We start from the raw sequence: 57,671 nt of genomic DNA, 5'->3' as shown, positions 1-57,671 counted from the left end.
GAAATATACGGTGCTCAGCCTGCTTGTTGGCTTTTTAATCAAATTGAGCTTGAATATCCCGATGATCAAGTTGTTTGAAACGGAAGGATCCGTTTATGCCACGGCATTCGGCTACTTGGCTGCTGTACTGCTGAATTTGTATATCATTACTTACTTTACTGGATATCGTTACAGCCTTACCATCAGAAGATCTGTTTTGATCTCTGTTTTTTCAATAATTATGGGACTGGCTGCATGGGGCATGAACAGTTTATTATCGCTGTGGCTTACAACGGAAGGGCGCTTTCAAGCGATTTTGATCGTGGCCATTTGTGCAATCTTTGGAGCGCTCATTTATGCGGCACTTTCCTTGAAAAGCAAACTTGCCCATCGTTTGTTCGGTACCCGGATCGATCGGTTAAAAGCTAAATTGGGATTATAAGATAGAAGTTTGATGTGTAAAAAAAAGGGTATGATAAAATGAATCCCCAGATTAAAAATATATTGGCCTTGCCTGTCATTAAAGTGGGCAAGGCTTTTTACTGAAAAGGCTTTAGGAGGAAACGATGAGAATTGATAAAATTTTATCCAATATTGGTTATGGCAGCAGGAAAGAAGTGAAAAAGCTCCTGAAATCCGGCGCCGTGAAGGTCGATGAAAGGGTGCTGAAGGATCCGAAAGAGCAAGTGGACCCTGATACGGAAGTCGTGACCGTCCATGATGAACGGGTTGAATATAGGGAGTTCATATATTTAATGATGAATAAACCGCCAGGCGTATTGTCGGCAACGGAAGACAAACACCAAGAAACGGTCATCGACATCTTGGAGCCAGAGGATTCAGTATTCGAGCCATTTCCTGTAGGCCGTCTGGATAAGGACACAGAAGGGTTATTGCTTATCACAAATGATGGAAAACTTGCCCACCAATTGCTTTCCCCGAAGAAACATGTCCCTAAAACATATTTTGCGGTCATTGATGGCGAAGTGACGGAAGAGGATATTGAGGCATTCCGCAACGGCGTGACCTTGGATGATGGGTACGAAACAAAACCAGGTGAATTGAATATTTTAAAATCAGGTCTGACTTCGGATATCGAGCTGACGATCATGGAAGGAAAGTTCCATCAGGTGAAGCGGATGTTTGAGGCCGTCGGCAAACGTGTCGTCTACCTAAAGCGTCTTTCCATGGGAAGTTTACAGCTTGATGAGGAACTTGAGCTTGGTGAGTACCGTGAGCTAACGGCGGAAGAGCTTGAACAGTTAAAGGCGGGGCAGCCTGCTGAATGAATATAGGCATAAAAAATGAGGCGGACAAATATTGTCCGCCTCAAAGTATTTTACATATCGATCTTGTTCGGGTGGTCGTTCTTTTTACGATGACATCTTCACCTTTTTACTTGTTGTCGTCCAAAGGCCACGGCTTGGGCTTTGAACAAGGTCATTGTATGCTAAGACATTTAAATCGCGCTGCACAGTTCGAGGAGTGATGCCAAATTCTTCTACAAGCTCTTGAGTAGAAACCGTACCGTTATTACTGATGAACATATAAACGGATTTAATACGGGTTAACATGCGATTTGTTGAAGGTTTCAAAAAATCACTCCTTATTCTTTTCATTGTTATTCTGAACAAATGAAAACAACCGATATGTCGGACAGCATTTCAGCTGTCACTATGTACTTGCTATACCCACCCTATAACTCCTCGGAAACATTGGAAAAAATAAGATGTCATTAGCATCATTTTACTCCTTTACAAAAGCAAATTCTATAAAAAGATGCTAATTGACTAAATATTACATTTATTATATCAAATTTTAACAAAATTATTCTCTTTACATATATAAAAATTAATAAGATTGTGTTGTGCCATTTGTTCATACTCATATTTTGCCAATAAACGATTCTAAATATGCATAAAGGGATGCACACAGCTCGAACGTTGACTATGAGGCATATACATGTTATTTTACTTAAAAAGGATCACTAATCGTAACAGTTACGGTTTGTGTGAGGATACAGGAATTGCTTGATGGCTTGGGGTTACGATGTCATAATGAGGTGTGAAGGGCAGTATAACCTTTTCATACATGATCTAAAAAGAATGTAAATATAAACAAATTCGAGGTAGAGCCATATGAACGAAAGATTAATGGAGTTTTTATTGCGCGACGAAGTGACCAGACTTTCTGGCGTGAAAAAACAAGTGTATGAATTCATCGTGAATGAGGAAGATTATCTTGCCTCGAAGGCGGACACGGTCGATCAATTCATGAGATTGCTGGTAAAGCATTCTCCGCCCAGGCTCGCAGCCCGTCATTTCAATATGCCTTATGGGGAAATCATTCGTTTCATGAATGAAATAGAAGATGAGTTGAATGAGAGATTAGAGGAAAGATGCAAGAAAGTGAAGTGGATGGACTACACGGAAAAGGACCAGCAGGCATTTGTGGAATATCATAGAAAGTTATATCTTTTCGTAAATTAATAAATTGGATGATGAAAATGCCCTCGGTATGAAAGGGCATTTTTTTATTTGTCCGGAACCATTAAACGAGAATCCAGCACAACCATTCCTTTAAATCCAAAGATCCAGTAGAAATGCGGGAAAAGCGCGTCCAAGGGAGTCCCCGCAGGCGCAAAAGCGCCGAGGAGGCTTCCCGGACCGCCCGCGGAAAGCGAGTACCTGAAGTGGAAATCAATGATTGGATTTTACAAACCCTCAAGAAAACGTTCCAGTTGATTTCAGAAATCCGCTCCCCTTTCCGCCGACTGTCTGCCAAGCCACATCAAAGCAAGCGCCTGCGGGGTCTCGGCTAGCCAGGTATTCGGCAGGAGTGACGCAAATTTCTTCAATTGAAGTTAACGGCATCAAGGAAGGTAGTGAAGGTAGGGGATACCATTTCCGATATGAAAGAAGGAGTGAATGCTGGAGTATGGACGGTCGGAGTCATTGTCGGAAGCTCCGAGATGGGATTGAGTTTGAATGAGTATACAAGTTTACCAGAACTTGATAAACAAAATCTCATCTCTAAAACGGCAGACACCTTTATGAAAAACGGTGCCGACTTTACCGTCAAAACGATTGAGGAATTACCTGAACTCATAGATACCATCAACCTTCTTATATCAGAAGGGAAGAGACCTCGTTCAAGCTAACTCCCAGTGCCAAAAAAAAGTGCAGCATCTCTTTCACCCATGAGTGGGGATGAGGGATGCTGCACTTTTTCACTTTTGGACTGGGTTCTATCTCGATTCTCTTTATTTCTTTTCACAAGGTGAGGATTGACTTACTACATCAATCTTTTCGTTAGATAACCATTCGATAGATTAATCCAGTAATGACCTGTATGTCTCATACCGACAATAGTCGTGTCTAAGCTGCATTTTTATCTTATTTTCAAGCATCCTGGCTTTTTAAATCTACATCATAATTTTCTTCGATTTTCAATTGTGGTGGCTGTTTTTTAAGTCCCTTTGTCAATACAAGTAAATAAATGAAGCCTATTATTAACCAACTTACTCCAAGTATTTTTGAGTGCACATCAAGATTCACAAGTAGTAAAATATCAAGAGCAGCTCCAATAAGAGGCACAAATAAATATAAGATAGTTCCTTTTACCGAACGTTCTCTATTTCTAATATAATAATGAGCAATTACGGCAATATTAACACAAGTATACGCAAGAAACGCCCCGAAATTAATGAATGATGCTACAAGATCTAAACTTAAAAATAAAGCAAGCAAAGAGACAGAACTAATGATCAGGATATTATTTACGGGTGTTCTATATCTCGGATGCAGGGTGCCAAAGAACTTTTTAGGAAACTGTCCATCTCGCCCCATCGTATAGAGGACTCGTGATGCACTTGCCTGGGACGACATGGCACTACCCAATACAGCTAATGCGTAAAGCGCAAGATATATTGAGTACATCGCCTTTCCACCAACAAGTTTAATAATTTCGTAGGCAGCCGAATCAGGATTATTAAATGTGTTATATTCTGGCCATACAAGATATGAGAAATATGCAACACTTGTAAAGATTAAACCACCACCAAGAGTAATTAAAATAACAGCTCGGGGAATCGTTTTCTTAGGGTTCACTGTCTCTTCAGCAAACGCTGTAACTGATTCAAATCCAAGGAAACAAAAGCATAATAAAGCTGCTCCAGCTATTGTATAAGAAAAGGGTTCTTTCGAATTATAGAATGGCTCAAGAGATAAAAGAGTTGCCGTGCCTTCGCCCATAAAAATTTCCTTAATGGAAAAACCTATAAAGATAAGGATAAAAAGTAAAGCGAAAATCGTTATGAATGCGTTTACATTTGTAGCAAACTTCAATCCTTTAATATTAATAAAAGTGACGAGCACCAGCATACCTGCAATCCAGATGTAACTTGGAATTGTAGGAAAGGCTGCTGAGAAAAATATACCAAATACTAAGTAATTTACCATTGGCATAAATAAATAATCCATTAAGATTACCCATCCGACAAGAAATCCAACAGAGGGATTGATCGATTTTTGCGTATAAACATATGCAGAACCGGATGATGGAAACGCAATTGCCATTTTCCCATAACTGTAAGCAGTAAACATCATTACCACTAGAGCAACAATCATTGCCCCCGGAACCATACCGTGGGAAATATTAGCCGCAATACCATACGTAGTAAAAGCTGTGGTTAACCCCATAAATGAAAAACCAAACAACACTACTGGAATGAGTGTCAGTGTTCGATCTGTTTTCCTTAAATTTGACATGTAAAATACTCTCCTCTTTTACCTGATTTAACCTTTTACAAGAAGTGGGATCTATATTATTACGTCCATAGCTTTTTTAATACGTGGTTTTCTAGTAATCATAAAAGAGTCAGAAAGATGCTAGGGAGCCTGCTTTGAATTATCCATGAATTTGTTGTGTAGAACTTATCTCCCCGTTCCTCGTAGAGAATTCCGTCTGCAGAATGACAAAGATAATTCATTGGAATGTATATTATATCTTATATAATTCCTGCAAAAGTTTTCTCGCTGGCATCTTTCCTGACTCCTAGAAATTCTTTAGTAGCGATTTGTTCAATAACTTGTATACTGATTTCTAATCAATAGAAATGAAACGTAGAATATGAGATGACTCTAAGGACGCTTTATTATTTGGACAATAGTAACTCCGTTTTTATATCAGTATAAGGCATGTTATGATTGATCCCAACTTCGTGATGAACAATTTCACCGTTCAAAGTGCTGATACAATTTCTTACTATTGCATCATTTACTACAACCTCTTTCAAACCATTATTCGCAATGTTCATAATATATGGGCCGGTTGTCATCAACATCATGTTTGTCGAGGTTTGTGGACATAGAGCAGGCATATTCGGGACACAGTAATGTAGGACTTCTTGTTCGTAGTAAACTGGATCCTCTAAAGTCGTATAACGTGAGGTTTCAATTATACCCGTTCCTGCAATATCAATAATAATAGAATTAGGTTTCATCTTACTGACCATCTCTCGTGTTATGAGAGATTCGGTTACCCCTGGCATCGGATAAATTGTATTAATTAAAACATCACTTTGAATAAGTTCTTCGAACATCATATCTTTATCCCAACACAAAATGTCCACCTGTGGCAACTGATCGTTCAAATAATCAATGCGTTTCATTGATGCTTCCATGATTGTTACATTCAATCCAAGACCCACAGCAACTTGCGCAGTATTGAGTCCAGCATTGCCACCACCAAGTATGAATACTTTGCTCGACGGTAAACCGGCCAGTTTCCGGAGAAGTATTCCTTTTCCACCATAACCATATTGAGCATATTTGACTGCTTCAAGCATTGCTAATGTTCCTGCAATTTCACTCATTGGTTTAATTGTAGGTCTAGTCCCATCAGGTAAAACGATTAATTCCATTGATAATGAAATTGCTTTTTTATCTAGTAATGCCTGTGTCATTTCATGATTTACATCTTCCGCCAAATGAAACCATGCCATTATCATTTGATTTTCTCTAAGAAGGCCGTATTCATAGGGTTGAAGTTCCTTCACTTTAACAACAAATTCTGCCTTCTCATAAATTTCGTCAATCGTGTTTGCTATTTTTGCTCCAGCCAAAACATATTTTTCGTCACAAAAACCACTAGCTTCACCTGCCATGCGTTGTATTAGTACTTCATGACCGAAAGCTGTTAATTTTTTTACCCACGTTGGATTTAATCCCACTCTAGTCTCTGCAGTTTTTAATTCTTTAGGCACTCCTACTATCATTGTTCATTCTCCTTTTTAATTGCATTTAATTTATTGAACATTCTAAAATCTTACAGGGAAATGATAACCCTTTCATTAGACACGAGGTTAAATTTATATTAGTTTTTTTTTAACCAAGCACTTTCGGTCATCTTGAACTTTTATGAATACAGCATTGGTGAAAAAGTGAAAATTTTTCATTGTTTATCTAATATTTTGGTCGTTTTAAGTTTCAGTAATCCACCGTTCATTCGCACATATAACTGATGAAATACGGTGTAAATGGATACCATTATGAAAGATTCTCAGGTTGATTAAGGTATTTCATCAAAGCAGGTAAAAGAACGTACTTATAGACACCGACCCGTATTACTTGGGGGTAAACAGAGAAAGGGATCCATATTTTATGGGCTTAGACATTCTAGTATAGTTATAATAAGATGATACAGCTAACAATTATTAAATGAGGAGGTACATATGCTTACAGTACAAGATGTTCTTAAGCGCCCACTCTTTTCAAAGACGGAGGTAGTTGCGGGGGCAAACGGGTTGCACCGTCAAGTCAAATGGACACATGTCCTTGAAATTCCGTTTTTTGATGATACCATCTTTCAGGGAGGGGAACTGATACTCTCCACCGGATTTGGCTTTGAATGGAGAGACTCCTCTAATACTTCATTTTTGTTAAATCTTATCGAACGCAACGCCTCATGTTTATGTATAGAACTTGGACACTACTTCGAAAAGGTCCCTAAAGAAATGATCGAGATGGCAAATGAGTATAACTTTCCGATTATAATTTTCAAAGAATTCATAAATTTCGTCGAAATAGCGCAGGATCTACATTCGTTTTTCATTAATGCTCATCATGAGAAGTTGATTACATTAAATTCAATTTCAAGAGAATTCCATTCATTGTCACTCACTACTCATGGGTTATCCAATATTTTAAAGTTGTTGCAACAGAAGACAGAAGCACCAATTATCTATCTTCCTATAGAAGGAACACCTTTTTCGATTCCAGGATTGAAAAATGAATTTATGGAACAGCTACTTCAAATCATTTATGAAGATAAAGAACACTGGCACGACCGAATTACAAATGATTCGCCCGTTGAATGGAAGGCATTAAACCATACTATTCTTCTCCAACCGATCGGAGCAATGGATCAAATCTGGGCATACCTTGTTATGGTTTTAGATCGTGAATCGGATGAATTTGATTTCCTAATCCTTGATCGTGCTTCTCTAGCAATCTCACAAGACTTATTGCGTAAACATTATTTGGATGAAAAACGATTACGTTTAGAATCTACATGGCTAAATGATTTACTTTATAGACGCATCAATAATGAGGAACAAGCAAGGGGATTTATTTCGTTAAAATCTAAGCACGCTTCTATACGTTATCGAATTGCAATCATTGATATCGAAGATGTTTTTCATCCGACTTCATTAAGTTTATCGGATGAAGAAAATGAATCTGCTATTTATCATTATTCTTTAAAAATTCGATCTGGGTTCGCAAAATATTCTTTTACACCCTATATCACATCAATAAGAAATCAGATTATTGTATTAGCTATTGATCTTGGAACTGCCGATTCCTCTAAGGCGCGCTTCTTGAAAGTGATCGAAACCTTGCTATATGTTAGAGAAGGTGAATCTAGTCAAATCCGTATAGGCGTTGGGCGACAATACCAGTTACTTTTGGATGCTCATAATGGTTATCGAGAAGCGCAGTTAGCTTTAAATTATCGTACGTTTTCAACAAGTGCCTTTTACGAAGACCTTGGAATCTTTCGGCTGATTCAATTAATTCAGCATGATCAAGATACAGCCCATTTTATTGAAGACTATCTCTCTCCTTTAATATCCTATGATAAGGAATATGGAACGGAATTGCTTCTGACTTTAACGAAATACTTTGAGTTTGATCGCTCAAAGAAGCTTACGGCTCAAAAATTGCATATTGTAAGACAAACACTCTATCATCGGATGGAAAAAATAAAAAAGATTCTTGATTTTGATTTTGATATGCCTGAGAACAGATTAAACGTTGAAATGGCTTTGAAAGCATATCAACTTATACAACAAGGGGGAGTACTTACGAAGTAGTTATCAACCGCCAATCACGGGGTGCATAGCAACGTGTTCCACAATATCTCTTGTCTACTTTCTAAGATTAATTATACGAAAAGAAAAAACTCTCTCTACGGTTGTAGCTATTTCACTGGATGTGCCCTCTGAGGAGAACAAATCTTGGATTGGATTTAATCAGAATGCAACGAACAGATATATTGAACACTTTATTAAAACGAGTCAACTTTTCTAATATAGTAAAAACGGGCATATGATAAGAGAGCTATCCTGTTAAACTACTTTATCTATGAATAAAGCAGGTTAATTTTTAACGTTACACCAATACCCTTACTCCATTTTCAACCTAATTTTGCATTCTAATGGTAATACTCCATTTATCATTCATACGTTCTTAATGAATGGTAAGTTTTAGTGATTGGAAATAAACAACTCTGTTGATTTTTAAAATGAACAGAGTTTTTTAATAAATCCATATTGTAAAAAGTGAGAAAAGAGTGTACGATTAAATGAGAATGATAATCAATCACACTTGATTACCGAGGAGTGGACGTAAATGGATCAGCAAGATTTATTTGATGTAACGGTTATTGGAGGCGGGCCAGCAGGCCTTTACTCCACTTTTTATAGCGGACTTAGAGAAATGAAAGTTAAACTGATTGAATACCAGCCACAGCTAGGCGGGAAAATTCATGTTTATCCAGAGAAAATGATTTGGGATGTAGGAGGGCTGACGCCCACTACGGGGGAAAAATTAATTGAACAGCTCGTGGAGCAGGGGTTAACATTCAATCCAACGGTCGTGTTGAATGAAAAAGTGGAATCGATCACACGTAATGAGGAAGGTATATTCGTTTTACATACAGCATCAGGTCAAAAGCACTTTTCCAAAACGATCATTGTCGCAGTCGGCGGTGGAATCCTGAATCCGCAAAAGTTGGAAATAGACGGTGCAGAAAGGTTTGAAGTCTCCAATTTAAACTATACCGTGAAGTCTTTCAATCGTTTCAAGGATAAAACGGTGATCATTTCAGGCGGCGGGAATTCTGCAATAGACTGGGCAAATGAATTGGAGCCCATCGCCAAAAAGGTGTATCTGACATATAGGAAAGATAGTTTAGCAGGTCATGAATCACAAGCGAAACAATTGATGGAAAGCTCTGCGGTTTGTTTCTTGAATACCATGATCACAAAATTGATCGCTTGCGCTGATCATGAATCAATTGAATATGTTGAACTGACGAATCATGAAAAGGGCGAGGTATCTTACTTGCCAATCGATGAAGTCATCATCAATCATGGTTATGAGCGTGATACATCGCTGCTTCGAAATAGTAAAGTGGATATTGCCATAGTCGATAATTATTATATTGAAGGTACTTCCGCCAGTGAATCCTCGATGGATGGAATATACGCTGCCGGTGATATCCTAAAGCACGAAGGTAAATTGAACTTAATAGCAGGTACCTTCCAAGATGCAGCAAACGCCGTAAACAAGGCAAAGCAATATATCCAGCCTGACGCTAACGGAGTGGGCATGGTCTCTTCACATAATGAAGTCTTTAAAAAGCGCAATAGGGAATTGATCAAAGAAATGATGAAGAAACCGGCTGGGGTCCTTTAAAGGGAAACGAAAACTGAAATCTGGTTCGAAATGTCTCACCCCCGAACCATGATGATAAAAAAAGACTTGTTTATCCTTCATGGTTTACTTTTTTATGGATGGAATCCCATTGGATTTCTGAAAACAGCTGGAACTTCTTCGGATTTTTCTAAGTCTAAAAGCTCCAGGGCCTCATGGGCCCTGGAGCTTTTAGCATCTTCCACATTATAAAGATTCTTTGATGACCTTCTTGTAATGGAATACGGATAGGATTGCGAAAATCGAGTACAATGCCGTGTATAATGCCATTACGATGATCATCGGTGTCCAAACTTCGGTACCGAATAAGAACCATCCTGATTGGACTGCGAAATAACTGTGAAGCAGTCCGACGACTAAAGGAATGCCGAAATTGAAAATTTGTTTTGCTTGGATTCCCCTTAGTAAGTCACCTCGCGTGAATCCCAGTTTTCTTAAGATGGTATAATTGGATTTTTCACCTTCACTTTCATCCATTTGTTTGAAATATAGGATACAGCCGGATGTGATGAGGAAGGTTAACCCCAAGAAGCCGACGATGAACATGATAAGACCCATGTTCTTCTTCTGGGTGTTGAACATTTCAAATTGGGAATCATTCACATGTTCTTCTTTAAAACTCATTTTATTGAATAGATCATTCGCTTTTTCAACTTCAGCTTCATCCTTCACATCAATGCCGATATTTACAGATGATACTTTTTGGATTTTCGGGTCGACATCCTTCTTCAAACGGTCGAATATCGTTTGGTCTACAATGGCAACGGGCAATCCGCCGTTCGTGAAGTAATAGGACACGAAGGTATCATCATTCAATCCCATATATGTTTGCGGAATCACTTCGTGTTTGCCCTTCAGTTCAATCTTTCCGGAATCCTTCAAGGACATGACCTTCTCCATCATATTACTGTATCCGCTGAAAAGGGTCTCATCTTCAGCGAGGTTGATTCCTTTAACGGATTCATCACTGATGACAGGAACGGTCATGATGTCCGGATCAAAGTTCACACCTTCCAAGCTAGTCTCCATTATTTCCTTTACATTGACATCCACTTGAATGACATCAATCATCTTTTCGTCGTAATCAATTTTACTGTCTGATAAAGCTTCTTTGAATGCATCCGCATCTCCCTTATCCGTCATGGAAAAATCGGTGGGGATACTGCTTTGTGCCATTTTCTCCGCTGAGTAGTAGGAGATATAGCTTAATGATAATAACCCAATCGCCAAAGCCGAAACGGTCGTGATGATCGTCAATAATATCGCATTCGATTTCATCCGGAACATGATGGATGAAAGGGACAATACTTCATTGATGTTCAAATAGCCATTTTTCTTTTTACGGACGATATTAAAGATGAAGCTTACGGATCCTTTATAGAATAGGTAAGTACCGATGATAACGGATGCCAAAATGAAGATCATGGCCATAAAAAGCTCGCTCATCTCTGAAAAGGCTCCATCGAATAACTTGGATGAAACGACATAGCCGGCAATGATCAGGATGATTCCGAATATCCCGATGATCATTTCGAGCATCGAAACCTTTTTCACTTTTCCTTCCGTCATTGAAGTCACCCTAAATAATGATAGGATGGTCTGCCTTTTAATGAAGGCATAATTCATCAACATGATGAAAAGATAGATGGCGCTAAAAACGAGAATGGTTTGAACAAGCGGCTGAAAAGAAAATTTAAGGGTCGCGATCGCCTGGACACCCATTATTTTAAATAATATCATGATGATCAATTTTGAAGCGGCAAACCCTACAAAGATTCCCAGGAATACGGAACAGAAATACAGGATCAGGTTTTCCACACTTAGGATACGGAATATCCTGTTCTTGGTCATGCCGATCAATTGGAATAAGCCAATTTCTTTACTGCGTCTTTTTATGAAAATGCTATTGGCATATAAAAGGAATATGGAAACAATCGCAACAAGCAGGATCGATGCAGCCTTGATGGAGGCGGCCCCTTTCACCGTACCCTCCGCTTCATCCAGCGATGGGTCATATTGCAAGGTGACAAAAGCAAAGTAAAGGGAAGCGCTGAAGACCAGGGCAAACACATACAGATAATAGTTCTTCAGATTCTTCTTCAGATTTCGAAAGATGAGTTGATTAATGCTCATTTTGAACCCCTCCCAATACACCTTGTGTTTTCATGATGTCCTTGAAGAAGGTTTGTCTGGATTCCTCACCTTTATTCAATTGTGTATAGATTTGTCCATCTTTAATGAAAATGACTCGGCTGCAATAACTGGCGGCCACTGGATCATGGGTTACCATGATGATGGTCGCTTTGCGCTTTCGATTCATTTCGCTCAGTTTGTTCAGTAAATCGGATGCTGATTTGGAGTCAAGCGCCCCAGTCGGTTCATCCGCAAATATGATGCTTGGATCATGGATGAAAGCCCGTGCTGCAGACGTACGCTGTTTTTGGCCACCGGAAATTTCATTTGGGTATTTATCCTTCACTTCATATATGCCCAGTTCTTTCGCTACGTTTTCAAACTTTTGTGCCGCTTCATTTTTGGGTGTTTTTGTAATGGATAAAGGCAGAAGGATATTTTCTTTGACAGTCAGTGTGTCCAATAAGTTATATTCCTGGAAGATGAAGCCTAGATGGTTCTTCCGGAATTCGGCCAAGTTCTTTTCTTTCATACCTGAAATCTCTTTTCCATCGATCGTAATGGTGCCGTTGCTGATTTTATCGATCGAGGAAAGGACATTCAGCAAAGTCGTTTTTCCTGAACCGGATGCACCCATGATACTTACGAATTCACCTTCTTGTATGCTTATATCGAGACCCTTTAATACTTCTTGTTTATTGAATTTATTACCATAGCTTTTATGGATTTTTTTCGCTTCTAATATATTCATTTGAATACACTCCTTTTTTTCTATATCCTCATTATAAAAGGCCATGTATTTCTTTTCCTTCGTTTGGACGAACAAAGAATAAAAGCATGTGACATTTTTGTCACATGCTTGTGATATTCACGAATTCATTTCTTTTTGGGAAGGTCAAGGTAATGGTCGTTCCCATTCCAAGCTCTGATTTTACGTCAATGGAGATGAATAGGGACTCTGCTGCATTCTTGGTTAAATATAAACCCATGCCAGTTGCAGCCGTGTCACGATGATTCGTCGTGGATGTAAATCCTTTATCAAATATGCGGGATAAATCCTTTGGGTCGATGCCCCGTCCAGAATCTTTCACTTCAAGAACCGTTTGTTCAGCTTGTTCATGGCTATATATCGTGATATCGGAGTTTTCACTGTATTTAATGGAGTTAGTCAAGAGCTGCCTCATAATGAAGGCCAGCCATTTGGCATCACTTAGCACTTCGGTAACATCCAATTGTATATCGAAGCCGATGCCTTTTTGAATGCACCATGATTGCAACGTTTTAATCTCATCAAAGATTATTGTTTCCAAATCTGTATTTTCAATATACAAATCATTTTCAATGAAAGGCATGCGCCTTTGATGGAGCTGCTGATCAAGTAGGAGGTGAATGCGCAGCCACTCATAAGTCAAATGGGATTTCAGCAATTCATCATCCAAGCGGTCAATCATTAAATGCATCGCCGTCAATGGTGTTTTCACTTCATGAATCCAAGATAATAATTCATCCTTCTCCTGCTCTAAAGTCATTCGGCCAATTAATGCGGATTGCTTCAATATTTCGGTTTGGTTAATGATGCTGTTTTCTATGATTTTTTCGAAAGGGCTTTCCGGTTCGGCTATATTCGTAATATCCAGGTTGTCTTCCCGCGCTTCTAAACTTTTATAGAAAAATGTTTCTTTTTTATAGCGGAATATCAAAAACATACTGAATATGAGCAACGATAAAAAAACAATATACAGTATGGGTTTTAACGGAATGGCCGAATCAAGATAAGCGACAAAGATGATGAATAGATGAAGCAGTATGTAGAATGTGATCCAGCTGAACCTTTCCACGAGATATTTTCTGATCATGCGTTTGCCTCTTCCACGGCGATATAGCCCTGTCCGACCTTCGTTTCGATAAAATGCCCTAAACCCAGTTCATCCAACCTCTTCCGTAAACGGTTCACATTCACTGTAAGGGTGTTATCGCTTATGAAACGTTTGTCATCCCATAAGCTATTGATCAATTCCTCCCGGCTTACAATCTTGTTTTTCTGTTCAATAAGCTTTTTCAAGATGAAAATTTCATTTTTCGTCAATTCGATTGAGCCAGTCTCGGCCGATACCGTGTTCTTCTCGTAATCCACTGTTGCACCGCACCAGGTTTTCAATTCGATCTTTTCGGTATTGTAATTATATACCCGGCGGAGGGTGGCCTGTATTTTTGCGATGAGTACATCGAAATGAAAAGGCTTCTGGATAAAATCATCGGCTCCAAGCTGCATGGACATCACCATATCGGTCGGATGATCCCGTGATGATAAAAAGATGATGGGAACATTGGAATGGGCCCGGATCATTCTGCACCAATGAAACCCATCAAACTTCGGCAACTGTATATCAATGATGACCAAATCAGGTTTTATGTCCGTGAATTCCTGAACCACTTTACTAAAATCCCCAATACCGTAAATATCATAAGACCATTGCGCCAATCTATCTTTAATTTCATTGAATAACGTCGTATCATCTTCTATCAATAGTAGTTTAAACAAAGGTTTCACCGCACTTTCCAGCTTTTTCTTAAAAGTATATAGTAAAACCTTTTTAGGTTCTATAGGAGGGAGGAAACGGGAGCTGAAATAGCCTGTCCATCGTTACAAAGAACGCATCATCAACTCTAAAATATTACTTGTTGTATGTAAACCATTATTATATTAGAATTGACAATAACGAATAAAGGAAGTGAATTTATGTCTGCTATTCCTAATTGCCCTGCATGTAATTCAGAATATACATACGAAGACGGAAGTCTTTTTGTTTGCCCAGAGTGCGCCCATGAGTGGACGATGGAATTGGAAACTGAAAATAATGATCAAAAGACTATTAAAGATGCAAATGGAAATGCTTTGAATGATGGTGATACCGTGACGGTAATCAAAGATCTTAAAGTGAAAGGGAGCTCATCCGTTTTAAAAATGGGCACAAAAGTCAAAAGTATCCGTTTAGTTGATGGAGATCATGATATTGATTGCAAGATCGATGGTTTTGGTGCAATGAAATTAAAATCCCAATTTGTTAAAAAGGTATAGTGAACTTATATAACGAATGAAAGAACGGTCTAATCTATTGATTAGACCGTTCTTTTTTATGAGATTGGATACTCAATTAATAAACTTTGTCACCGTTAAAGATTGAATTCTTAACGACCACATAATCCACGTTCCGGATGGCTTCCAACTTGGTTCCTCCGGCATAAGAAATGGAAGACTGAAGATCTTGTTCCATTTCTTTCAACGTATCTTCCAAAAATCCTTTGTGCTCGACAAACATCTTTTTGCCTTCAACGTTTTTCTTTTCACCTTTTTGGAATTCAGAAGCTGAACCAAAGTATTCTTTAAAGGCCTTTCCATCTTTCTCGATCGTTTGACCTGGAGATTCTTCATGTCCAGCAAATAATGAACCGATCATGACCATGGAAGCTCCGAATCTAACTGATTTAGCTATATCACCGTTTGTGCGAATGCCGCCGTCAGCTATGATTGGCTTGCTAGCCGCTTTTGCACACCAGCGAAGTGCAGCTAATTGCCAGCCGCCCGTTCCAAATCCAGTCTTGATTTTAGTGATGCATACTTTCCCTGGTCCAATGCCTACCTTTGTAGCATCGGCACCGGCATGTTCCAATTCCCGTACCGCTTCCGGAGTTCCCACATTTCCTGCAATGACAAAACTTTCAGGTAAATGTTTTTTAATATGCTGTATCATCTTTATCACGGCATTGGAATGACCGTGTGCAATATCTATCGTAATGAATTCAGGCACAATATTGTCTTCTGATAATTGTTGAATGAATCCGTATTCTTCTTCTTTAACGCCGACACTGATGGACGCGATTAACTCACGTGCATGCATATCTTTAATGAAAGTCAGTCGTTTTTCTGGTTCAAAACGATGCATTACATAGAAGTAACCGTTTTCAGCCAAGTAAATCGCAATCTTTTCATCAATGATCGTTTGCATATTGGCAGGTACAACAGGTAACTTGAAAGTATGTTTACCCAAAGTAACGGATGTATCACATTCCGAACGGCTATTTACTACACATTTTGCAGGAATTAATTGAATATCTTCATAATCAAACACGTTTTCCATACTATGCACCTCTATATACGAATATTTTTGTCATTTTATATAAAAATTGTTCGCCCCACTAGGTAATGTACATCATTTTTATCAGTAAGTCAAAATTTTTAATGGTTTTATTTTGTGTCACTTCAGAAAAGTTATGACAAATTGATAAAGAGAAGGGTAAATCGAACGTATGCCATCGTATAAATAATGATAGAGGAAACCGATATTTGGCTGTATGAAACGCTCAGTGGAAAATTGGTTTTTACAAAAATGCCAGAAAAACATGTCTGTTATTTCTAACTGGATAGTAACGAGTTCTCAAAATAGTAAAAGCTAGACACTTTAGAAATGAGTGTCTAGCTTTTTAGTCTATTCAGCTCAGGTGGAAGGGATTATAATACCGATGATTTTATTTCTTGTATCTGCTTGATATGCCTTTGTTCATGTAAGGATAATAATTCAATCCATTGATCCAAAGAGAGGTCCCCGAACAGGGGATGCTTGGCTTTCTTTCTATTCAAGATGATATCTGAATCCATATCGTAAAGAACCTGTAATAACCGATCCCTTGATTCTGCCAGTAAATCCATAAGGCTCGATAATTGAAAGGGGGCTTTTGAGGGTGAAATGATATCAGGGGTTGCGAATTTCTTTGTTCTATTAGTAACCAAGTAAATGTTTTTTTGGATGATATTATTAAAGTCCCTTTCCTGAATGCCATTTGCTATAGCTTCTGTAAATACCTGTTCAGTAAGATATAAATGATGGCAAATTTGGGCGATGGTCCATACTTCAGGTGCAGGCCTATGGTGGAGCATTTTTTCATCCAATTCCGTAACTTCCTCTATTAACTGGTTTCTTGATTCGAATAGTAAATCATACTCGATAAAATTCATGGGAACTCCCCTTTTGTGACACCCCCATTTGAAAGCATCACTGATTTTTTTATATAGAAAAAACAAAGGGATATCGACTGCATAAAAACTAGGACATACGATGAGGGAACTTATTAAAAAATACACTGATTTAAGTGGATTCGTGATTTGTTTTCAATGTTGGGTTATGGGTGCTTTTGCAGAAGTGACACTATGCATCTAAGATAGGCTTCGATTTGAGTAAGTGTGAAGAAAAGGCATATTTCATGGGTAAGGACATTGTTCAATAATCGGCTTTAATGTTGTCTTGAGGAAGAAATGCAGAGCTGAAGTCAGAACAGTACTTCCAGGGACTATATCTTTTCTGGAGCGTTGATACCCTATCATGCCTATGCATAAAAGTTAAATTTATGCCTGCAATCTGAATGTTGAGCTTCAAAAACTAGAATGCGACTCTAGGGCTTTCTCTGGTGAATCCGGAAATGTAAGTTGGCATTCAAAAGGGAAAAAGAAACTATTAGAAGCTAAGCGTTGGTATTGATTATATCTGAAGTATAGCACAGTTAATATTTTCCTAGAAATGATTATATGAAAAAAGACGGAAGGTTTACTCATCGTCATTTTGCTTTTTAGATGGAAACGATTATCAAAAGTTGCGAACCGAATGGGGAACTTTTAAACTGTAGATAGTCAAAATGAAATGGGATGGGTGAATGCCGATGGCTAAAACAATAGTTGAAAAACTGAATTTACATAAATATGAACGGGTGGCAGTCTTGGATTTGCCAGCCGGGGCGGATTATTTAGCGGAGCTTCCGGATTACGATACAGAGCTTATTGAAAGAGCGTATGATCTTATATTTGCCTTTGTATTGGATATGGATTCCTTAAAAGGAATCGTGGATAAGGTGATCGAGAAAAATCATTTGAGTAAAAACGGCTATTTCTATTTGGCATATCCCAAGAAGGGGAATAAAGAATATGCCACATTTATTCATCGTGATGATTTGATGCAAGGCCTGGGTGCGGATGAAAGCGGTTATGTTGGATCGGGTGACATGAAGTTTGCACGTATGGTGGGATTGGATGATGTCTTTACGGTAGTCGGACTGAAAGAAGATTCGGAAAATAGAAACCGTCCATCTACCAAAGCAAGCCAATCAGTAGATGATTATATCGAAATGATTCAGGAAATTGAGAAAGATTTGCAGGAATCCCCTGAATTGCTTGCGTTCTATCAAGCACTTACCCCAGGGTACCGTAAAGATTGGGCCCGCTACGTGTATAGTGCGAAACAAGAGGCGACCCAAGTGAAACGGCGCCAGGAAATGAAATTGATTCTAGGAGAGGGATACAAGAGCAGAGATCTTTATCGAAGAAATAAATGAGGGTGGAGGAATGTCTTCCATTCTCTTTTTGTTTCTTGTCATGTTCATCCTATCAAAAGCATATACTAGACCGAATCAAAACTTAAATCGTAATAATTATGATTTGTGAGGGTGGTTGAACATGCTTTTGAAACGATACACGGGCAATTTGCTGTTATTGATTCTATTGTTTTTGCTGCTAGCGTTCTTTTTTCTAGGCGATGTGTTCATTCCAAAAGCGATTGATTTCTCGGGCTATCCGATGCTTCACTCTGTGCTCGTCGTGTTTTTGGGTTTGTTTTTAGAATCGATTCCTTTCTTGTTCCTGGGTGCCATTGCATCTTCATTCATTCAGTTGTTCATCAGTGAAGAAATCATTCAGCGAATGATACCAAAACGACCCCTGACGGCTATTTTTGCTGCGATAGGGGCAGCACTGATCATTCCGGTCTGCGAATGTGCAATTATACCGGTCGTACGGAGATTGATTCAAAAGGGTGTCCCGGTCCATGCAGGTGTTGTCTTGCTTGTAACTGCTCCAATATTGAATGTCATCGTGTTTGGCTCAACTTATTATGCGTTCCAAAATAATCCGTCCATTCTATATGGAAGAATCATTCTTTGTGTCTTGACCGCCGTGATCGTAGGTTTATTCGTTTATATATTCAGCACTAAAGATGTGGTGAAAGAGGAGAAGGTGGAACTGGTTCATGGGCATGAACATGATTTTCGGTCAACTAAATGGACAAGCTTCATTGATCATACTTCACAGGAATTTTTCATGGTCGGCAGATACTTTATCATCGGGGCTTTGTTTGCCAGTATATTTCAAGTGATTATGGATCGGACCATACTGGCCGATATTGGTCAGGCGCCGATAAAAGGCACGGCGTTGATGATGGGGATTGCGTTTGTGCTATCACTCTGTTCTTCAGCTGATGCATTCGTTGCCGCCTCCTTTTCCCATAGTTTTTTACCAGGTTCGATACTGGGTTTCCTAGTATTTGGGCCAATGCTGGATTTGAAAAATGTCCTGATCATGATGTCCTGTTTTAAACGGAGCTTTGTCGTCACATATGTCTTGCTTGTTTTCGCAGTCGTCTTCAGCCTATGCCTGATTGCAGGCGGATTGATCAGTAAGGGGGGCTTCTGATGAAACGTTTTTTTATCCAAAGACTAGAGGGATTGCTGCTGCTTGGACTGGGCCTCATGATTTTTAAATTGTATGTTTCGGGACATTTAACGAAATTGATTGCACCCAAAATGGTTCCATATGCATTGGCGGCGCTTTTTGCTTTTTTAGTGATCAGTCTTCTCCGTCTAAAAAAACAAAAACAGGGTACACATCATTGTAATTGCGAATCGAATGGAGAGTCTTCCTCGTCCGCGTTGGTCCTGAAATATAGTTTGTTTTTCATTCCGATCCTTCTCGGCTTCACCTTGACCGATTTTACATTAAGCGGTGAAGTGCTGGCAAAAAGAGGGATGGCGAATCAGCAGCCACAGAAGGTAAGTTCGTATGATACTGGGAAACATGTGAATGGGGATAAAATCACCGTTACGGATGATAATTACTTTGAGGTACTGGATGATTTGCTGAACAACCTCGATGCGATTGAGGGGAAAGAAATAGAGCTTTCGGGATTTATATATCGTGAAGATACTTTTACGGACAAACAAATGGCCATCTCCCGCCTCTCCATGTCCTGCTGTGTAGTCGATGCGACATTATACGGATATATGGTCAACGGGAATGTGGAGGGCATGAAGACGAATGATTGGTACACCATAACGGGTACATTAAAAAAAGGAAGCTATAAAGGTGAAGCCGTACCTGTGATCGATTTAAAAGAGTCGAAAAAAATAAAGGCACCGGAAGAAGCTTATTTATATGAAAATGTGCAAATCATTCAATAGGATTGGAAAACCCGGCAAAAGGATTTTTTGCCGGGTTTTCAACTGGTGCCGAAAGGGGGATTTTGCCTGTACGAAGATACCCTTTTCATGTAAAAAGGCCTTAAAGCCATATATTCCATCATAAGATCCCATTCCGCTTGTATTTATACCGTCGAATGTCAGAAAACGTGGGCGGCGAGAATTCTCTTCAAATTCATACTTTGAAGGCATAAATTGTTTTGATGGGCACCTGGTTCTCTGTTATTCATACTATATGGGATAAAGAACAGGGAGGGGTTATGCCATGTATGGGCATGATACGTATGAAGGTGATTGGAACAGACAGAAGGATATGGTGATTCAGCTAGAAAAGGCGATAAATGGGGAGTACAGTGCCATCCAGTGTTATGAGAAATTGGCAGCATTAGCGCCGGATGAAAAGCAGAGGAAACAAATCATTGAAATAAGGGAAGACGAAATAAAACATATTCAAGCATTCACCCGGATATACAACAGCTTGACCGGGATGCAGCCACAGCCTAAAGTGACGGAACCATGCCCGGACTCCTATGCAGCCGGATTGGAATTTGCCGTTCAAGATGAACAGGAAACAGTGGATTTTTATCTGGATGTCGCAGATGGTGCGGCTGATAGAACCATCAGAAAGGCGTTCCGGCGTGCTGCCGCCGATGAACAAAACCATGCCGTCTGGTTTTTGTTTTACTTAGTAAAACTCAAAGGCTGATTCATTAGTAAGGAAAGTTGAAAAAAAGCCAGGAAATTATCCTGACTTTTTTCACTTTCACTTTAGGACAGCTCCTGGTTCATCAATCTAGTTTTTTTTCGTACCCCTGGTGAAATCGTCAATGAGATGATTCCGCATAAGAGTAATCCGACCCCGATCCATGACATGGGGGACAAGCTCTCGCCGACAAGGAAGACACCGAGAAGAGCGGCTGTCAGCGGCTCGGCGAGTGATAAGGAAACGGCTGTTGATGAAGGAACGGATAAAAGTCCTTTATTAAAAAATAAGTAGGCTGCTGCTGTAGCAAGAAGTCCAAGGTGAAGGCTGACGGCCATCCCGTTCGCTGTGCCGATCCAGCTGATATCCAGTATGAATAAAGCGGGTGCCAATAGCAGGGCGCTAAAACTAAAGATGACAGCGGCAGTTGCTTCTGGAGGTTGTTTATCCAAAATCCTTTTACTAACCAATGTGAATACCGTAAAGGAAACTCCAGCCCCAAGCGCAAGCAGCGCACCTACAGGATCGATGGTAACGGATCCTTTATTTGAAAAAAGCAGTAGACACCCGGCAATCGATAAACCCGTGGCGGTCCACCAGCTTGTTGATGGCCGTTTTTTACTGAACAGCCATTCAAGGAATCCGGCGATGATGGGGGCGCTGCTTAAAGTGATGATGGTGCCAATGGCAATTCCGGTCATGCTGACAGCCATGAAAAATAGCGGCTGGTAACAGGCCATGCCTAACGTGGCTAAGATGGTCTCCTTTAGTGGCCAATTATATCGCGTTAATTTTTTTTGCCAGATTGCAATGAGCAATAATGCGGAACCGCCGACTGCCAAGCGGACGGCACCTATTGCTATGGGATGGGCTCCATCGGGGGCGAATGACTGGGCAGTTCCGGTCGTTCCCCACAGCATGGCACCAAGTATGACGAGTAAATAGGGGTATTTTTCCTTCATGGAAGTTCTCCTGTGATAAAGATTTACTATTCAGAATATATGATTGTATCAATTAAGTCAAAGCGTCCATTTGTTCGGGAGAACGTAACATAGTATAATGGGCTTACTATGGATAGTGGTGTAAGGGGGATAAGCATGTCTTCAGGTAATCGTAACAATCAAATTGGACCGCCGCGGTTTGCAATTGCCATTCACTCTCTGGTTTGGCTCGCACAAAGCGAAAAGCTCCTGACAAGTTCGGCAATCGCCTTGAAGGTGAATTCACATGCCACTTTTTTAAGAAGGGTGATGGCTCAGCTTGCAGCTGAGGGGATCGTCGAAACAAAGGAAGGGCGGGAAGGCGGATATAGCTTGAAGGTACCAGCCTCACAGCTTACTTTGGCCGATGTGTATCAAGCGGTACGGCCGGAATGCCTTGTTTGTATGGAAACGAGCGAATGCGGTGAAGTCGGGAAGCAGTTGGATTCGGCATTGGAGGAAATCATGAACGAAGCCGAAAAGGAAACATTGCGCCTATTAAAGGGCTATACATTAGAAGAATTCATGAAAAAAGTCGACTTCACCAATTTTGAAAATGAGTGTCTAGGGTAATTTCCTTGCAAGAGGATACCCAAGATTATATAATGTGCTTAATGCGATTGCATTTAAAATGAGGGGGTATTTTACATGAAGGTGGAAATTTGGTCGGATTATCAATGTCCGTTTTGTTATATAGGGAAGCGTCGATTCGAAGAGGCTTTGAAGCAGTTTGAAAATAAAGATCAGGTAGAGGTTTCATTTCGCAGTTTTGAGTTGAACCCAGAGGCTGAGCGGGATATCAATATGACGCAAAATGAAATGCTGGCCAAGAAATACGGCATGTCTCAGGCGGAAGTGGAAGCGAACAGCCAAAACTTGACTCAACAGGCAAAAGAATTGGGACTCGATTATCATTTGGACAAAGTGGTCTTAACAAATTCGTTCGATGCTCATCGCTTGATGCACTTTGCTGAATCGAAAGGCAAAGAGAACGAAATGAATGAACGCCTATTTAAAGCATACTTTACGGAAGGCAAACATATTGGCGATCATGCTACATTGGCTAGTTTGGCTGAGGAGGCCGGCCTTGAAAAGTCTGAAGCGGAAGCGATGCTGGCAGGAACGGCATTCACGGCGGAGGTTAGAGGAAATGAGCAAGAAGGAAGCCTGCTTGGAATTACAGGTGTGCCATTCTTCGTCATTAACCGCAAGTATGGAATCTCCGGCGCTCAGCCAACAGAAGCGTTCCTTGATACGCTGAAAAAAGTGTGGGCTGAGGAGAATCCGCTTCAAATGGTGAATGATCCAGCAACGGGCGAAGCTTGTACGGACGGTTCTTGTAACGTGCCGGAAAAATAATGAAGATATGAAGAAGGAGACCCGAAACTGGGGTCTCCTTTTTTTACTTAAAAAGGAAATGTTATGTATGGCAAAGAATATAGTGTACAGGATGTCTTTTCGAAAAAGTCCGAAATGAAAGGAAGCTAAAGGGTGTATATAATAATTGGAATACTAGTTTTCATGCTTGCATGTATATTAACTGCCAAAATCATTTCCTATAAATATTGGACATGTATTTATACGGCATTCGGGAATGAAAATTATTTTAAGGTGATTGCGAAATTGGAAAGTGAAGGGATACAATTCAAAACGAAGACGCCTATGAATTTAGGTTCCGAAAACTTTCAAAATCGCCATGAAACTAGTCAATATGATATTTTTGTAAAAAAAGAACAAGAGCAAATTGCCCAAAGGGCCCTTCATAACAATTAATAAATGTTAGATCATTGAAATTGGCTGTCCTGGAGGCAGCTTTTTTTAGTGACTGGAAGTGCAATTTGGGCAGGTTGTGCTTCTTTCTTTTGTGCGAATACTTAAATTGGTCAATACGGTTAAGGTTTGCAAGAAATGCCTCTCCTTGACAAACTGGAGTGAACTCCAGGTCAAGTTTTACTTTCTTGGAAACTCACGAGTATTTGCCCCAAACTCACGAGTAAAAGCGCGAAACTCACGAGTATTTGCTTCAAATTCACGAGTAAAAGCGCGAAACTCACGAGTATTTGCTCCAAACTCACGAGGGTGGGACTTATAAAAAGCAAAGTGCTGCTAAACTATCTTTCCTTTGAATTCATATAGGGTATTAGAAAGAAAAAGCGTTGATTTTGATATGGAATTCGTTTTTTATAGTTTCAAAGACTGAAAATTTGTATAATGGTTGAGATGGATAAGAGGTTTTAAAAATGAATGTACATATAGGAGGGGCATGGATGAGTAAGCTTAATGGCAGGACCATTGCTTTATTGGGAGCGAGGAAAACGGAAGAACTTAGTAAAATCGTTCATAATCTTGGGGGAGTCCCGCTGGTTCGTCCAGCACAGGGGACGGTATTCCTTGATGATTCTCATTTGGAAGAGGATGTCACCCGTTTGATGGCAGGGGAGTTCGATTGGATCATCCTCACGACGGGAGTGGGGACGGAACTATTATATAATACGGCAGTGAAAATGGAAGCGGGAGATCGTTTCATAGAAGCTTTGCGGTCCATGAAAATTGCAGCTAGGGGTTATAAAACGGTGAATATGCTGAAAAAAATTGGCCTGCAGCCATTAATCCGTGATGATGATGGCAGTACGGCAGGGCTCGTTCGTAATCTGGAAGGCCATCTTTCCGGAGATGTAAAGGTCGCTTTGCAGCTTCACGGCGATCCGGCGCCTCTTTTGATGAACTGGTTGGATGAGCAAAAGGTGAAACATAAAGAAATTCTTCCATACGAGCATATACCGCCCGAAAAAGAAATGATGCAGCAGCTGATTCAAGAAATCCTTGAGGGCAAAATTGATTCCGTTGTGTTCACGAGTGCACCGCAGCCACGAAATTTAATGAGATTTGTCCGTGAACAAGGTGTGGAGGATAAGATAATCGACCTGTTTGCATCGGATGTAATTGCTCTTGCAGTCGGAAAGGTAACGGCGCAGGTGGTAATCGATGAAGGGATAGAGCGGGTCATATATCCTGAAGATCAACGGATGGGCAGTGCAATGGTGGAGCTGGTGAAATATTATCAGGGAATTGCAAGCAGATAGGGGTGAGTGTGGTATGACCAAGGGTAAGGTCTATTTTGTTGGTGCAGGTCCGGGTGATGTGGGCCTGATTACCGTAAAAGGTCAAAAAGAGATTGAAAAAGCGGATGTCATTTTATATGACAGATTGCTGAATCCCAAACTATTGGAGGCTGCGACCCTCGATTGTGAATTGATATATTGTGGGACACCTTATGCGGATGGTATCAGTCAAGGGAACATCAATGAGCTGCTTGGGTCCAAAGCACTGGCGGGGCATCGGGTCGTCCGTTTGAAAGGCGGTGATCCCGCCGTTTTTGGAAGAGTCGGGGAGGAAGCGGAATCGTTGAAAGCTCAGGGTATCCCATTCGAAGTCATTCCGGGGGTTACGTCCAGCATTGCTGCATCCATGTACGCAGGAGTCCCCGTCACGCATCGGGATTATGGACGTTCATTTGCGATGGTGACGGGCCATGACCAAACGAAGAAGGATATAGATTGGAATGGGCTTGTGAATAGTATAGATACGGTTGCATTTTATATGGGTGTAGCAAACCTTCCGTATATCCGCGAAAATTTGATCAATCATGGAAAGCCGGGGAACACGCCGGCACTCGTCATTCAATGGGGCACTTATGGAAGACAGGAAACGGTCGAGGGGACCTTGGATGATATCGTCGAAAAGGTAAGTGGAAGGTCGCTTAGCAATCCGGCGATCACCCTGGTCGGGGATATCATTTCACTAAGGGGAAAACTGCAATGGTTCGAAAAGAAGCCACTATATGGTCAACGGTTTTTAGTGGCCCGGACCGGGACGGCAAAGAGTTCCTTGGCAGAAACGCTGCATGAACTTGGCGGCGATGTCATCGAGTTTCCTAAATGGAATGCGGCAAAAGTTGAAATAGAAGAAAGTCAGCTGATCTCTTTTCTTTCGTATGATCGAATCCTCTTCACTTCACCCGAAAGCGTCCATGGATTCTTGGATTCACTTACTGAACACGCTATTGATTTCCGCCGGATTTCTTCAAAACTTTATGTGATATCGCGGAAATCGAAGAAAGCTTTACAACAACGTGGACTAATGGCCGAGCTCAAATCCGAGATGCCGGAAGCCGGAACACTGTTGGTCATTGGAGATCGAAACAAGGATCAAAGAGATCCGGCTCATGGGGAAGGAGACTATTTTCAAACCATCACTAAATTTGTTGATGGAAGATTCCTTGAAATCCTTCCGAGAATGCTAGACGGGAAAGCTGTCGGAACGGTACTTTTTTCGAATCAGCATTCAGTTGATATGCTGTTGGAATATGGGAAACAGGCAGACGTGGATATTGAAGGGTTGCTAAATCATGCCTCCATCGGGGTAATTGGGGAAAGTACTGGCAAAAGACTTAAAGACTATGGATTTAAAGTGGATATGATGCCCGAGGAACCGTCTGTTGAACAATTGGTGGCTTTGATCGTGAATAGGAATGGTTTTTAGGCTCTGAAAAAAACAGAGTCTTTTTCCTTTTTTTACCCAAAAGACCGGTGTTAAATGATATGATTTTCCTTTGGAAGGGAGTGTTTTCATGTTTAATATTGGCGATATTTTATGGCAATTATTCTATCTTGCTCTACTCGTTTTGTTAATCGTAATGGTTGTGAAGGTTGTCCGTTTCTTTATAAAACATATGACAAAAATGCATAACCTGGAAAATAAAGCGGATGAAGTAAATGAACGATTGAAAAAGAAGGATGATTGACGGCCATATATCGGCTCATTTTCCCTGTTCTTTTTTCAGAAGAGCCAAGCTCCACGGGTACTTTCTTCGGATTGATTTTTCCATTCATCATGCCTTATCGATCCAAGTAAGGAAAATGAAAATACCAAATGGACGCTCACAGATTTTGAAAGGAAGGAATAAAAGTCTTTTATTCCTTCCCAGATTGGGTATATATATAAGTGACTTTTCTAGGGAGGCGAAGTAAATGAAACGCACATGGGAATTCGTATTAAGTATCATAGGCGTGAGTATCGCTGCGATTTCTTTAATCGTGACGATTATAACGGCAGTTTATCTCAACAGTATCGATATGACAGAAATGATGGACTACTCATTAATGTCAGACTCCGAGTTTTCGACGTCTGAGGTCGATATGTCAATCAAGTTTTTCATGGGCTTACTATGGGCGGGAATCATATCGCTGTTCATTGCCTTGGCAGGCGGCTTGATTGCTATCTTTCTATTAAAAGGCGGCAAAGCGAAGGCAGCCGGAATCTTATTGATCATTACGGGCATTCTGACGATCTTTCATGTTTGGCCGCTTATCTTCTTCATCGTGCCGGGAATCATGTGCCTGGTAAGGAAGACGAGGGAAACGGTGGAAGTGATCGTATGATCCAACACCATACATAGTTTGTGATTCAAAAACAAAGGAGCTGATCCGAAAATGCGGGTAAGCTCCTTTTGTGATGCAAGGATATTTTAGGGGAATATACCTATTTATACCTGCATTCACCAGTCTATCATGGTACTATTATTATAGATTTAAATATAAATAGACTGGAGTTCGATCGATGAAGATACCTTTAATGAAGATTGGGATAATGACCTGTTTGACACTCGGTTTGTTCAATGGACAGGCTGCTTTTGCAGAGTCCGGAATAACCAATGCGTGTTCATCATTTGGTGAAATCCAACCGAATGTAAATCCTTCCTATAAGCAGATTAACTGCTTACTGACGAATGCGGCAATAGAGACTGAAATCCCTCCTGAAGTGGTAAAAGCGGTGGCTACGCAGGAAAACGGGGATTGGAGGCAATTTAATGATGCGGGCAAACCGATTATATCCGGCGATGGCGGTATCGGTCTAATGCAGCTTACCAATAAAAGTGGGTATGACCAGAAAAGGCTGGAAAATGATATAGTCTACAATATCGAGGCTGGTGTCGAGGTGCTGGGCAGCATGTATTCTAGAAAGGATTTGCCCAAGATCAAAGGTGCAGGACGCAGGGTCATCGAAAATTGGTATTTCCCTGTCATGGCATACAATGGGACAAAGCCGGTTAACAGTCCTCTTTACCAGGAAAGCGGGAAAAGAAATGTGAATGCTTACCAAGAGGAAGTATTTGCCGAATTGGAAAACCAAAGTTTTTTGAAAAGCACTAAACTGGCAATCTATCCATTCAGTACATTGGACTTTCAATATGATCGTGAAAGCACTGAAAATATCATCTTTAAAAAGTTGGAATACACACTGACCGATCAAACGCATGACTCTGTTTATTGGTTCATGCCAGAAGACAAAGTGGTGACGACATCCAACGCGAATATTAGGAAAGAAATAAACACTACGGTAGGTGCAGTGCTTGTGCCTCCAAATACAAGCTTGATCATCAAAGGGAATTTTGACTATCACGAATCTAAGGGAAATAAATTTGTCTTTTACCCCGTACAAACGGAAGACGGGAAGATTAAGGGGTATGTTTCATCAGCTTACATCTCCAATAGGCTATCGAGTGTCGTGCCTATCAAGGATACGAATGAACCTGTGATTTCAGGGGCAACAAATAAATCCATTCCTTTCAACTCGACTTTCAATCCTAAAACAAGCGTAAAGGCGAAGGATGATAAAGATGGTGACTTAACGAGTGCCATACGTGTGGATGGTAAGGTGGATACCAAGAAAGTGGGCACCTATAATTTGACGTATACGGTAGCTGACAAGGCTGGGAACTTTGCCAAGGTCACAAGGAAAATAACCGTTTATGATCAAGTAAAGCCAGTGGTTTCCGGTGCCGGGAATAAAACCATCAAACTTAATTCTTCATTCAATCCAAAAACGAATGTGGGTGCCAAGGATAATGCCGATGGTAACTTGACCACTAAAATCAAAGTGGCGGGTACAGTGAATACGAAGAAAAAGGGGACCTATACATTGACGTATACGGTCACCGATCAATCGAAAAATACTGCTACAGTCACAAGAAAGATTACGATAGACAGCACCAAGCCAGTCATCTCGGGAGCCAAAAGTAAAACCATTGCCTATAACTCGACATTCAATCCTAAATCAGGCGTATCCGCTAAAGATAACCTGGATGGCAGCTTGACCAGTAAAATCAAGGTGACGGGTACGGTGAATACGAAGAAAAAGGGAATGTACACATTAAAGTATACAATCACTGATTCATCGAAAAATACTGCTACAGTGACCAGGAAGATCACAATCGACAGCACCAAGCCGGTCATTTCCGGAGCCAAAAGTAAAACCATTGCCATAAACTCTGGATTCAATCCTAAATCAGGTGTATCTGCGAAAGATAACCTGGATGGAAGTTTAACAAGTAAGATCAAAATAACAGGGACTGTGAATACAAAGAAAAAGGGTTCCTATACATTGACTTACACAGTTACGGATAAATCGCAGAACAAGGCAGAGGTAAAAAGGAAAATCACGGTTAAATAGATGGCAAAAAGGGATTCCGTTAATAATGGAATCCCTTTTATGATGCATGAATGTTTTTGGCCGAAAGCCATGCATATATAATAGTAGAAAGTGTTCATTGAATGATCTTCAAGGGTGGAGTGGATATAGATAAAAATGTTATAATTGTAAATAGATGTAATGATAAGTGATCTGAAGGGAGATTGTTTATGGGCAAAGAACAGGGGCATGTAAACTGGATGGATCAGATTTTTAAGGATTATGAAAAGGACGGCGGACTGAAGAATAATCCTGGCTTTGGAAAACCGCTTCCGGAGTCGGTGCTATCGGGAAATATCTATGACAACTTCTTGATGAAGGCCAAGGATGCCGGTTACCTTCCGCTTTGGATAAAATGGCAAAAAGAAATTCGGGAAGAGCTATCCGAAGTGGTTCGATTGAAAAAAATGAATGGAACTGAATTGGAATTAATCAAACGAATTGACGATATAAATGAGAAAGTCCGTACATATAATGCGATTTGTCCTCCAAAGATGCAGCGCAGGGAAATAGAGTTGGAAAGCATCGAGATCCAGTATGAAAAATGGAAGTAATTTATAATGTGCAAAATGTGGGTATTTGTATGACGTGATCATGAAGGGATTATGATATAATTGCATGAATAAAAAACAGAGAGAGGGACTTCGATTGGAAAATAGAAAAGAAGTTTTTTCATGGATAAAAGCGATATTGATTGCAGTCATTCTAGCTTTTTTAATTCGAACGTATATTTTTGCACCGATTGTCGTGGACGGTGAGTCAATGATGCCGACCCTGCAAGACCACGAAAGGATTGTTCTTACCAAGTTTGGAACGAATATTGATAGTATCGACCGGTTTGATATTGTCGTTTTTCATGCAACGGCAGATAAAGATTATATAAAAAGGGTTATCGGTCTACCAGGTGACCATATTGAATATAAAGATGATATGCTTTATATTAATGGGAAAGCTTATGAAGAACCATACTTGGACAAATATAAGAACCAGATGGCAGGAGTGCCGCTGACTGAATCCTTCAAGCTCGAAGATATTACAGGCAGCATGACAGTTCCGGATGACCAGCTGTTCCTTATGGGGGATAATCGCCAAAATAGTTTGGATAGCCGTGAAATCGGCACGATTTCCGTCGATGAAATTGTCGGCAAGGCGAATCTAGTGTATTGGCCGATCAAGGAAATAAAAATTGTGAAATAAGAGGAAGCGGACTCGGTCATCGGGTCCGCTTTTGTTGCCGTCATTCATCGCGGAAAGGGGGAAACGTTGACTGCCATTGCCATATAAATCTTTCAACAAAAAACGTGTTCATTCTTCTTTTTTTTTCTTTTTTTATGAAAATCCACTCATTTGGGTTAATTTAGGTTATCCTATTAAAAAGAAGTAATCACGTTACCCAGGCCCGCATAGAAATTGGATTACTTTAAAAAAGGGTGCTGAGATGGAGTACTATAGATGGATATAGTAAAAGATTTAATTTCAAACTATGGTTATTTTGCGATATATGGACTGTTGGCCATTGGAATTATTGGCTTGCCGGTACCTGATGAGTTCATGTTGACTTTTGTCGGCTATTTGTCATCCATTTCCGTTTTGAATGTCCAGGGGGCATTCCTAGTCAGTTTCCTTGGATCGATATCCGGGATGCTTGTCAGTTATTTCATCGGGAAAAAGGTGGGTAAGCCTTTTTTGAGAAAGCATGGTAAATGGATCAGAATGACACCCGCGAGGTTGGAAAAACTGGAGAAATGGTTCAATAAATACGGTCCATGGACCATTATCATTGCCTATTTCATCCCAGGAGTTCGCCACTTCGCCAGTTACATATCCGGAATGAACGGAATGGGGAAACGAAAGTACTTTATATTTGCAGGTGCAGGGGCTTTCAGCTGGTGCTTGGTATTTACGACTTTTGGCTATTTCATTGGTGTGTTAACGTAACCGCCAAATTTCCATGTTATCAGAAAATCCCGTTTCTGGATTTCAGAAACGGGATTTTCCATTTCCACCTTTTATTATTGAGCAGAGTATCCGCCGTCGATGACGAGCTCGGCACCAGTAACGTATGAAGCGTCATCGGATGCTAGATAAAGCACGGCATTTGCAATATCCGCCGGCTGCCCCAAACGCTGTAATGGAGTTGCCTTGATCATTTGGTTCACTAACTCTTTTGACTCTTCTAATTTCTGTGTCATTGGTGTTTCGATGATACCAGGGAATACGGCATTAACACGGACGCCCATTCGGCCATATTGAGTTGCGGCAGCCTTGGAAATAGCACGAACGGCACCTTTAGAAGCTGAATAAGAGTTTAAGCCCATTCCGATTTGTGCAGTAAAGGAAGAAATGTTCACAACAGCGCCTTTACCTTCTTTAACCATGTAAGGAACAACATGTTTCATTCCAAGGAATGGTCCAAATCCATTAATGCTTAACATTAGCTGCCAATCGGCCAATGTCGTATCGTTAATTCCTTTTTCTGTCGAGATACCGGCATTGTTAACCAAAATGTCGATTTTGCCAAATTTAGCGATGACTTCATCCGTCACCTTTTTCCAGCTTTCATCTGAAGATACATCAAGGAAAGTACCATGGACGTTATCCAATTCGTTCACAGCTGCTACAGCTTTTTCATTGATATCAGCAGCAATGACTTGTGCTCCTTCTTTTGTGAATAGGTCGACCATTTCTCTTCCCATACCGGATGCTCCGCCAGTGATAATGGCTACTTTATTAGTCAATCTTCCCATCATGATCACTCCTGTTTAGTTGATATAACGATGAATATATGTTCAGGCATAGTTCAAAAGTTATTTTATCAACGAGCAATACTATTACTCCATCATCAATCCGTCAAGCATTTTGTTTTCCCGCTTGCGAATGTTTTTTTTCTGGCTGGATGAAAAGAAGAGGTATATCTGAAATTTTGCCGGAAAGTTGATATATTTAAATAACCGCTTCAATTTGAAGTCACTATCAATCTACAAATATTCAAATTTTGATTCCGTAGATTGTCAATATCAAAAATAGCCTAACAAGTTGTACTTTTAATGCAAAGTTTTGTGAACTTTTCAGACATGAAAAAGGGGGTCATCCATTTATGAATAACAGAATGTATCTTTCCTTGGCCATTCCGCTTACGATTTCGACGATGAGTACACCATTGCTCGGTGCGGTTGATACGGCTGTGGTTGGAAAGTTGAGTGATCCCGCTTATATAGGTGGGGTAGCTGTCGGAACCATTATCTTTAATACGATGTATTGGCTTTTTGGATTTCTTCGGGTCAGTACATCTGCCTTCGCTGCACAAGCTGAGGGGGCAAGGGATGACAAGCAGAGCCTAATGGCCTTGATTCGTCCTTTTTTCATAGCAGCAATCATCGGTCTTCTTTTTATCGTGATCCAAAAACCCATATTGAATGTTTCCCTAGGTGCAATCGGTCTGGAATCGGACGTTTCCTCCTTTGCCGCCGATTACTTCAGCATCCGGATATGGGGGGCACCTTTTGCATTATTGAACTATGTCATCTTAGGCTGGTTAATTGGGAAATCCAGGATAAAAACATCATTGTTCATACAAGTTTTCATGAACGTGATCAATATTATTTTGTGCCTCGTTTTTGTAAATGGCTTTTCATGGTCTGTATCAGGGGTTGCTGCCGCTTCATTGATATCAGAGATTGCTGCTTTTTTCCTGGGCTTGTGGGTGATTCGGAAAGCGGTCATCATACCGGATGCTTTTTCGTTCCGGGAGGCGTTCGATCATGCTTCCCTGAAAAAAATGATGGTGGTCAACAGGGATTTATTCATCAGGACCATTTGCCTGATTACGGTTTTCAATCTTTTTACGGCCAAAGGAGCCACTTTCGGGACAGAGACACTGGCGGCCAATGCCGTACTCATTCAGATCCATTACCTGATGGCCTATTGCTTTGATGGCTTCGCGAACGCGTCGAGTCTCCTGATTGGGAGGGCCATTGGTTCGAGAGATATACACCTTTATAAAAAAACGCTCTCACTTTCGGCGCGGTGGGGCTTGTATGCTTCGTTCATACTTGCCGGATCATACTATTTATTTAGCGATAAGGTCATTCTCCTTTTCACGAATATTCCAGGCGTCATCGACCTGGCCCATGAATACGGACTTTGGATTGTCCTATTCCCTTTCACTGCCTTTATCGGACTCATTTTCTATGGAGTGTTTACCGGTGCGACTGAAGCCGTTCCTGTAAGGAACTCGATGCTCCTTGCACTAATGGCCTTTCTATGTGTCCAATTCATGGCAGTCCCTCACCATGGTAATCATGGATTATGGCTTGCATTCCTGGCGTTCAGTTTAGGACGTTCCTTGTTTTTAGCGTTATACATCCCAAGACTGAACCGAAAAGTAACAGAGTTGATGGATGAAGATAGCCTATTGAAAACACCCTCTTTTAATTAAAGAGGGTGTTTTTTTATTTATATAAAGAATTTTATCGGTAGTTTGACCTTAGCAATAATACGGGAATACGAAGAAAAAGGTAGCTACGCTTGGCGAATCAGATAGTAAAAGTGATAAAATGAAAAATATATATACAAGAGGAGTTGTCGTATTGTGAGTGAATTGAATTGGCGAGAAGAAGTTGAAAAACGGAAAATGGACTTATTACTGGACACACAAAACTTACTGAAAATAAAAAGTGTACTGGATGAAGAACATCCGACAGAGGAGGCCCCATTCGGTAAAGGGGTGAAGGAAGCCCTTGATTACATGCTTCAATTAGCCGAAAAAGACGGTTTTACTGTGAAAAATGTCGATAATGTCGCTGGCCATATTGAAATGGGTGAAGGCGAGGAGTTAATCGGGATATTATGCCATGTCGACGTGGTACCCGAAGGAGATGGATGGAGTTCGGATCCGTTTGGTGCTGAAATCCGTAATGGCCGCATATATGCTCGTGGGGCAATCGATGATAAAGGGCCGACGATGGCAGCCTATCATGCAATGAAGCTGGTCCGGGAGCTAGGGAAACCTTTGAACAAACGTGTGAGGATGATCATTGGAACGGATGAAGAATCGAACTGGCGCTGCGTTGACCGGTACTTTGAAGTTGAGGAAATGCCATCGATGGGCTTCGCGCCGGATGCTGACTTCCCGATCATCAGTGCGGAAAAGGGAATCTGGGATTTCTCGGTTATACACCCTGCCGATGCAGGAAATGGTACGAACTCAAACGTGAATGTCATGGAATTTTCTTCAGGTAGAAGGACGAATATGGTACCGGATTTTGCTACGGCGATTGTGGAAGCGGCTAACCCTGCTGAAGTGGTGGCAAACTATCAGGATTATTTGCAAAAATACTCATTGAAGGGCCAAGCCGTTCCACAAAAAAATCAAGTGCTTCTTGAAATGAATGGTGTTTCGGCACACGCGATGGAACCGAAAAATGGCATTAATGCAGGTCTGCATTTAGCCGTATTTCTAGCTGATCTTACTCTTGATCCCCATGCTAAAGCTTACTTCACTTTCATCAAGGATCGCTTGTTTGAAGATTCCCGTGGAAATAATTTAGGCCTTGCATATTCGGATGAGCAAACAGGTGAATTGACAATCAATGCCGGCGTTTTCAATTATTCAAAACAAGGGGACAGCTCGATTGGTTTCAGTATGCGTTATCCGGTGACGTTTGAGTGGGAAGCGGAAAAGGCGGCATTGGAAGATAGGTTAGCGGCATATACTTTGAAAGTGAAGACCAATTCGCATTCCACTCCGCATTATGTGGACAGTGAAAGCTTCTTGATTAAGACTTTGCAGCAAGTTTATGAAGCGGAAACAGGTGAGAAAGCTGAACTCCTTTCCATTGGTGGCGGCACCTACGCCCGTTCATTGAAGGAAGGCGTTGCATTCGGTCCGCTTTTCCCTGGCAGCGAAGATATTGCGCATCAGAAAGATGAATATATTGATATTGAAGATATGCTTAAGGCTACGTCCATTTATGCACGTGCCATTCATGAATTGGCTAAATAAGAGGCAAAGAGGGAGAAAGACATGGGAAAAATCATTTTCAACGGCGACCTTAAAAGCAGGTCCGAAGTAAAGGTAGATATTGAAGACCGGGGATATCAATTCGGCGATGGCGTCTATGAAGTCATCCGGGTTTATAATGGCGAATTATTTGCGGGGGACATGCATCTGAACCGGCTGATGGACAGTGCGAAGTTGATTCAGATGAAAGTTCCCTTTACTGTAGCGGAAATCAAAGCCCGCATGAAAGAGCTGATCACTGAAGATCAACTGAAGGACGGCATCGTCTATATGCAGCTGACAAGGGGAGCATCGCCGCGTACACACTCTTTTCCAACTACAGAGGTGGAACCGGTCTTTGTTGCCTATACCAAGGAAATTCCTTATACAGGAAAAATGAAGCCAGGGGTCAAGGCCGTTACGACCGACGATATACGCTGGCTTCGCTGTAATATCAAAAGTTTAAATCTACTGGGTAATATAATGGCTAAACAGCAAGCGGTCGAAGCCGGTTGTGATGAAGCGATCCAGCATCGTGATGGTACGGTGACGGAGGGAAGTTCGTCCAATGTTTCAATCGTGGTTGATGGGCTAATTAAAACACATCCGGCCACCAACTTGATCCTGAATGGAATCACCCGTCAGGTAATGCTGAAACTTTGCACAGATCATGGAATTCCCTATGTCGAAGAAGCCTTTACGGTCGAGGACATGATGGCAGCAGATGAAGTCCTTTATACGAGCACAAGCGTCGAAGTGACTCCAATTATTATTATTGATGGCCAATCGATTGCAGCCGGGGAACCCGGTCCGATAACCCAAAGACTGCAAAAACTGTTTTCCGAGGAAATCGAGAAGCAATGCGGTACCCTTAAATAGATCAAAGTCCCCTTTGCCGCAATCGGCAAGGGGTTTTTATTATTCAGCAATTACTCGGAATGAATCTTGCATGTCCAGACATTTTCATTGCCTGACTTCAAGTCTGAAGTGAAATAAATCATGTCCGGATCCCTTTTTACATGCCTCCGTTCACCCCCTCCTTATGCAGTTTAATTCAGTTTGAACTTCCCGATTTTCCTTTTTGACATTTTCAAGATCCAGGAATATACTTGCTAATAACTTAAAAAGTTTACCTGTTGCAACAATTTGAGTTGCGTGTAAAAAGGAGTAGAGATAGATATGTCCGATGTATTGCATCATTCTTCTTCGAGAGGAATCAAAAAACTGCTTCCCTATCTAGGGCCGGCCTTCATAGCGGCTGTTGCCTATATTGATCCAGGGAATTATGCTACCAATATCACAGCCGGATCTAAATATGGCTATACGTTATTATGGGTTATCTTCGCATCCAATTTAATGGCTGTGCTAATTCAATCACTATCAGCTAAATTGGGGATAGCCACGGGAAAGAACCTTCCTGAGTTATGCAGGGAGAGATTTTCGAAAAAGACATCTTTCTTATTATGGATTCAGGCCGAAGCCGTTATAATGGCAACCGACTTAGCTGAATTCATAGGAGCGGCACTAGGAATTTATTTGTTATTTGACTTACCGCTTATTACATCGGCCATCATTGCAGCGATTGGTTCTTTTGCCATTTTGGAAATCCAGCGCAGAGGTTTTCGAACATTCGAAGCCTTGATCACGGTCATGATATTTGTTGTGGTGATTGCCTTTGGTGCTCAAGTTTTTTATGCAAAACCTGACACTTCAGCCATTGTTTTAGGACTCTTCACTCCAAAATTCGAGGGAGTGGACAGTATATTACTATCGGCGGGTATGCTTGGAGCTACCGTTATGCCACATGCGATTTACCTTCATTCCTCTTTAACTCAAAAGCGAATTGTCGGTAAAAACGATTTGGAAAGAAAAAGGATTTTTCGTTTTGAACTAATTGATATTGTCATCGCCATGTTGATCGCAGGCGGAATCAATGCCGCCATGGTCATTGTTTCAGCTGCCCTATTTCATAAGAATGGAATGCTTGTAGAGGATTTGGATGTTGCCTATCAACAATTCGGTGCCATGCTTGGACCATCAGTCGCGATGTTTTTTGGAATAGGATTATTAATTGCCGGTTTATCCAGCTCATCAGTCGGTGTAATGACAGGAGATGTGGTCATGCAGGGATTCATTAAGAGACATATACCGATTTATTTGAGAAGGATCATTACGACCGTTCCGCCTCTGCTGATAATATTATGGGGAGTGAATCCATCTAAAGCACTTGTGATGAGCCAAGTAGTACTCTCGTTTGGCATCGCATTTGCCTTAGTGCCATTGATCATGTTTACAAGCAATAAGAAAATCATGGGGAACCTGGTCAATCATAAAATCACCTCAAGCATTGCTTGGCTTATTGCCGTACTTATCATCGGACTGAACTTGTTCCTGCTTTACGAAACGCTGTTCAGCTAAACGGCACAAAAAGACCAATATTGAACTGCATCCCAATCGTTAGAAAACATCTAACAATCGGGGTGCAGTTTTTAAATCCGTCCTAACGCGTGATCATCCGTCCTTGCGCATGTATCAATAATCCGCCATAGCTTCGTTCACAGGATGGAAGACTGGGAATATACCAGTTTTTTTGATGGAGGGAATATTTATAAGGATGTCCATGAAAAGGTATATACATTGGAAATATGGTAAAATTAAAGGGAAAATAGGAAGGAATGTATTTGACCATGAATACTCATTTTTTCTTTGCTTTAGTATTACCTGATGATATCAAGTCCTATTTAAATGCTGTTACGGAACAACTTAAGTTAGACTTTCCATTTAAGAAATGGCTGCATCCAGCCGATTATCATATTACGATGGCTTTTTTGGGCAATGCTCCCGATACATTGAAAAAGGATGCTTTGGGGCGTGTGGAAAGCGAGCTTGCCAATGAGGCCTCATTCGGTTTGGAACTCGGCGATATCGGCGGTTTCGGCAAGAGTGATAGTCCAAGGATTCTATGGGCAGGTGTCAAGCAGCAAGAAAGGCTTTTTACCATTCAAAGGAAAATCTATAATTCCTGTGTCGGGGCAGGTTTTGAACTTGATAAAAAGCAGTTTAAGCCTCATATAACGCTAGCAAGGAAATTCGAGGGGGTAAGTCCCTTTTCGTTGGAGAGCGTCCGGCAGATAGCGGATTTGGAGGATAAGCATTTTGAAGCAGACCAGGTTGCGTTATATCAAACACATCTTGGAGCTTCTCCTTCATATGAGAAGATTTTCGCGATAAACCTCCAAAAATAGAGAGAGATGGTGGTGGTCGAATGGCACAGCTCATAAAGATGCAGGATTATATTTCCCGGTATGAGCAGGATATTTATCGATATCCAACACAATTTGCCCGGTTGAAAAAACAGCAATGGGATAAATTGAAGGCTTCTTATGAAGCGGGCGAGCTAGATCGGCTCTATAGTGAACATGCTGAAAGTGAAACACAGGTCAAATTTGATACGCCACGGGAAGAGTCAAAGGGCCTGTTTAAAAAGGTGAAAGGCATATTCCCCCGGACAGGAAAACAGGACGCAAAGGCAGATGAGCTGCTCATACCGAACCAGATTGAAAATACTAATGTTTTTTCATTAAGATTTCCGTTCCGTCCGGCCAGTCTGGATGAATTGAAGCAGAATTTTTTAAATCAATTGCTCCGCTTTCAAATGAAATGGGGAAGTTCTACGCTTCATGAAAAGTCATTTGTGGACCAATCATTCTTTTTGGATGAAAGGCTCCGCTTTTTTCTGCAACGTTTTCCGGATACGTTTCTCGTATTATATAAACCTATCTTTCTATTGAAAAATGCACCAGTTGAAGTCGATGTCATTTTATTGACCCCTGTTGATGCTTGGTGCATCACTTTTCTGGAAGCGGAAGAAAACGCTGCTTTCATCGGTTCGGGTGACCGGTTCTGGGTCCGCATGCATCATAAGCATCCTGATAAAAAAGTGCTCAACCCCATGCTGGGCGCAAATCGGATGGCGAACATCGTCTCCCGGGTATTTGAGCTTTATGAAGTGAACGTACCGATTAAAAAGGTGATTCTATCCCGGAATGGTTATGTGGATTATCCCGAAGCTCCTTATGATATTACGATATTGGATAAACGGACCTTCCCGGAATGGTTTGAAAGGATGCGGGCAAAATCATTTCCTCTTAAGGCACAGCAGCTAAAAGGGGCGCAGGCATTGCTTGAATATTGTCAAACTACATCGAGCATGCGACCTGAATGGGATGCTGAATATAACCAAACAGAGGAAAATGAGCATGCAGAACCTTAATGATACGCTGTATTTCATTGTCAATCCAATGGCTGGAAATGAAGAGAGTTTGAAGATTTGGAAAAAAGCCGAGGAAATACTGAATTCAAAAGCTGTTCCCCATAAGGTGTTTTTTACGGAGGAAAAGGGTCATGCGCTAAGATTGACGAAGGAAATTCTTTCAGGGACGAATCAGGAAACCCGGATGATCGCTGTCGGGGGGGATGGAACGGTCAATGAAATGATAAATGGCGCGATTGGTTTTCCTCATGCAATCATCGGCTCCCTTGCGGCTGGATCTGGCAATGATTATGTAAGGGGCATTCAAAAAACTGAGAGTGTGGAAGAAGCGCTTTCTCTATTTCAGGATAACGCCTTTAGTGCCGTTGATATTGGACAGTTCGAGACGAATGGTAAGGTTGGTTATTTTATTAACAGCCTGGGAATGGGCATTGATGCTGAAATTTCAGCTGAAGCAGACCGTTCGCCTCTGAAAAAATGGTTTAATTTTGTCAGAGCGGGTAAATTAATTTATCTGTTCATTTTTATAAAAAAAATATTTTCTTACCAGCCCAGCTGTATGGAATTGATCATTGATGGAAATCGGCATCTTTTGAAAAAGGTATGGTTCATCGTCATTGCGAACCAGCCCTACTTTGGCGGTGGCATGAAAATTTCACCGATGTCAAAGCTGGATGATGGCAGGCTGAATGTGATTGTGGTCCATGATATTACAATGTTGAAATTATTGACCGTATTCATCACCGTTTTATGGGGCGGTCACCTAAACATTAAAAATGTTGATTCTTTTTCTGGTGAAAGGATAAAAATGAAGAACCACGGGTCAGTGAAAATCCAGTCAGATGGGGAAATTGTTGGAATGGGTGAAGTAGCTGCAGTGGTTCTGAAAGAGAAAATTCGCGTCATGTTCAAGGATGATATTCCAAACAAAAATATGAAATGATTTATTTGTTTTTGTTTTATGCGTATAATCGTTTTATAGTACTTGACGAAGAAACCGTTTTTCAACTAAAATTTAATTTATGGCTATTGTTTAATTGCTCAATAGCTATTTTTTTATTTCTCTAAAATGAGGATGTTTTTAATTGCGGGTATCATCCCGATGCAAGTATAAATGCAGCTTCGCCGGCAGGCGGATTTTTTATTAAACATGGACTCAAAGTAGTGGTAATACATACACTAGGTGAACGTACCCACATTTGTATGATTAAGCGAGGAAATCGAAGGTGAACCAGTTGGAACATTTATTAGGTCAGGAGTGGGATATATCCCCTGCTGGAGGAGCTACGGGAGAAGCCTTTATTGCCGAGAAAGAGGGGCAGAAGCTCTTCCTTAAACGAAATTCATCGCCATTTTTAGCTGTTCTTTCAGCTGAGGGCATTGTTCCAAAGTTAATGTGGACAAAACGCCTGGAAAATGGGGATGTAATTACGGCCCAGCATTGGATGGAAGGCAGGGAGCTATCTCAGCAGGAAATGAACAATATAAGAGTCGCAAAGCTGCTTCAAAAAATTCATCAATCCGATCCTTTGTTAAGCATGCTCAAAAGGCTTGGGAAATCCCCTTTACGACCTGAAAGTATACTTACAGACATAGAAACCGGGTTATCTTCGGATGTTACGGATATTCCGATTATCAAGCAGGCCATCCATTTTTTACAGAATAATCTCCTGTTGATTGAATGCGACGAAAAAGTCGTCTGTCATTGTGATGTGAACCATAATAATTGGCTCATGACCGAAACCGACGGATTGTTCCTAATTGATTGGGACGGAGCGGTCATTGGCGATCCGGCCATTGACCTCGGCGTACTCCTGTATTCATATGTCCCAAGGGAAGAATGGAATCAATGGCTTGCCCGTTACGGCAAGAAGCTTGACGCAGGCCTGGAGATGAGGATGAAATGGCACACGGTTTCACAACTAGTGCTTTCCATCCAATGGCATCATCGTAGAAAGCGGTACGAGGAAAGAAATGAATTACTGCAAAAACTTGAAGCAATATTGATGGTTGGCTGATCAGAATTGATCTATATCATCCACCCACTGGGACAAGTCGTTCTGGTGGGTTGAAATATGTGCTTCTAAATCGGCGGTACCGATGCCTGTCTGGCTATATTCGTAAATCTCCGTCAGTATCGTTTTTACATTGCTGTCAATATCCATATTGACCATTAGGGATTTGACGAGCCTTTCAACCTGTTCACATTCAGAAACGGATCCGCAGCAATCTGTTTGATGATTGGTTAATATATCTTTTAATAGTGACATTTGATGTTCATGGGAAAGCGGCATATAATACCTCTCCTATCTTAAATATGGATTCAAGGGGTTCCCAGGTGGTTCTCGCCTGCCCTTCACTTATTTATGGTGTGTTTTGCGGAAAGTTTTATACATGAAAACTACAGAGACTGTCGCCTGGATGGCCGGCAGTTTTTTTATTTGTCAGTGGGTGCATGCAGGCTTTTCCTGAAAAAATCATCTTGCAGGAATCCATCCACTCGTGTTATGGTTTGAACGATTATATTATAAATAGGGGTGTCATCATGCGTTTAAGAAATAAACCTTGGGCTGAAGACCGTTTGAATGATTTTCCACAATATGTAATTCAGCAGCCAGTGAGCCATAAAGGTAAATGGCATGAAGTTTTCGGTAACGATAATCCGTTATATATTGAAGTGGGTACGGGGAAAGGCCGTTTCATTACAGAAATGGCAAAAGCCCATCCTGATGTGAATTTCATTGGAATTGAAGTATATAGAAGTGTCATTGTAGCTGCATTGGACTTGCTGATTGAAGCGGATGTTCCAAATTTAAAGCTGTTGAATGTTGACGCAGCGAACTTAGGGGAATATTTTGCAAAAGGTGACGTGGATCGCGTCTACTTGAATTTCTCTGATCCGTGGCCGAAATCGCGTCATGCAAAACGTCGGTTAACGTATAAGACATTCCTCGAAGTATATGAAGGCATCCTGCCAGACAAAGGCGAGATTCACTTCAAGACGGATAACCAAGGGTTATTCGAATCTTCCTTGAAGAGTATTTCCGAATACGGCATGCTCTTGAAATATGTAAGCCTTGATCTGCATAACAGCAGTTTTGAAGGTAATATCATGACAGAATATGAAGAAAAGTTCTCGAGTAAAGGCAACCGGATATACCGCTTGGAAGCAATGTTCCAATAATCATCGATCAGAAACCAGGTGCACAGCATCTGGTTTTTTATTTTGTTTAAGCCGAATAAAATTTCATAAGTTCACACCAATTAAATGCTGCCATATACATGTCCAACAAAGTTATTAAGCAAGGATGTCAAGGAAACCCAACGGAGGTTTAGATAGAAATATATCCACCATTTCGTCTACCATGAACCATGTTTGCCTTTGTGATGGCTCTTTCGTTTGGGGGAAATCGTAAAGGTCTGATATGGGAGGGGGGCATTCACGAGGATGAGATGATTGTTATCAATTTCAATATATGGAAGTGGGTGTTAAACTATAGGAGAGGAGGGGTAAAATGGAAACGATGCAAATAGGGGAAATGAAATTAACATGGTTGAACGGCGGTGTGACTCACTTGGATGGGGGTGCGATGTTCGGTGTTGTACCGAAACCGCTTTGGTCCAAGAAGTATCCTGTTAACGAAAATAACCAAATCGAGTTACGTACTGATCCGATTTTAGTGCAGGCAAATGGATTGAACATGCTTATAGATTCCGGTATTGGTAATGGAAAGATGAATGAGAAGCAAAGACGGAATTTTGGGGTGACGGAGGAATCCAGTCTTGTCGAAGATCTTGGCAGACTTGGGATTCAACCAAATGATATCGATTACATTTTAATGACCCATCTACATTTCGACCATGCCTGCGGTTTGACGAAACGTGAAGGTGAAACTTGGGTGCCTGTATTCGGGCGTGCTGAAATCATTACGACTCAAACTGAATGGAATGAAATGAAAAACCCGAATATTCGTTCAAAAAGTACATATTGGGCAGAAAACTGGGAGGCTGTCGCTTCGCAGGTACGTCCTTTTGAAGGTGAACAAGAAATTACGAAAGGCATTAAAATGATCCATACAGGGGGGCATAGTGATGGACATGCAATCATCATCATTGAAGATGGTGGGGAAAGATTGATTCACATGGCAGATATCATGCCGACGCACGCGCATGCGAATGTCCTCTGGGTCCTTGCTTATGACGACTATCCCATGACTTCCATCGAAGCGAAGGAAAAGTGGATGAAATCCGGACTGGAAAATGGGTCCTGGTACAGCTTTTACCATGATGCCCACTACTGTGCCATCAAATGGGATGTAACGGGTAAAGAGATAATAGCCGAATTGAAACGGAATCGGTAAGCAGGAAAGCAAAAGGAGGACGTCATTTTGACGGCCCTCCTTTTTGTTTCAATCATTTTGCGCATTAAGCTCCAATATTGTTCCTGTAGAGGCATCTGCAACAAATTCGAATTGCTCGCGTTTTCCCTCTGTGTTTCTAGTGATCCCGCCTTTGTACACTTCATAGTCCAAATCATTTTTTGTATAGTTTTCCGGCTTCATCAAGATCCATGAGCCATATATATTTCCGTCCTTTTTGACTGTTTCCTTCACTTGGGCCAAGACTTTATCCGGAGAAGGTTTAATTGATTGATCCAATATTTGTTTTGTCGCATAGCCAGCAGCAAACCCGGCTACAGTACCTAGTAAAAACGTTTTCCAATTCATTGATTTCTCCTCCATTGCATTTTTTCAATCACTCTTTCTAGTATACAGAAGAACGCTTTATTTGACTAATAATTTGAAATTTTAACCATTAACTGATAAATTAGAACTTTCTAGTGTAACATGATGCTAAGTTCTGTAAAATAGTATAAAACAATACATAGGTTAGGGGTAGAAAAATGAATCATGAGACTTTAGAACTTTTTAAAACATTGACGGAATTACCGGGAGCCTCGGGAAATGAACATGCAGTTCGGAGTTTCATGAGGAGTGAGCTGGAAAAATATTCGGATGAAATCGTCCAAGACCGCCTTGGCGGAATATTTGGCGTAAAAAGAGGTAATCAAGAAGGGCCGACTGTACTGGTTGCCGGGCATATGGATGAAGTGGGATTCATGGTCACTTCCGTAACGGATAATGGAATGATTCGTTTTCAGACCCTTGGAGGCTGGTGGAGTCAAGTGCTTTTGGCCCAAAGAGTTGAAATCATTACCGATAAAGGGCCGGTCATTGGTGTCATCGGTTCGATTCCTCCTCATTTGCTTGATGAATCGCAACGCTCAAAACCAATGGATATCAAAAATATGCTGATTGATATCGGGGCGGATGATAAGGAAGATGTGAAGAGAATCGGTATTAAGCCCGGTCAGCAAATTGTACCGATTTGTCCGTTCACGCCGATGGCCAATGAGAAAAAAATACTGGCAAAAGCATGGGATAACCGTTACGGTTGCGGACTTGCGATTGAATTGTTAAAGGATTTAAAAGATGAAACATTACCGAATATCCTCTATTCCGGAGCAACCGTGCAGGAGGAAGTGGGATTACGGGGTGCGCAAACAGCAGCTCATATGATCAAACCGGATCTTTTCTTCGCCTTGGATGCAAGTCCTGCGAACGACATGTCCGGCAGTAAAAGTGAATTTGGGCAGCTGGGGAAAGGGGCGCTTCTCCGTATTTTGGATCGTTCGATGGTTACGCATCGCGGCATGAGGGAGTTCATCCTTGATACGGCCGAATCGAATGACATTCCGTATCAATATTTCGTTTCCCAAGGCGGCACGGATGCAGGGAGGGTCCATGTTGCAAACGAAGGCATTCCAAGCGGGGTGATTGGCATCTGTTCCCGCTATATTCATACACATGCATCCATGATTCATATTGATGATTATGCCGCTGCACGTGAACTGATCGGGAAATTGGTTCGTTCCTGTGATAAAACGACATTCGAGACATTGATAAATAACGGTTGATAGAGGAAGCTGAAATGGAAAGGGAGCTGTCATGAATCCTTTTCCATCAGCTTTTTTTTACATGGAAGGAAGGTAACCATATTGAAAATAGCAGTAGGCAGTAAGAATCCGGCGAAAGTAAAGGCAGTGCTTGACGTATATGAAGAAGCTGAAATCATATCGCTTCAAGTGGAAAGCGGTGTCTCGGAACAGCCATTTTCAGATGAGGAAACGATGGATGGGGCAATGACGCGTGCCCGGAATTGCTTAATTCATAGTGATGCCGAAATCGGTATCGGACTTGAAGGCGGTGTCGTGAAAATGGAGCAAGGCCTGTTTCTATGCAATTGGGGTGCGATGGCCACGAGGGACGGTGAGGTCTTTGTAGCTGGCGGAGCAAGAATCCCGCTGCCCGGAATTGTTGCCGGGAAGCTACTGCACGGTGAAGAGTTGGGTCCGGTGATGGACGCTTACACAATGCAGGAGAATATCAGCAAAAAGGAAGGAGCAATCGGCGTGTTTACAAATGAGCGAATCACCAGGGGGGAAATGTTCCTTCATATCATGAGGATGCTTGCGGGTCAACACGAGTATAAGCTGAAAATGAAAAAGTAGGATTTTTGAATCATGTCATGACTGAAATAGCCATGGAATGATGATAGAAGAGTACATATGTCGGTTCGAATCAGGAAAAAGAACACTGCCAAAACAGAGCAGAATCTGACAGGATTTTAATGGGTGGGGTTGCTAGTATAGATGACAAGGGGTGAGCGGAATGGGGTGGGTTGAATCAATCCAAAAGGCAATCGAGTATATCGAGGAGCACTTATTGGAGGACCTGACAATCGAGAGTATTTCCAGGCAGGCGAATGCCTCAGCTTTTCATTTTCAACGGACATTCACCATTTTAACGGATATTTCCATTGGTGAATATATCAGGCGTCGAAGACTGACCTTAGCGGCCCAAGAAATTTCATCCACAAATGGCAAGGTCATTGATTTAGCCTACAAGTATGGCTATGACACTCCCGAGGCATTCTCAAAAGCTTTCCGAAGGCAGCATGGAGTATCTCCAAGCGAAGCACGAAAGTGTATGGGGAAGCTGAAATTCTATGAACGCCTGGTGATACAGGTGATTTTGAAAGGGGCAAAACCGATGAAATACAATATCCTCGAAAGGGATTCCTTTCAATTGATAGGAATCAAGCAAGAGTTTTCCTTGGTCAATGAAGAGAATTTGGTTGGGATCCCGATGTTGTGGGATAAAGTGAATACGGATGGAACCAGCGATAGGTTAGGAAAGTTGAACAATGGCCAAATAGATGGCTTGATTGGTGTATGTGTCGATAAGCGGGCAGTGGAAAAAAATGAAACGATGGATTATTGGATAGGTGCAGAGTATGCCGGGAAAGTGCCTGAAGAGTTTTCAACCCTTACGATACCGGCTTCCAAGTGGGTCGTATTTGAAGTTCACGGACCTATGCCGGATGCCATTCAAAAGGCTTGGAAGCAAGTCTTCTCCGAATGGTTCCCTACCAGCGGTTATGAACATGCCGGAACTCCCGAAATGGAAGTATACGCGAATGATGACGCTTCAAATCCTGACTATTACTCGGAAATTTGGATTCCCATTAAAAAGGGATAAGTTTCAACCCATAAATATTTGCTTTTAGCTTGTAGGGTAATTTTCCCTACAAGCTTTTTATTTGGGTAAAGACCGTTTCTCGTTATTGATATAAGGGGATACTCCTTCGGCGGGAGATTTATAACCCTTCTTCAAAAATATAAGAAAGCACCTTCATGGCTTGGTTCACGGATTCGACCGTTACACTCGCCTTTTCCGATAATTCCTTTAAGGCATGGTGATGGGATTCCGGGCGAATCAAAATAAGCGGTTTACCCAGGGAAAGGGCAGTGCTTGCGTCCATGGCAGTATTCCACTGTTTATATTTCTCTCCAAACAGGGCGACGACAAGATCAGCTTTTTTCATCAAAAGACCTGTCCGCAAATTATTGATTTGGGAAGCGGCCGCATCCTTCAGAATAGGGTTCGGCTGTTCTCCGAGAATATCTTCACCGATATTATCGGAGCGTTCATGGTTCTCCATCGGACCGACGAATTCTAAAGGAAGCTTCAGTGCAGAAGCCTTATCTCTCAACTCACTTCTCCAACTTGAATGGATCTCCCCAGCAAGATACACAGTTAATTTCATTGTTTTCCTCCTCGGTATTTAAATTGTTTTCATTGTATCATGTTTTTTAGAAAATGGATGAATTCCATAAATAAGGATAATAGTATCCATAAGTGAATAAAAGAGACGGCTGGAGGAATGAAGATGGCTTTATCGAATAAGAAATTTCTTGTTTTCCTGTTAATAAGCAGTTTGCTTGTTGGCTGCTCAGGTATCGAGAGACAAACCGAAAAGGCAATGAAGGCTGCTGAAGTGGCTTTTCGTGACGATGAAAAACAGCCCAATCTCGAGGCAGGGCTTATTCAAGTCTATCTGCCAAAGGAATATAGGGTAGTGGAAGAACATGATAATAATTTGATTTTACAAAAAGGTGATAAGGCTTATATATTATTTGTCAATCCGAATGAAAAAGAAGACAGCTCCGTTTTATATTTGGCGATAAAGGAACAAGGAGATCAATATTTGGTGCTGCATTCCTTTCAAACTGATGATAAATTCGGCTTTATCTCGATTAAAGAGATACCGAAAGAAAAGTATGAGCTTGCAGTGGGGATCGGTGGGGTCAAGCTGACAACCGAAACGGATAAAGAGCATTTAAAAACCGATGCGAAACAGATGATGGAAATCGTATCATCCGTGCCCCATAAATAAGATAACTCCCCAATTTCCCGGTCATTCAACCGATCCGTATTAATGGTTGATTCGCGGAGAGTCTGGTATGATGGGATTATAAAAACTAAGGTGACATATAGAGCAGGAGGAATATTCAAATGGAAAAGTTACAAACCATTGAGCAATATGATGCATTAAAAAATGAAGGCAAACATATTTTTCTTTTTTCGGCGACATGGTGTGGAGATTGCCGTGTAATCGAACCGATTATGCCGGAGATTGAAACGAAATTTCCTGACTTCACATTCATTTATGTGGACCGTGATGAATACATCGATGTCTGTGCAGCTAATGATGTATTCGGAATACCAAGTTTCATCGCTTATGATAATGGCAAAGAGCTAGGTAGATTCGTGAGCAAGGATCGCAAAACACAAGAACAAATTGAGGAATTCATACAATCACTATAATCAATTTCCCCTTCTCGCTGGGGATTTTTCAATGAAGAGGAGGGTCAACCATGAAAATGGACAGCACAAAGCTGAAAAATATCTTGAAGGAACGGTTAAAAGATGATAATCGGACTTTCAAATTCGATAGCAAGCAAGATACGTTACGCGTGGAAAATGTGAAGACCGGGAAGGGGATCACCATCGAGCTGCCTCCTGTACTTGCTAACTATGAAAACGTACAGGAAAAAGCCATCGATGAAATCACCTATTACGTGGAAGAGGCCCTGAATGTGATGGGGGAAGAACACAGCATGGAAGGCAAGGAGAAATTCATTTTCCCAGTCATCCGCTCTACCTCCTTTCCAATGGAATCGGAAGAAGGAAATCCATTTTTATTCGATGAGCATACGGCTGAAACCCGGGTTTTTTATGCCCTTGATTTAGGAAAAACCTACCGTCTTATAGATGAAAAGATGATTCAACGGGAAAATTGGCAGGGTGACAGAATCCGTGAAATTGCCCTTTTCAATGCCCGTTCCCTCTCCACTGAAATGAAGTCGGATATCGTCGCGGATAATGCATTTTATTTTTTGAACACGAATGATGGATATGATGCCAGCAGAATCCTGAATGAATCCTGGCTTCGGGAAATGAAGGAAAAGATCGAGGGGACCATGGCTGTGGCCATTCCGCATCAGGATGTCATCATCATTGCCGATGTTAAGAATGATACGGGTTATGATATTCTTGCGCAAATGGCCATGAGCTTCTTTGCCAGCGGTCATGTACCGATAACGGCTCTATCATTCCTTTACGAAGATAATGAGTTGGAGCCCATTTTCATTATGGGTAAAAACAAAAAGCGAGAACAATAAATCATCGCAAAACATAAGGACCGTGTCAGCATTGGGGAAACTCCATCTTGGCAGCGGTCCTGTTTTATTATCGAGAAGTATATACAATTTTAATAGAGTTAATTTACCAGACCGAAAGAAAATTTTAAACCTTATGAATAAACATTAAGGGGGACGATTATCGTGAATGTGAAAAGTAAATTAATGAACATGCTGGAAGCCCGTAAAGAGGAAATGGTTCAAATCCGCCGTCATTTACATGAGAATCCGGAGCTATCTTTCAAAGAAGAGAAAACGGCACAATATATCATTGATTTTTATAAAGGGAAAGATGTGTCGATTCAAACGAATGTAGGAAATGGATTAGGGATCATCGTAACGATCGAAGGCGGAAAACCAGGGAAAACGATAGGTCTCCGTGCGGATTTCGATGCATTGCCGATTACAGAAGAAGCGGAGGTCCCATTCCGTTCAAAAAATGAAGGTGTCATGCACGCCTGCGGACACGATGGGCATACCGCTTATTTATTGGTACTGGCCGACTGCATCAACGAGTTGAAAGATTCCCTATCAGGCACTATCAAAATAATCCATCAACATGCAGAAGAAACACCCCCAGGAGGAGCAAAAAGCATTATGGAATCAGGTTTTTTGGATGAACTGGATGCTGTTTTTGGAATCCATTTATTTCCGTCGCATCCAGCGGGGGTCGTCGGGTATCGCGGCGGCTATTCGATGGCTGGACGGACCTATTTCAAGTTAGCGATAAAGGGTGTAGGCGGTCATGGTTCCTCCCCGCATATGGCTAATGATGCCATTGTGGCAGGCGCCCATTTCGTGACAGCCGTACAAACCGTAATCAGCCGTCGCTTGAACCCTTTTGATATGGGCGTAGTCACAATCGGCTCCTTTGATGGAAAAGGAAGCTTTAATGTCATAAAGGATCGTATAGAAATTGAAGGGGATGTCCGTTATATGACAGCAGAGACCCAACAGCTGATAGATAAGGAAATCCATCGGATCGTCAAAGGGGTGGAAACGGAATTTGATGTTCAGTGCGAACTTACCTATGTGCCTGATTATCCTCCGTTATATAATGACCCTGAACTGACTGGATTCGTGAAAAATAGCCTGGAAAGCATGCATGATAAAGATATTAAGAAGGTCGTGGAATTTCCGGTATTCTCAGGTTCAGAAGATTTTTCGTATTATGCGGAAAAGATTCCTGGCTGCTTCTTTTACATTGGCTGTAAACCGAAAGGGGTGGAAAAGCCATATTTCAATCACCATCCTAAATTCGACATTGATGAAGATGCCATTTTGATTGCTTCCAAATCAGTGGCGCAGGTTGTATGCAGTTTTTATGATTGGGCTTAGTGCCATTGGTCTTGGTTGCAAAAAAAAAAACGCTTGAACCCACAAACACCGTTCAGTATTAACGAACGGTGTTTTATAGGTTTCAGCCGTTATTTGGATGCCACAGGAGGTTTCGTGAAGGATGATGCAATAAATGACCAGCTTTCATCCTGGGCTGCATGAAAACTTAATCTCTTTGTAAACGCGATTTAACAGCGGTGTTTTATTTAAATAGTAGACTAGGGGCTAATGTTATTTCGCGATGGATAGGTTTAAACTCATTCCAGAAGGGGTTTAGTAGGGTAGGAGTTCTGCGAAATACGTAGAGTTGGTAAAGAATACGATTAAAAAAGTAGATACAAATCCCAAATTTTCTCGATATTTTAAAAATAACTGGTAGAATTAGTTACATAACTACAGATGTAGAAAGAGTGATAGGTTTGAAATGGCTAAATAAGATGAAAAAATGGTTCCAAGCAGAGGAAATTATTGAAATCGAAGAAATTATTATAGATGAACCGCTTGATGAAGAGACATTAAGGAATATGGATTTTTCGAAGCTTGCAAAGTCAAAGAAAGAAGAAATAAAAGTTTACAATCAAACAGTGGAAAAAATGTCACAGACTCCAGATCCTGATACGAAAATCCTGTTTCAATATCCAAAAGGACAGTTCAAGTTTCCGCTCATCCCTGACCGGGAGCAGAACAAAAGAAAGCCTAGGGAAAGAAACAGGGAAGATCACGAACCCAAACAGGGGAACGCGGCCAAAGAAACGAAAAGGCCTGTGAGGGATCCTGAACCAAAACGGAGAAACTTCGATCGGGAGCAAATCCCTAAAATAGTCCCGTCGAATACTCCATTCCGCCCAACGGAAATCCCTTCACCCATTTATGGATTCCGTCGCCCGGAAAAAAAAATAGTCCCTACTGAAGAAATTGTCGAATATGAATTGGAAAGTAAAATGCCGGTCCGTAAAAAAGAAGAACCCGATATTGAGATTCCGATATCCATCCCTGAAATCCCAAAAGCCAATGAGGAATTGACGATAGAGCCATCCGTCCTTGTACCAAAACAAACGGAAGAAAAAAGGGAAGGTTCGGAGATACCCGCTTTCTTTCGTAAGCATTCCATTGAGTCACCGCCTGAAGAAGCAGTAAGCGAGCCTGGTATAGATGAGCCAGCAGTAGAAAAAGAGGCTTATGAACAGGACCAAGTTGATTTTGGACGCGAAGTCGCTGTTTCCATTATGGAACAGGTGGACGAAACAACGCCTGAAGCTATTTCGGTTCCTTGGGAGGTAACTGCACAATCAACTCAGCCATCCGTCAGTCAAGGGACACAACCGGAAAGTGATCCATCAGAATCAATGCCGGAAGAACAGCCTAAACGTCCGAAAAAACATATCCCATTTAACGTGATGATGCTTAAGCAAGATAGGGAAAAAAATGGGTTCATCAATAAAATGATGCCGGAAAAAAAAAGCCCTGATGTCGAAATTGGAGTAGCATCATCTGATAAACGATCTCTGATTAACGCTGCTGAAACGGAAGCGGGACAAGCGAAACCATCCTCCATCCCTGAACGGAAATCAGAGGAAGGCAAAGTGATGTTTAAAGAGGAGGAGACTCCGGTCATTCAGCCAACGTTAGTGGACACTAAGCATGGAACCGAGACGGTTGCCGTGCCTGAAAATACAGTTGAATCCAATATCGGTTCGAACCCGGTCCCAGCAAAGTCTTTCGAACAGGGATCTCCCATTTCTGAAAATGTAAATCAAGAACCGGCTTATATAGAGGCGGCAGCAGAAGCTAAGCAGAGCGAAACCCCCGAAGTGTTTTGCTCCGTGGAAGCCAATGATAATCCATACTATGTGTTTCCGGATATCGAGTTGCTGACGCCTCCCACCTATGCTGTACATGATGATGAATGGCTCGAGGAACAGACTTTATTACTTGATGAGACGTTGAAAAATTTCAATGTCCGTGCAAAGGTCGTCAATGTCACGCAAGGACCGGCAGTAACTCGTTTCGAGGTGCATCCGGAACCCGGAGTGAAGGTGAATAAGGTGACGAACCTGATGGATGATATCAAATTGAGCCTTGCCGCTCAGGATATGAGGATGGAAGCGCCTATCCCGGGTAAGCATACAATTGGCATCGAAATTCCAAATAGGAAGAGCAAGCCGGTATTTTTGCGCGAGGTTTTGGAAAGTACTGAGTTTCAAGAGCATGAATCACCGCTTGCCGTGGCTTTAGGCCTCGATATATCCGGTCAGCCTATTATCACGGATTTGAGAAAGATGCCGCATGGATTGATAGCCGGGCAAACGGGATCGGGGAAAAGCGTCTGTATCAACACGATGTTGGTCAGCTTGCTTTATAAAGCGACGCCGCAGGAGTTGAAATTACTGTTGATCGATCCGAAAATGGTCGAGCTTGCCCCATATAATCGAATCCCGCATTTGGTCAGTCCAGTCATAACCGATGTAAAAGCCGCTACGGCTGCGTTGAAATGGGCGGTTGAGGAAATGGAACGGCGTTATGAATTGTTTGTACATGCCGGTGTACGTGATATCACCCGCTTTAATGACCAAGCGGAAAAAGCAGGTCAATATTCAAGCAAACTGCCTTATATCCTTGTGATCATCGATGAGCTTGCGGATCTAATGATGATGTCGCCTGCTGATGTAGAGGAAGCGATTTGCCGGATTGCCCAAAAGGCCCGTGCCTGTGGCATTCATTTGATTGTAGCCACTCAGAGACCTTCTGTCGATGTCATAACTGGATTGATCAAGGCAAATATCCCGACAAGGATCGCTTTTTCGGTTTCTTCACAAGTCGACTCCCGTACAATCATCGATAGCGGTGGTGCAGAAAAACTGTTGGGAAGAGGAGATATGTTATTTGCTGAAAACGGCTCTTCAAAAACGGTGCGCCTGCAAGGGACTTTTGTTAGTGATGAAGAAATCGATCAAGTCGTAAACCATGTCAAATTGGAGCAGCAACCGAACTATCTGTTTGAACAGGAAGACTTGTTGAACAGGGCACAGGTCACGGAAGAAGCGGATGAACTGTTTTTCGAGGCATGCGAATTCGTCGTGAGCCAACAGGCTGCTTCTGCATCGAGTGTACAAAGGCGCTTCCGTGTCGGTTATAACCGTGCAGCGCGTTTAATAGAAATGATGGAGCAGCAGGGAGTCGTTTCCGAATCCAGGGGCTCAAGGCCCAGGGATGTTTTGATTACGGAAGAAGAACTTGAATTTTTACATGTTAATTAAGAGAACCTATTAAAAGGAAATTGTATATAATGTGAAAGGGTGAAAACCCGTTATTATCACCTTAATTGAGGAAAAAACCAATGATTTGATAAATTGGCATCTGCCTGACATGGATGAATGGATAAAAAAGTGATATAATAGTTTTTTGTTATGAATGATTGAAAATATATGCATGAAAAACCAAAGAAGAAATTGCGTTTCTAACAAGTCTCGTAATGAAAAAACAAATAAAAGATGACGTCATATACTGTCATACAGGTAGACGATTGGTGGAGGTTCGCTTTATGACTGCTTACCATTTTGTGGGAATTAAAGGGTCGGGTATGAGTGCTCTTGCACAAATACTGCATGATATGAATATTGAAGTGCAGGGTTCCGATTACGAAAAAGAATTTTTTACACAATTGGCATTAGAAAAAGCCGGGATTAAAATCCTTCCTTTTAACGAGGAAAATATTCAAACTGGAATGACCATCATTGCAGGAAATGCGTTTCCGGATAGTCATCCGGAAATCGTGAAGGCAAAGGAACTTGGTTTGCCGATCATCCGTTATCACCGTTTCCTAGGTGATTTCATGAAAAACTTTATCAGCGTGGCCGTTACGGGAGCGCATGGTAAAACATCGACGACCGGTTTATTGGCCCATGTAATGGGGGGCGCTAAACCGACATCCTTCTTGATTGGGGATGGAACGGGTAAGGGAATCGCGAATTCTGATTACTTCGTATTCGAAGCATGTGAATATCGCCGTCATTTCCTTTCATATTATCCGGATTATGCAATCATGACGAATATCGATTTTGATCATCCTGATTACTACGCCAATGTCGAAGACGTGTTCGAGGCTTTCCAAACGATGGCCCTTCAAGTCAACAAAGGCATTATTGCGTGCGGGGATGATGAGCATTTACCACATATTCAGGCAAAAGTACCGGTTATTTTTTACGGATTTGCAGAAGGAAATGATTTTCAAGCGAAAAATGTTTCCGTCACTCCGGATGGCACCACTTTTGATGTGCACGTAAGGAACAATTACTATGATACATTCACTATTCCTACTTTTGGAAAGCATAATGTGTTGAATGCACTTGGTGTCATTGCACTTTGTAAATATGAAAACTTGGATACGGAAGCTGTGAAAGCCCAATTGCGGACTTTTGGCGGAGTTAAACGCCGGTTCTCCGAAAAGGAAATCGGAAGTCAGATCATCATTGATGATTATGCGCATCATCCGACTGAAATTTCGGCAACTGTTGACTCTGCTCGTCAAAAGTATCCAGAGCGTGAAGTTGTAGCGGTATTCCAGCCGCATACTTTCTCGAGAACGCAAGCATTCCTGGATGAATTCGCCGACAGTTTGAATTTGGCCGACAAAGTATACTTATGTGAAATTTTTGGATCTGCTCGTGAAAATCAAGGGAAATTATCGATTGAGGATCTTCAAGATAAAATTCCCGGTGCCGAGCTGATTACGGAGAACACAACATCAATATTGCAAAAACATGAAAACAGTGTCGTGTTATTCATGGGTGCGGGGGACATTCAAAAATTCCAAGCAGCCTACGAGCATTCACTGCAGGTAAAATAAAAAAACGACCGATCCGTTAGTTAGTGCGGGTCGGTCGTTTTTTTATTGGTATTTTTTTATTTTAAATTTTCTGGATTTAAATTATCCAATTCCGGTAAAACGAAGCGTCCGTCCTTACGTATCAAGACGTCATCAAAATGGATTTCCCCGCCGCCATATTCAGGGCGTTGAATATTGACCAGGTCCCAGTGAATGTCTGAATGATTTCCGTTAAAGGCATCATCATAACATTGTCCGGGAGTGAAATGAAAACTTCCATCAATTTTTTCATCAAAGAGGATATCTTGCATCGGATGTAGAATATAAGGATTTACACCAATTGCAAATTCACCGACATATCGTGCGCCTTCGTCAGTATCAAAAATTTTGTTGATGCGTTCCGTATCATTCGCGACCGCTTCAACGATTTTTCCATCCTTGAATGTTAACTTCACGTTTTCAAAAGTAAAACCCTGATAAGGGGACGGAGTATTATACGAAATCACTCCATTGATGGAATCTTTAACTGGAGCCGTATATACTTCACCGTCAGGAATGTTCAGCTCACCTGCACATTTGATGGCTTTAATGTCTTTGATGGAAAAGGTTAAGTCCGTACCGGGCCCAGTTAAGCGGACCTTATCCGTTTTATCCATCAATTCAACAAGGTTGTCCATTGCTGCGCTCATTTTGCCATAGTCGAGGTTGCAGACTTCGAAATAAAAGTCTTCGAATGCTTCTGTGCTCATTTTGGCTAATTGGGCCATCGAATTTGTCGGGTAGCGAAGAACGACCCATTTTGTTTTTGGCACGCGGATATTTCTATGTACTTTACCGACTGTCTGTCCATGAATCGCCATCTTTTCTGAAGGGACATCGGATTGTTCATTGATATTATCCCCGGCACGAAGCCCGATATAGGCATCCATCTGGTTCATTACGTTTGCTTCAAACTCACCCATCATCTTGTACTGTTCTTCTTTGGCACCCATCAACAAGGCACGATCCACTTGGTGATCCTTTAAAAGGACGAATGGGTAACCACCTGCTGCATAGGCTTCATTCACAAGCGCGTTAACAAGTTCACGCTGCAATCCAAAGTTTTCGATCAAGATTCTTTCACCTTTTTGAAGTTTTACTGAGTAATTGATTAAGTTTTTGGCCAATGTTTCAATTCTGGGATCTTTCATAAAAATACCTCCATTGTTTAAATTCGACTTATGTTTCTATCATACCCGATTTCCTGCCATAAGTGTCACCCATGAATTTCATGGAGGAACTGGATACAGACAACAATATTTCCAGATTAGGGTTTGATAGGGTATATTGAAAAAATAAATACGTTTATAATAATCAGGAAGGGGTAATTAATAACTAACAGCTACTAAATAAGTCGATTTTTCGGAGGTGTTCCAATGGAGATTATTTTATACGTAAGTGCTGCTGTTGCAGCGATAGCTTTCCTGGTCCTTGTTATTTTCCTGACAAAGGTACTGACATCACTTCAAACA

General features: G+C 41.3%; 58 protein-coding genes and 2 pseudogenes (2 of these 60 cut by a window edge). 42 read left to right on the top strand and 18 right to left on the bottom strand.

Annotation, left to right across the window (positions count from 1 at the left end; genetic code table 11):
* Positions 1-421 carry the 3' portion of a putative polysaccharide biosynthesis protein gene (locus QUF78_RS20465; RefSeq protein WP_289326090.1) on the top strand. 1,181 nt of this gene lie to the left of the window's left edge, so the window shows 421 of its 1,602 coding nt (coding positions 1,182-1,602); its start codon lies off the left edge, out of view; it ends in the stop codon at positions 419-421.
* Between the two features lie 124 nt (positions 422-545).
* Positions 546-1,268, top strand: a complete 723-nt coding sequence (locus tag QUF78_RS20460) for a pseudouridine synthase (RefSeq protein ID WP_289326089.1) — start codon at positions 546-548, stop codon at positions 1,266-1,268.
* Between the two features lie 84 nt (positions 1,269-1,352).
* Here QUF78_RS20460 and QUF78_RS20455 read toward each other — a convergent pair whose 3' ends face one another.
* On the bottom strand, positions 1,353-1,574 hold the full coding sequence (locus QUF78_RS20455; RefSeq protein WP_034309346.1) for a DeoR family transcriptional regulator: 222 nt from the start codon (positions 1,572-1,574) through the stop codon (positions 1,353-1,355).
* 558 nt (positions 1,575-2,132) lie between these two features.
* On the opposite strand from QUF78_RS20455, the gene QUF78_RS20450 reads away from it, so the two are divergent.
* Together QUF78_RS20450 and QUF78_RS20445 are read left to right on the top strand one after the other, a co-directional pair.
* The gene (locus QUF78_RS20450; protein ID WP_289326088.1) at positions 2,133-2,468 is read left to right on the top strand and encodes a hypothetical protein; all 336 of its coding nucleotides are present in this window, start codon (positions 2,133-2,135) and stop codon (positions 2,466-2,468) included.
* A gap of 368 nt (positions 2,469-2,836) precedes the next feature.
* Entirely contained in the window at positions 2,837-3,139 is a 303-nt protein-coding gene (locus tag QUF78_RS20445) for a hypothetical protein (RefSeq protein WP_289326087.1), read from the top strand.
* A gap of 65 nt (positions 3,140-3,204) precedes the next feature.
* Here the strand turns inward: QUF78_RS20445 and QUF78_RS28065 are convergent.
* From QUF78_RS28065 to QUF78_RS20430, 3 genes and pseudogenes are all read right to left on the bottom strand, one after another.
* A pseudogene (locus QUF78_RS28065) lies at positions 3,205-3,363 on the bottom strand (IS110 family transposase); the annotation flags it as partial.
* Between the two features lie 17 nt (positions 3,364-3,380).
* Positions 3,381-4,748, bottom strand: coding sequence for an APC family permease (locus QUF78_RS20435; RefSeq protein WP_289326086.1), 1,368 nt, complete (start codon positions 4,746-4,748; stop codon positions 3,381-3,383).
* A 386-nt stretch (positions 4,749-5,134) separates the two neighbouring features.
* Positions 5,135-6,256, bottom strand: coding sequence for an alanine dehydrogenase (locus QUF78_RS20430; RefSeq protein ID WP_289326085.1), 1,122 nt, complete (start codon positions 6,254-6,256; stop codon positions 5,135-5,137).
* A gap of 456 nt (positions 6,257-6,712) precedes the next feature.
* Between QUF78_RS20430 and QUF78_RS20425 the strand changes: the two genes are divergently transcribed.
* Entirely contained in the window at positions 6,713-8,353 is a 1,641-nt protein-coding gene (locus tag QUF78_RS20425; protein ID WP_289326084.1) for a PucR family transcriptional regulator, read from the top strand.
* 538 nt (positions 8,354-8,891) lie between these two features.
* A complete protein-coding gene (locus tag QUF78_RS20420) occupies positions 8,892-9,959 on the top strand; it encodes an NAD(P)/FAD-dependent oxidoreductase (RefSeq protein WP_289326083.1) in 1,068 nt (355 codons plus the stop codon).
* Positions 9,960-10,163: 204 nt separating this feature from the next.
* On the opposite strand, the gene QUF78_RS20415 is transcribed toward QUF78_RS20420, so the two are convergent.
* The 4 genes from QUF78_RS20415 to QUF78_RS20400 form a co-directional block, all read right to left on the bottom strand.
* Positions 10,164-12,110 carry an FtsX-like permease family protein gene (locus QUF78_RS20415; RefSeq protein ID WP_289326082.1) on the bottom strand — a complete coding sequence of 649 codons (1,947 nt, stop codon included), beginning with the start codon at positions 12,108-12,110 and terminating at the stop codon, positions 10,164-10,166.
* Entirely contained in the window at positions 12,100-12,861 is a 762-nt protein-coding gene (locus QUF78_RS20410) for an ABC transporter ATP-binding protein (RefSeq protein WP_289326081.1), read from the bottom strand. Before QUF78_RS20410 ends, QUF78_RS20415 begins: the two co-directional genes overlap by 11 nt.
* A gap of 100 nt (positions 12,862-12,961) precedes the next feature.
* The gene (locus tag QUF78_RS20405; protein WP_289326080.1) at positions 12,962-13,966 is read right to left on the bottom strand and encodes a sensor histidine kinase; all 1,005 of its coding nucleotides are present in this window, start codon (positions 13,964-13,966) and stop codon (positions 12,962-12,964) included.
* Positions 13,963-14,652, bottom strand: a complete 690-nt coding sequence (locus QUF78_RS20400) for a response regulator transcription factor (protein ID WP_289318312.1) — start codon at positions 14,650-14,652, stop codon at positions 13,963-13,965. The genes QUF78_RS20405 and QUF78_RS20400 overlap by 4 nt, the downstream gene beginning before the upstream one ends.
* Before the next feature lie 198 nt (positions 14,653-14,850).
* Between QUF78_RS20400 and QUF78_RS20395 the strand changes: the two genes are divergently transcribed.
* Complete coding sequence (locus QUF78_RS20395) at positions 14,851-15,189, top strand: zinc ribbon domain-containing protein YjdM (RefSeq protein WP_289326079.1); 339 nt, start codon at positions 14,851-14,853, stop codon at positions 15,187-15,189.
* Positions 15,190-15,265: 76 nt separating this feature from the next.
* Here QUF78_RS20395 and guaC read toward each other — a convergent pair whose 3' ends face one another.
* Both guaC and QUF78_RS20385 read right to left on the bottom strand, forming a co-directional pair.
* Positions 15,266-16,249: a GMP reductase gene (gene guaC / locus QUF78_RS20390; RefSeq protein ID WP_289326078.1), complete on the bottom strand. Its 984-nt coding sequence runs from the start codon at positions 16,247-16,249 to the stop codon at positions 15,266-15,268.
* Between the two features lie 371 nt (positions 16,250-16,620).
* Positions 16,621-17,124 (bottom strand): DinB family protein, encoded by a 504-nt coding sequence (locus QUF78_RS20385; protein ID WP_289315290.1) that lies wholly within the window; start codon positions 17,122-17,124, stop codon positions 16,621-16,623.
* A gap of 698 nt (positions 17,125-17,822) precedes the next feature.
* Between QUF78_RS20385 and QUF78_RS20380 the strand changes: the two genes are divergently transcribed.
* The 3 genes from QUF78_RS20380 to QUF78_RS20370 all read left to right on the top strand — a co-directional run bounded on the left by QUF78_RS20380 (position 17,823) and on the right by QUF78_RS20370 (position 20,387).
* Positions 17,823-18,491, top strand: a complete 669-nt coding sequence (locus QUF78_RS20380; protein WP_289326077.1) for a YdeI/OmpD-associated family protein — start codon at positions 17,823-17,825, stop codon at positions 18,489-18,491.
* 121 nt (positions 18,492-18,612) lie between these two features.
* Complete coding sequence (locus QUF78_RS20375; protein ID WP_289326076.1) at positions 18,613-19,623, top strand: permease; 1,011 nt, start codon at positions 18,613-18,615, stop codon at positions 19,621-19,623.
* The gene (locus QUF78_RS20370; RefSeq protein WP_289326075.1) at positions 19,623-20,387 is read left to right on the top strand and encodes a TIGR03943 family putative permease subunit; all 765 of its coding nucleotides are present in this window, start codon (positions 19,623-19,625) and stop codon (positions 20,385-20,387) included. The genes QUF78_RS20375 and QUF78_RS20370 overlap by 1 nt, the downstream gene beginning before the upstream one ends.
* 63 nt (positions 20,388-20,450) lie before the next feature.
* On the opposite strand, the pseudogene QUF78_RS20365 reads toward QUF78_RS20370, so the two are convergent.
* Positions 20,451-20,549 (bottom strand): annotated as a pseudogene (locus QUF78_RS20365) (hypothetical protein); the annotation flags it as partial.
* 121 nt (positions 20,550-20,670) lie between these two features.
* On the opposite strand from QUF78_RS20365, the gene QUF78_RS20360 reads away from it, so the two are divergent.
* Complete coding sequence (locus tag QUF78_RS20360; RefSeq protein ID WP_289326074.1) at positions 20,671-21,111, top strand: ferritin-like domain-containing protein; 441 nt, start codon at positions 20,671-20,673, stop codon at positions 21,109-21,111.
* 62 nt (positions 21,112-21,173) lie between these two features.
* On the opposite strand, the gene QUF78_RS20355 is transcribed toward QUF78_RS20360, so the two are convergent.
* Positions 21,174-22,070 carry a DMT family transporter gene (locus QUF78_RS20355; RefSeq protein WP_289326073.1) on the bottom strand — a complete coding sequence of 299 codons (897 nt, stop codon included), beginning with the start codon at positions 22,068-22,070 and terminating at the stop codon, positions 21,174-21,176.
* 135 nt (positions 22,071-22,205) lie between these two features.
* On the opposite strand from QUF78_RS20355, the gene QUF78_RS20350 reads away from it, so the two are divergent.
* The 3 genes from QUF78_RS20350 (at position 22,206) to QUF78_RS20340 (ending at position 23,861) form a co-directional block, all read left to right on the top strand.
* Entirely contained in the window at positions 22,206-22,661 is a 456-nt protein-coding gene (locus QUF78_RS20350; protein WP_289326072.1) for an RrF2 family transcriptional regulator, read from the top strand.
* 75 nt (positions 22,662-22,736) lie between these two features.
* Entirely contained in the window at positions 22,737-23,447 is a 711-nt protein-coding gene (locus tag QUF78_RS20345; RefSeq protein WP_289326071.1) for a DsbA family oxidoreductase, read from the top strand.
* 132 nt (positions 23,448-23,579) lie between these two features.
* The gene (locus QUF78_RS20340) at positions 23,580-23,861 is read left to right on the top strand and encodes a hypothetical protein (protein ID WP_289326070.1); all 282 of its coding nucleotides are present in this window, start codon (positions 23,580-23,582) and stop codon (positions 23,859-23,861) included.
* 170 nt (positions 23,862-24,031) lie between these two features.
* On the opposite strand, the gene QUF78_RS20335 is transcribed toward QUF78_RS20340, so the two are convergent.
* Positions 24,032-24,187 carry a hypothetical protein gene (locus QUF78_RS20335; protein WP_289326069.1) on the bottom strand — a complete coding sequence of 52 codons (156 nt, stop codon included), beginning with the start codon at positions 24,185-24,187 and terminating at the stop codon, positions 24,032-24,034.
* Between the two features lie 168 nt (positions 24,188-24,355).
* Here QUF78_RS20335 and QUF78_RS20330 point away from each other — a divergent pair, with 168 nt between their 5' ends.
* From QUF78_RS20330 to QUF78_RS20295, 8 genes are all read left to right on the top strand, one after another.
* Positions 24,356-25,171 carry a uroporphyrinogen-III synthase gene (locus QUF78_RS20330; RefSeq protein ID WP_289326068.1) on the top strand — a complete coding sequence of 272 codons (816 nt, stop codon included), beginning with the start codon at positions 24,356-24,358 and terminating at the stop codon, positions 25,169-25,171.
* 13 nt (positions 25,172-25,184) lie between these two features.
* Positions 25,185-26,630 (top strand): uroporphyrinogen-III C-methyltransferase, encoded by a 1,446-nt coding sequence (gene cobA, locus QUF78_RS20325; RefSeq protein ID WP_289326067.1) that lies wholly within the window; start codon positions 25,185-25,187, stop codon positions 26,628-26,630.
* 88 nt (positions 26,631-26,718) lie between these two features.
* Entirely contained in the window at positions 26,719-26,892 is a 174-nt protein-coding gene (locus QUF78_RS20320; RefSeq protein ID WP_289315302.1) for a hypothetical protein, read from the top strand.
* A gap of 226 nt (positions 26,893-27,118) precedes the next feature.
* Entirely contained in the window at positions 27,119-27,529 is a 411-nt protein-coding gene (locus tag QUF78_RS20315) for a DUF4064 domain-containing protein (RefSeq protein WP_289326066.1), read from the top strand.
* Positions 27,530-27,707: 178 nt separating this feature from the next.
* Positions 27,708-29,600 carry an immunoglobulin-like domain-containing protein gene (locus tag QUF78_RS20310; protein ID WP_289326065.1) on the top strand — a complete coding sequence of 631 codons (1,893 nt, stop codon included), beginning with the start codon at positions 27,708-27,710 and terminating at the stop codon, positions 29,598-29,600.
* Positions 29,601-29,788: 188 nt separating this feature from the next.
* Complete coding sequence (locus tag QUF78_RS20305; protein WP_289326064.1) at positions 29,789-30,172, top strand: DnaJ family domain-containing protein; 384 nt, start codon at positions 29,789-29,791, stop codon at positions 30,170-30,172.
* A gap of 64 nt (positions 30,173-30,236) precedes the next feature.
* The gene (gene lepB / locus QUF78_RS20300; RefSeq protein WP_289326063.1) at positions 30,237-30,815 is read left to right on the top strand and encodes a signal peptidase I; all 579 of its coding nucleotides are present in this window, start codon (positions 30,237-30,239) and stop codon (positions 30,813-30,815) included.
* Positions 30,816-31,070: 255 nt separating this feature from the next.
* On the top strand, positions 31,071-31,556 hold the full coding sequence (locus QUF78_RS20295) for a DedA family protein (RefSeq protein WP_289326062.1): 486 nt from the start codon (positions 31,071-31,073) through the stop codon (positions 31,554-31,556).
* Between the two features lie 74 nt (positions 31,557-31,630).
* Here QUF78_RS20295 and QUF78_RS20290 read toward each other — a convergent pair whose 3' ends face one another.
* The gene (locus QUF78_RS20290; RefSeq protein WP_289326061.1) at positions 31,631-32,365 is read right to left on the bottom strand and encodes an SDR family NAD(P)-dependent oxidoreductase; all 735 of its coding nucleotides are present in this window, start codon (positions 32,363-32,365) and stop codon (positions 31,631-31,633) included.
* Positions 32,366-32,715: 350 nt separating this feature from the next.
* Here QUF78_RS20290 and QUF78_RS20285 point away from each other — a divergent pair, with 350 nt between their 5' ends.
* The 8 genes from QUF78_RS20285 (at position 32,716) to QUF78_RS20250 (ending at position 41,910) form a co-directional block, all read left to right on the top strand.
* Positions 32,716-34,056 carry an MATE family efflux transporter gene (locus tag QUF78_RS20285; RefSeq protein ID WP_289326060.1) on the top strand — a complete coding sequence of 447 codons (1,341 nt, stop codon included), beginning with the start codon at positions 32,716-32,718 and terminating at the stop codon, positions 34,054-34,056.
* 153 nt (positions 34,057-34,209) lie between these two features.
* Positions 34,210-35,622, top strand: a complete 1,413-nt coding sequence (gene pepV / locus QUF78_RS20280) for a dipeptidase PepV (protein WP_289326059.1) — start codon at positions 34,210-34,212, stop codon at positions 35,620-35,622.
* A 21-nt stretch (positions 35,623-35,643) separates the two neighbouring features.
* Positions 35,644-36,498, top strand: coding sequence for a D-amino-acid transaminase (gene dat, locus QUF78_RS20275; RefSeq protein ID WP_289326058.1), 855 nt, complete (start codon positions 35,644-35,646; stop codon positions 36,496-36,498).
* 300 nt (positions 36,499-36,798) lie between these two features.
* Entirely contained in the window at positions 36,799-38,037 is a 1,239-nt protein-coding gene (locus QUF78_RS20270) for an Nramp family divalent metal transporter (protein ID WP_353957920.1), read from the top strand.
* Between the two features lie 269 nt (positions 38,038-38,306).
* Entirely contained in the window at positions 38,307-38,864 is a 558-nt protein-coding gene (gene thpR / locus QUF78_RS20265; protein ID WP_289327366.1) for an RNA 2',3'-cyclic phosphodiesterase, read from the top strand.
* 20 nt (positions 38,865-38,884) lie between these two features.
* Positions 38,885-39,892, top strand: coding sequence for an NERD domain-containing protein (locus QUF78_RS20260; protein WP_289326057.1), 1,008 nt, complete (start codon positions 38,885-38,887; stop codon positions 39,890-39,892).
* Positions 39,879-40,835 carry a diacylglycerol/lipid kinase family protein gene (locus QUF78_RS20255; protein WP_289326056.1) on the top strand — a complete coding sequence of 319 codons (957 nt, stop codon included), beginning with the start codon at positions 39,879-39,881 and terminating at the stop codon, positions 40,833-40,835. The genes QUF78_RS20260 and QUF78_RS20255 overlap by 14 nt, the downstream gene beginning before the upstream one ends.
* Positions 40,836-41,127: 292 nt before the next feature.
* Positions 41,128-41,910 (top strand): phosphotransferase family protein, encoded by a 783-nt coding sequence (locus QUF78_RS20250; protein ID WP_289326055.1) that lies wholly within the window; start codon positions 41,128-41,130, stop codon positions 41,908-41,910.
* Here QUF78_RS20250 and QUF78_RS20245 read toward each other — a convergent pair whose 3' ends face one another.
* A complete protein-coding gene (locus tag QUF78_RS20245; protein WP_289326054.1) occupies positions 41,911-42,186 on the bottom strand; it encodes a YtzH-like family protein in 276 nt (91 codons plus the stop codon).
* Positions 42,187-42,437: 251 nt separating this feature from the next.
* Here QUF78_RS20245 and trmB point away from each other — a divergent pair, with 251 nt between their 5' ends.
* Positions 42,438-43,076, top strand: coding sequence for a tRNA (guanosine(46)-N7)-methyltransferase TrmB (gene trmB / locus QUF78_RS20240; protein WP_289315315.1), 639 nt, complete (start codon positions 42,438-42,440; stop codon positions 43,074-43,076).
* Positions 43,077-43,407: 331 nt separating this feature from the next.
* Complete coding sequence (locus QUF78_RS20235) at positions 43,408-44,253, top strand: YtnP family quorum-quenching lactonase (RefSeq protein WP_289315316.1); 846 nt, start codon at positions 43,408-43,410, stop codon at positions 44,251-44,253.
* A 48-nt stretch (positions 44,254-44,301) separates the two neighbouring features.
* Here QUF78_RS20235 and QUF78_RS20230 read toward each other — a convergent pair whose 3' ends face one another.
* Complete coding sequence (locus tag QUF78_RS20230; protein ID WP_289315317.1) at positions 44,302-44,619, bottom strand: PepSY domain-containing protein; 318 nt, start codon at positions 44,617-44,619, stop codon at positions 44,302-44,304.
* 176 nt (positions 44,620-44,795) lie between these two features.
* Here QUF78_RS20230 and QUF78_RS20225 point away from each other — a divergent pair, with 176 nt between their 5' ends.
* The 3 genes from QUF78_RS20225 to QUF78_RS20215 all read left to right on the top strand — a co-directional run bounded on the left by QUF78_RS20225 (position 44,796) and on the right by QUF78_RS20215 (position 47,493).
* Positions 44,796-45,869 carry a M42 family metallopeptidase gene (locus QUF78_RS20225; protein ID WP_289326053.1) on the top strand — a complete coding sequence of 358 codons (1,074 nt, stop codon included), beginning with the start codon at positions 44,796-44,798 and terminating at the stop codon, positions 45,867-45,869.
* An 81-nt stretch (positions 45,870-45,950) separates the two neighbouring features.
* A complete protein-coding gene (locus QUF78_RS20220) occupies positions 45,951-46,463 on the top strand; it encodes a DUF84 family protein (protein WP_289315319.1) in 513 nt (170 codons plus the stop codon).
* A gap of 160 nt (positions 46,464-46,623) precedes the next feature.
* Positions 46,624-47,493, top strand: a complete 870-nt coding sequence (locus QUF78_RS20215) for an AraC family transcriptional regulator (RefSeq protein ID WP_289326052.1) — start codon at positions 46,624-46,626, stop codon at positions 47,491-47,493.
* Positions 47,494-47,611: 118 nt separating this feature from the next.
* Here QUF78_RS20215 and QUF78_RS20210 read toward each other — a convergent pair whose 3' ends face one another.
* Complete coding sequence (locus QUF78_RS20210; RefSeq protein WP_289326051.1) at positions 47,612-48,061, bottom strand: YtoQ family protein; 450 nt, start codon at positions 48,059-48,061, stop codon at positions 47,612-47,614.
* Positions 48,062-48,184: 123 nt separating this feature from the next.
* On the opposite strand from QUF78_RS20210, the gene QUF78_RS20205 reads away from it, so the two are divergent.
* From QUF78_RS20205 to murC, 6 genes are all read left to right on the top strand, one after another.
* The gene (locus QUF78_RS20205; protein ID WP_289326050.1) at positions 48,185-48,691 is read left to right on the top strand and encodes a hypothetical protein; all 507 of its coding nucleotides are present in this window, start codon (positions 48,185-48,187) and stop codon (positions 48,689-48,691) included.
* A 119-nt stretch (positions 48,692-48,810) separates the two neighbouring features.
* Positions 48,811-49,122: a thioredoxin family protein gene (locus tag QUF78_RS20200; RefSeq protein ID WP_289326049.1), complete on the top strand. Its 312-nt coding sequence runs from the start codon at positions 48,811-48,813 to the stop codon at positions 49,120-49,122.
* Positions 49,123-49,172: 50 nt separating this feature from the next.
* The gene (locus tag QUF78_RS20195) at positions 49,173-49,979 is read left to right on the top strand and encodes a DUF1444 domain-containing protein (RefSeq protein WP_289326048.1); all 807 of its coding nucleotides are present in this window, start codon (positions 49,173-49,175) and stop codon (positions 49,977-49,979) included.
* Between the two features lie 168 nt (positions 49,980-50,147).
* Positions 50,148-51,335, top strand: a complete 1,188-nt coding sequence (locus tag QUF78_RS20190; protein WP_289327365.1) for an amidohydrolase — start codon at positions 50,148-50,150, stop codon at positions 51,333-51,335.
* A 437-nt stretch (positions 51,336-51,772) separates the two neighbouring features.
* Positions 51,773-54,592, top strand: a complete 2,820-nt coding sequence (locus tag QUF78_RS20185) for a DNA translocase FtsK (RefSeq protein WP_289326047.1) — start codon at positions 51,773-51,775, stop codon at positions 54,590-54,592.
* A 284-nt stretch (positions 54,593-54,876) separates the two neighbouring features.
* Entirely contained in the window at positions 54,877-56,181 is a 1,305-nt protein-coding gene (gene murC / locus QUF78_RS20180) for a UDP-N-acetylmuramate--L-alanine ligase (protein WP_289327364.1), read from the top strand.
* 56 nt (positions 56,182-56,237) lie between these two features.
* On the opposite strand, the gene QUF78_RS20175 is transcribed toward murC, so the two are convergent.
* The gene (locus QUF78_RS20175; RefSeq protein WP_289326046.1) at positions 56,238-57,350 is read right to left on the bottom strand and encodes an aminopeptidase; all 1,113 of its coding nucleotides are present in this window, start codon (positions 57,348-57,350) and stop codon (positions 56,238-56,240) included.
* A 225-nt stretch (positions 57,351-57,575) separates the two neighbouring features.
* On the opposite strand from QUF78_RS20175, the gene QUF78_RS20170 reads away from it, so the two are divergent.
* Positions 57,576-57,671, top strand: partial view of a DUF948 domain-containing protein gene (locus QUF78_RS20170; protein WP_289326045.1) — the 5' end (the start) only. Its footprint extends 414 nt past the window's final position; the window shows 96 of its 510 coding nt (coding positions 1-96); the start codon lies at positions 57,576-57,578; its stop codon lies off the right edge, out of view.

The sequence above is a fragment of the Peribacillus sp. ACCC06369 genome (assembly GCF_030348945.1).
Taxonomy (GTDB): Bacteria; Bacillota; Bacilli; order Bacillales; family DSM-1321; genus Peribacillus.
The sequence above is the reverse complement of the archived record's forward strand: the minus strand, read 5'-3'. Positions and strand labels throughout refer to the sequence as shown.

Bases quoted from the DNA above. Each gene is read 5' to 3' on its own strand.
- QUF78_RS20460 (WP_289326089.1), top strand. From the start codon at position 546: ATGAGAATTGATAAAATTTTATCCAATATTGGTTATGGCAGCAGGAAA.
- QUF78_RS20450 (WP_289326088.1), top strand. From the start codon at position 2,133: ATGGAGTTTTTATTGCGCGACGAAGTGACCAGACTTTCTGGCGTGAAA.
- QUF78_RS20435 (WP_289326086.1), bottom strand. From the start codon at position 4,748: ATGTCAAATTTAAGGAAAACAGATCGAACACTGACACTCATTCCAGTA.
- QUF78_RS20430 (WP_289326085.1), bottom strand. From the start codon at position 6,256: ATGATAGTAGGAGTGCCTAAAGAATTAAAAACTGCAGAGACTAGAGTG.
- QUF78_RS20425 (WP_289326084.1), top strand. From the start codon at position 6,713: ATGCTTACAGTACAAGATGTTCTTAAGCGCCCACTCTTTTCAAAGACG.
- QUF78_RS20420 (WP_289326083.1), top strand. From the start codon at position 8,892: ATGGATCAGCAAGATTTATTTGATGTAACGGTTATTGGAGGCGGGCCA.
- QUF78_RS20415 (WP_289326082.1), bottom strand. From the start codon at position 12,110: ATGAGCATTAATCAACTCATCTTTCGAAATCTGAAGAAGAATCTGAAG.
- QUF78_RS20410 (WP_289326081.1), bottom strand. From the start codon at position 12,861: ATGAATATATTAGAAGCGAAAAAAATCCATAAAAGCTATGGTAATAAA.
- QUF78_RS20405 (WP_289326080.1), bottom strand. From the start codon at position 13,966: ATGATCAGAAAATATCTCGTGGAAAGGTTCAGCTGGATCACATTCTAC.
- QUF78_RS20395 (WP_289326079.1), top strand. From the start codon at position 14,851: ATGTCTGCTATTCCTAATTGCCCTGCATGTAATTCAGAATATACATAC.
- guaC (WP_289326078.1), bottom strand. From the start codon at position 16,249: ATGGAAAACGTGTTTGATTATGAAGATATTCAATTAATTCCTGCAAAA.
- QUF78_RS20385 (WP_289315290.1), bottom strand. From the start codon at position 17,124: ATGAATTTTATCGAGTATGATTTACTATTCGAATCAAGAAACCAGTTA.
- QUF78_RS20380 (WP_289326077.1), top strand. From the start codon at position 17,823: ATGGCTAAAACAATAGTTGAAAAACTGAATTTACATAAATATGAACGG.
- QUF78_RS20375 (WP_289326076.1), top strand. From the start codon at position 18,613: ATGCTTTTGAAACGATACACGGGCAATTTGCTGTTATTGATTCTATTG.
- QUF78_RS20370 (WP_289326075.1), top strand. From the start codon at position 19,623: ATGAAACGTTTTTTTATCCAAAGACTAGAGGGATTGCTGCTGCTTGGA.
- QUF78_RS20360 (WP_289326074.1), top strand. From the start codon at position 20,671: ATGTATGGGCATGATACGTATGAAGGTGATTGGAACAGACAGAAGGAT.
- QUF78_RS20355 (WP_289326073.1), bottom strand. From the start codon at position 22,070: ATGAAGGAAAAATACCCCTATTTACTCGTCATACTTGGTGCCATGCTG.
- QUF78_RS20350 (WP_289326072.1), top strand. From the start codon at position 22,206: ATGTCTTCAGGTAATCGTAACAATCAAATTGGACCGCCGCGGTTTGCA.
- QUF78_RS20345 (WP_289326071.1), top strand. From the start codon at position 22,737: ATGAAGGTGGAAATTTGGTCGGATTATCAATGTCCGTTTTGTTATATA.
- QUF78_RS20330 (WP_289326068.1), top strand. From the start codon at position 24,356: ATGAGTAAGCTTAATGGCAGGACCATTGCTTTATTGGGAGCGAGGAAA.
- cobA (WP_289326067.1), top strand. From the start codon at position 25,185: ATGACCAAGGGTAAGGTCTATTTTGTTGGTGCAGGTCCGGGTGATGTG.
- QUF78_RS20320 (WP_289315302.1), top strand. From the start codon at position 26,719: ATGTTTAATATTGGCGATATTTTATGGCAATTATTCTATCTTGCTCTA.
- QUF78_RS20315 (WP_289326066.1), top strand. From the start codon at position 27,119: ATGAAACGCACATGGGAATTCGTATTAAGTATCATAGGCGTGAGTATC.
- QUF78_RS20310 (WP_289326065.1), top strand. From the start codon at position 27,708: ATGAAGATACCTTTAATGAAGATTGGGATAATGACCTGTTTGACACTC.
- QUF78_RS20305 (WP_289326064.1), top strand. From the start codon at position 29,789: ATGGGCAAAGAACAGGGGCATGTAAACTGGATGGATCAGATTTTTAAG.
- lepB (WP_289326063.1), top strand. From the start codon at position 30,237: ATGAATAAAAAACAGAGAGAGGGACTTCGATTGGAAAATAGAAAAGAA.
- QUF78_RS20295 (WP_289326062.1), top strand. From the start codon at position 31,071: ATGGATATAGTAAAAGATTTAATTTCAAACTATGGTTATTTTGCGATA.
- QUF78_RS20290 (WP_289326061.1), bottom strand. From the start codon at position 32,365: ATGGGAAGATTGACTAATAAAGTAGCCATTATCACTGGCGGAGCATCC.
- QUF78_RS20285 (WP_289326060.1), top strand. From the start codon at position 32,716: ATGAATAACAGAATGTATCTTTCCTTGGCCATTCCGCTTACGATTTCG.
- dat (WP_289326058.1), top strand. From the start codon at position 35,644: ATGGGAAAAATCATTTTCAACGGCGACCTTAAAAGCAGGTCCGAAGTA.
- QUF78_RS20270 (WP_353957920.1), top strand. From the start codon at position 36,799: ATGTCCGATGTATTGCATCATTCTTCTTCGAGAGGAATCAAAAAACTG.
- thpR (WP_289327366.1), top strand. From the start codon at position 38,307: ATGAATACTCATTTTTTCTTTGCTTTAGTATTACCTGATGATATCAAG.
- QUF78_RS20260 (WP_289326057.1), top strand. From the start codon at position 38,885: ATGGCACAGCTCATAAAGATGCAGGATTATATTTCCCGGTATGAGCAG.
- QUF78_RS20255 (WP_289326056.1), top strand. From the start codon at position 39,879: ATGCAGAACCTTAATGATACGCTGTATTTCATTGTCAATCCAATGGCT.
- QUF78_RS20245 (WP_289326054.1), bottom strand. From the start codon at position 42,186: ATGCCGCTTTCCCATGAACATCAAATGTCACTATTAAAAGATATATTA.
- trmB (WP_289315315.1), top strand. From the start codon at position 42,438: ATGCGTTTAAGAAATAAACCTTGGGCTGAAGACCGTTTGAATGATTTT.
- QUF78_RS20235 (WP_289315316.1), top strand. From the start codon at position 43,408: ATGGAAACGATGCAAATAGGGGAAATGAAATTAACATGGTTGAACGGC.
- QUF78_RS20230 (WP_289315317.1), bottom strand. From the start codon at position 44,619: ATGAATTGGAAAACGTTTTTACTAGGTACTGTAGCCGGGTTTGCTGCT.
- QUF78_RS20225 (WP_289326053.1), top strand. From the start codon at position 44,796: ATGAATCATGAGACTTTAGAACTTTTTAAAACATTGACGGAATTACCG.
- QUF78_RS20215 (WP_289326052.1), top strand. From the start codon at position 46,624: ATGGGGTGGGTTGAATCAATCCAAAAGGCAATCGAGTATATCGAGGAG.
- QUF78_RS20210 (WP_289326051.1), bottom strand. From the start codon at position 48,061: ATGAAATTAACTGTGTATCTTGCTGGGGAGATCCATTCAAGTTGGAGA.
- QUF78_RS20205 (WP_289326050.1), top strand. From the start codon at position 48,185: ATGGCTTTATCGAATAAGAAATTTCTTGTTTTCCTGTTAATAAGCAGT.
- QUF78_RS20200 (WP_289326049.1), top strand. From the start codon at position 48,811: ATGGAAAAGTTACAAACCATTGAGCAATATGATGCATTAAAAAATGAA.
- QUF78_RS20195 (WP_289326048.1), top strand. From the start codon at position 49,173: ATGAAAATGGACAGCACAAAGCTGAAAAATATCTTGAAGGAACGGTTA.
- QUF78_RS20185 (WP_289326047.1), top strand. From the start codon at position 51,773: ATGAAAAAATGGTTCCAAGCAGAGGAAATTATTGAAATCGAAGAAATT.
- murC (WP_289327364.1), top strand. From the start codon at position 54,877: ATGACTGCTTACCATTTTGTGGGAATTAAAGGGTCGGGTATGAGTGCT.
- QUF78_RS20175 (WP_289326046.1), bottom strand. From the start codon at position 57,350: ATGAAAGATCCCAGAATTGAAACATTGGCCAAAAACTTAATCAATTAC.